The organism is uncultured Methanobrevibacter sp., from assembly GCF_900314695.1.
Lineage (GTDB): Archaea > Methanobacteriota > Methanobacteria > Methanobacteriales > Methanobacteriaceae > Methanocatella.
This window is the reverse complement of the sequence record NZ_OMWD01000009.1, coordinates 1-55968: the sequence shown is the minus strand read 5'-3', so window position 1 is coordinate 55968 and position 55968 is coordinate 1. Positions and strand designations below refer to the sequence as shown.

72 protein-coding genes and 1 tRNA gene (1 of these 73 only partly in view) are annotated in these 55968 nt (G+C 32.9%); 63 read left to right on the top strand and 10 right to left on the bottom strand.

Annotation, left to right across the window (positions count from 1 at the left end; all coding sequences use genetic code 11):
- From QZN45_RS04065 to QZN45_RS03800, 54 genes are all read left to right on the top strand, one after another.
- Positions 1-461 carry the 3' portion of a 50S ribosomal protein L22 gene (locus QZN45_RS04065; protein WP_292608527.1) on the top strand. It extends 4 nt beyond the left edge of the window, so 461 of the gene's 465 nt are visible here — the last part of the coding sequence; the start codon falls outside the window, past its left edge; the stop codon is at positions 459-461.
- The gene (locus tag QZN45_RS04060; protein WP_292608530.1) at positions 461-1216 is read left to right on the top strand and encodes a 30S ribosomal protein S3; all 756 of its coding nucleotides are present in this window, start codon (positions 461-463) and stop codon (positions 1214-1216) included. The genes QZN45_RS04065 and QZN45_RS04060 overlap by 1 nt, the downstream gene beginning before the upstream one ends.
- Positions 1217-1251: 35 nt before the next feature.
- Positions 1252-1458, top strand: a complete 207-nt coding sequence (gene rpmC / locus QZN45_RS04055) for a 50S ribosomal protein L29 (RefSeq protein WP_116591334.1) — start codon at positions 1252-1254, stop codon at positions 1456-1458.
- Entirely contained in the window at positions 1459-1797 is a 339-nt protein-coding gene (gene yciH / locus QZN45_RS04050; RefSeq protein ID WP_292608534.1) for a stress response translation initiation inhibitor YciH, read from the top strand.
- 83 nt (positions 1798-1880) lie between these two features.
- Entirely contained in the window at positions 1881-2159 is a 279-nt protein-coding gene (locus QZN45_RS04045; protein ID WP_292608536.1) for a ribonuclease P protein subunit, read from the top strand.
- Between the two features lie 11 nt (positions 2160-2170).
- Positions 2171-2488 (top strand): 30S ribosomal protein S17, encoded by a 318-nt coding sequence (locus QZN45_RS04040; RefSeq protein ID WP_292608539.1) that lies wholly within the window; start codon positions 2171-2173, stop codon positions 2486-2488.
- A 5-nt stretch (positions 2489-2493) separates the two neighbouring features.
- Positions 2494-2892, top strand: coding sequence for a 50S ribosomal protein L14 (locus QZN45_RS04035; RefSeq protein ID WP_292608541.1), 399 nt, complete (start codon positions 2494-2496; stop codon positions 2890-2892).
- A gap of 9 nt (positions 2893-2901) precedes the next feature.
- Entirely contained in the window at positions 2902-3252 is a 351-nt protein-coding gene (gene rplX / locus QZN45_RS04030; protein ID WP_292608544.1) for a 50S ribosomal protein L24, read from the top strand.
- Between the two features lies 1 nt (position 3253).
- Complete coding sequence (locus QZN45_RS04025) at positions 3254-3982, top strand: 30S ribosomal protein S4e (protein WP_292608546.1); 729 nt, start codon at positions 3254-3256, stop codon at positions 3980-3982.
- The gene (locus QZN45_RS04020) at positions 3979-4491 is read left to right on the top strand and encodes a 50S ribosomal protein L5 (protein ID WP_292608549.1); all 513 of its coding nucleotides are present in this window, start codon (positions 3979-3981) and stop codon (positions 4489-4491) included. Before QZN45_RS04025 ends, QZN45_RS04020 begins: the two co-directional genes overlap by 4 nt.
- An 8-nt stretch (positions 4492-4499) precedes the next feature.
- Positions 4500-4643: a 30S ribosomal protein S14 gene (locus QZN45_RS04015; RefSeq protein WP_292608552.1), complete on the top strand. Its 144-nt coding sequence runs from the start codon at positions 4500-4502 to the stop codon at positions 4641-4643.
- An 11-nt stretch (positions 4644-4654) separates the two neighbouring features.
- A complete protein-coding gene (locus tag QZN45_RS04010) occupies positions 4655-5047 on the top strand; it encodes a 30S ribosomal protein S8 (protein WP_292608555.1) in 393 nt (130 codons plus the stop codon).
- 8 nt (positions 5048-5055) lie between these two features.
- On the top strand, positions 5056-5592 hold the full coding sequence (locus tag QZN45_RS04005; RefSeq protein ID WP_292608558.1) for a 50S ribosomal protein L6: 537 nt from the start codon (positions 5056-5058) through the stop codon (positions 5590-5592).
- Positions 5593-5606: 14 nt separating this feature from the next.
- The gene (locus QZN45_RS04000; RefSeq protein WP_292608561.1) at positions 5607-5936 is read left to right on the top strand and encodes a 50S ribosomal protein L32e; all 330 of its coding nucleotides are present in this window, start codon (positions 5607-5609) and stop codon (positions 5934-5936) included.
- A 106-nt stretch (positions 5937-6042) separates the two neighbouring features.
- Entirely contained in the window at positions 6043-6498 is a 456-nt protein-coding gene (locus QZN45_RS03995) for a 50S ribosomal protein L19e (RefSeq protein WP_292608564.1), read from the top strand.
- Positions 6499-6500: 2 nt separating this feature from the next.
- A complete protein-coding gene (locus QZN45_RS03990) occupies positions 6501-7082 on the top strand; it encodes a 50S ribosomal protein L18 (RefSeq protein WP_292608567.1) in 582 nt (193 codons plus the stop codon).
- A 2-nt stretch (positions 7083-7084) separates the two neighbouring features.
- Positions 7085-7726: a 30S ribosomal protein S5 gene (gene rpsE / locus QZN45_RS03985; protein ID WP_292608570.1), complete on the top strand. Its 642-nt coding sequence runs from the start codon at positions 7085-7087 to the stop codon at positions 7724-7726.
- A 12-nt stretch (positions 7727-7738) separates the two neighbouring features.
- Positions 7739-8197: a 50S ribosomal protein L30 gene (locus QZN45_RS03980; RefSeq protein WP_292608573.1), complete on the top strand. Its 459-nt coding sequence runs from the start codon at positions 7739-7741 to the stop codon at positions 8195-8197.
- Positions 8198-8211: 14 nt separating this feature from the next.
- On the top strand, positions 8212-8649 hold the full coding sequence (locus QZN45_RS03975; RefSeq protein ID WP_292608578.1) for an uL15m family ribosomal protein: 438 nt from the start codon (positions 8212-8214) through the stop codon (positions 8647-8649).
- Between the two features lie 31 nt (positions 8650-8680).
- Positions 8681-10042 carry a preprotein translocase subunit SecY gene (gene secY / locus QZN45_RS03970; protein ID WP_292608581.1) on the top strand — a complete coding sequence of 454 codons (1362 nt, stop codon included), beginning with the start codon at positions 8681-8683 and terminating at the stop codon, positions 10040-10042.
- A 40-nt stretch (positions 10043-10082) separates the two neighbouring features.
- Positions 10083-10643, top strand: coding sequence for an adenylate kinase (locus tag QZN45_RS03965; protein WP_292608585.1), 561 nt, complete (start codon positions 10083-10085; stop codon positions 10641-10643).
- A 10-nt stretch (positions 10644-10653) separates the two neighbouring features.
- On the top strand, positions 10654-11232 hold the full coding sequence (locus QZN45_RS03960) for a DUF106 domain-containing protein (protein ID WP_292608588.1): 579 nt from the start codon (positions 10654-10656) through the stop codon (positions 11230-11232).
- Positions 11233-11348: 116 nt separating this feature from the next.
- Positions 11349-11615 carry a 50S ribosomal protein L34e gene (locus tag QZN45_RS03955; RefSeq protein ID WP_292608590.1) on the top strand — a complete coding sequence of 89 codons (267 nt, stop codon included), beginning with the start codon at positions 11349-11351 and terminating at the stop codon, positions 11613-11615.
- On the top strand, positions 11615-12136 hold the full coding sequence (gene cmk, locus QZN45_RS03950) for a (d)CMP kinase (protein ID WP_296811265.1): 522 nt from the start codon (positions 11615-11617) through the stop codon (positions 12134-12136). The genes QZN45_RS03955 and cmk overlap by 1 nt, the downstream gene beginning before the upstream one ends.
- The gene (locus tag QZN45_RS03945; protein WP_292608596.1) at positions 12137-12358 is read left to right on the top strand and encodes a 50S ribosomal protein L14e; all 222 of its coding nucleotides are present in this window, start codon (positions 12137-12139) and stop codon (positions 12356-12358) included.
- Between the two features lie 68 nt (positions 12359-12426).
- Positions 12427-13392, top strand: coding sequence for an RNA-guided pseudouridylation complex pseudouridine synthase subunit Cbf5 (locus QZN45_RS03940; RefSeq protein WP_296811262.1), 966 nt, complete (start codon positions 12427-12429; stop codon positions 13390-13392).
- Between the two features lie 174 nt (positions 13393-13566).
- Positions 13567-14124, top strand: a complete 558-nt coding sequence (locus tag QZN45_RS03935) for a LemA family protein (protein WP_292881804.1) — start codon at positions 13567-13569, stop codon at positions 14122-14124.
- 13 nt (positions 14125-14137) lie between these two features.
- Positions 14138-15928, top strand: a complete 1791-nt coding sequence (locus QZN45_RS03930; RefSeq protein ID WP_296811259.1) for a DUF2207 domain-containing protein — start codon at positions 14138-14140, stop codon at positions 15926-15928.
- 95 nt (positions 15929-16023) lie between these two features.
- On the top strand, positions 16024-17736 hold the full coding sequence (locus QZN45_RS03925; protein WP_296811256.1) for a DUF2207 domain-containing protein: 1713 nt from the start codon (positions 16024-16026) through the stop codon (positions 17734-17736).
- 156 nt (positions 17737-17892) lie between these two features.
- Positions 17893-17977: transfer RNA gene (locus tag QZN45_RS03920), tRNA-Ser, on the top strand.
- Positions 17978-18161: 184 nt separating this feature from the next.
- Positions 18162-18611, top strand: coding sequence for a 30S ribosomal protein S13 (locus tag QZN45_RS03915; protein ID WP_292609884.1), 450 nt, complete (start codon positions 18162-18164; stop codon positions 18609-18611).
- A 56-nt stretch (positions 18612-18667) separates the two neighbouring features.
- On the top strand, positions 18668-19207 hold the full coding sequence (locus tag QZN45_RS03910) for a 30S ribosomal protein S4 (protein ID WP_292609885.1): 540 nt from the start codon (positions 18668-18670) through the stop codon (positions 19205-19207).
- An 11-nt stretch (positions 19208-19218) separates the two neighbouring features.
- Complete coding sequence (locus QZN45_RS03905; RefSeq protein WP_069574667.1) at positions 19219-19611, top strand: 30S ribosomal protein S11; 393 nt, start codon at positions 19219-19221, stop codon at positions 19609-19611.
- Between the two features lie 15 nt (positions 19612-19626).
- The gene (locus QZN45_RS03900) at positions 19627-20460 is read left to right on the top strand and encodes a DNA-directed RNA polymerase subunit D (RefSeq protein WP_292609886.1); all 834 of its coding nucleotides are present in this window, start codon (positions 19627-19629) and stop codon (positions 20458-20460) included.
- A complete protein-coding gene (locus QZN45_RS03895) occupies positions 20460-20825 on the top strand; it encodes a 50S ribosomal protein L18e (protein WP_292609887.1) in 366 nt (121 codons plus the stop codon). Before QZN45_RS03900 ends, QZN45_RS03895 begins: the two co-directional genes overlap by 1 nt.
- 13 nt (positions 20826-20838) lie before the next feature.
- A complete protein-coding gene (locus QZN45_RS03890; RefSeq protein ID WP_292609889.1) occupies positions 20839-21261 on the top strand; it encodes a 50S ribosomal protein L13 in 423 nt (140 codons plus the stop codon).
- 18 nt (positions 21262-21279) lie between these two features.
- Positions 21280-21681 (top strand): 30S ribosomal protein S9, encoded by a 402-nt coding sequence (locus tag QZN45_RS03885; RefSeq protein WP_292609890.1) that lies wholly within the window; start codon positions 21280-21282, stop codon positions 21679-21681.
- A gap of 51 nt (positions 21682-21732) precedes the next feature.
- A complete protein-coding gene (locus QZN45_RS03880) occupies positions 21733-21903 on the top strand; it encodes a DNA-directed RNA polymerase subunit N (RefSeq protein WP_292609892.1) in 171 nt (56 codons plus the stop codon).
- A 66-nt stretch (positions 21904-21969) separates the two neighbouring features.
- Positions 21970-22167: a DNA-directed RNA polymerase subunit K gene (locus QZN45_RS03875; RefSeq protein ID WP_292609894.1), complete on the top strand. Its 198-nt coding sequence runs from the start codon at positions 21970-21972 to the stop codon at positions 22165-22167.
- 134 nt (positions 22168-22301) lie between these two features.
- Complete coding sequence (gene eno, locus QZN45_RS03870) at positions 22302-23546, top strand: phosphopyruvate hydratase (RefSeq protein WP_292882937.1); 1245 nt, start codon at positions 22302-22304, stop codon at positions 23544-23546.
- A 22-nt stretch (positions 23547-23568) separates the two neighbouring features.
- Positions 23569-23763: a 4Fe-4S dicluster domain-containing protein gene (locus QZN45_RS03865; RefSeq protein WP_292609898.1), complete on the top strand. Its 195-nt coding sequence runs from the start codon at positions 23569-23571 to the stop codon at positions 23761-23763.
- An 18-nt stretch (positions 23764-23781) separates the two neighbouring features.
- Positions 23782-24384 carry a 30S ribosomal protein S2 gene (gene rpsB / locus QZN45_RS03860; RefSeq protein WP_292609900.1) on the top strand — a complete coding sequence of 201 codons (603 nt, stop codon included), beginning with the start codon at positions 23782-23784 and terminating at the stop codon, positions 24382-24384.
- A gap of 9 nt (positions 24385-24393) precedes the next feature.
- Positions 24394-25233, top strand: a complete 840-nt coding sequence (amrB, locus tag QZN45_RS03855) for an AmmeMemoRadiSam system protein B (RefSeq protein WP_296811253.1) — start codon at positions 24394-24396, stop codon at positions 25231-25233.
- A gap of 9 nt (positions 25234-25242) precedes the next feature.
- Positions 25243-26205 carry a mevalonate kinase gene (gene mvk, locus QZN45_RS03850; protein ID WP_292882943.1) on the top strand — a complete coding sequence of 321 codons (963 nt, stop codon included), beginning with the start codon at positions 25243-25245 and terminating at the stop codon, positions 26203-26205.
- A 4-nt stretch (positions 26206-26209) separates the two neighbouring features.
- Positions 26210-27007, top strand: coding sequence for an isopentenyl phosphate kinase (locus tag QZN45_RS03845; protein WP_292609907.1), 798 nt, complete (start codon positions 26210-26212; stop codon positions 27005-27007).
- Between the two features lie 3 nt (positions 27008-27010).
- The gene (fni, locus tag QZN45_RS03840; RefSeq protein ID WP_292609909.1) at positions 27011-28057 is read left to right on the top strand and encodes a type 2 isopentenyl-diphosphate Delta-isomerase; all 1047 of its coding nucleotides are present in this window, start codon (positions 27011-27013) and stop codon (positions 28055-28057) included.
- Positions 28058-28060: 3 nt separating this feature from the next.
- Complete coding sequence (locus tag QZN45_RS03835; RefSeq protein WP_292609911.1) at positions 28061-29404, top strand: RNase J family beta-CASP ribonuclease; 1344 nt, start codon at positions 28061-28063, stop codon at positions 29402-29404.
- A 13-nt stretch (positions 29405-29417) separates the two neighbouring features.
- Entirely contained in the window at positions 29418-30398 is a 981-nt protein-coding gene (gene idsA / locus QZN45_RS03830) for a short chain isoprenyl diphosphate synthase IdsA (RefSeq protein WP_292609913.1), read from the top strand.
- A gap of 559 nt (positions 30399-30957) precedes the next feature.
- A complete protein-coding gene (locus tag QZN45_RS03825; protein ID WP_292609915.1) occupies positions 30958-31965 on the top strand; it encodes a molybdopterin-dependent oxidoreductase in 1008 nt (335 codons plus the stop codon).
- Between the two features lie 12 nt (positions 31966-31977).
- Complete coding sequence (locus tag QZN45_RS03820) at positions 31978-33117, top strand: Coenzyme F420 hydrogenase/dehydrogenase, beta subunit C-terminal domain (RefSeq protein ID WP_292609917.1); 1140 nt, start codon at positions 31978-31980, stop codon at positions 33115-33117.
- A 9-nt stretch (positions 33118-33126) separates the two neighbouring features.
- Positions 33127-33531 (top strand): hydrogenase iron-sulfur subunit, encoded by a 405-nt coding sequence (locus QZN45_RS03815; RefSeq protein ID WP_292609919.1) that lies wholly within the window; start codon positions 33127-33129, stop codon positions 33529-33531.
- Between the two features lie 464 nt (positions 33532-33995).
- On the top strand, positions 33996-34817 hold the full coding sequence (locus QZN45_RS03810; protein WP_296811250.1) for a nicotianamine synthase family protein: 822 nt from the start codon (positions 33996-33998) through the stop codon (positions 34815-34817).
- Positions 34818-35112: 295 nt separating this feature from the next.
- A complete protein-coding gene (locus tag QZN45_RS03805; RefSeq protein ID WP_296811248.1) occupies positions 35113-35916 on the top strand; it encodes an ADP-ribosylglycohydrolase family protein in 804 nt (267 codons plus the stop codon).
- 225 nt (positions 35917-36141) lie between these two features.
- On the top strand, positions 36142-37233 hold the full coding sequence (locus QZN45_RS03800; RefSeq protein WP_342764026.1) for an acyltransferase family protein: 1092 nt from the start codon (positions 36142-36144) through the stop codon (positions 37231-37233).
- A gap of 155 nt (positions 37234-37388) precedes the next feature.
- Here the strand turns inward: QZN45_RS03800 and QZN45_RS03795 are convergent, their stop codons facing one another.
- Positions 37389-38180 (bottom strand): TrmB family transcriptional regulator, encoded by a 792-nt coding sequence (locus QZN45_RS03795; RefSeq protein ID WP_296811245.1) that lies wholly within the window; start codon positions 38178-38180, stop codon positions 37389-37391.
- 120 nt (positions 38181-38300) lie between these two features.
- Here QZN45_RS03795 and hcp point away from each other — a divergent pair, with 120 nt between their 5' ends.
- Genes hcp through QZN45_RS03780 form a run of 3 tightly spaced genes read left to right on the top strand, consistent with a single transcriptional unit; the run spans position 38301 to position 40099 of the window.
- Positions 38301-39608, top strand: a complete 1308-nt coding sequence (gene hcp, locus QZN45_RS03790) for a hydroxylamine reductase (RefSeq protein ID WP_296811242.1) — start codon at positions 38301-38303, stop codon at positions 39606-39608.
- A gap of 3 nt (positions 39609-39611) precedes the next feature.
- Positions 39612-39941 (top strand): cupin domain-containing protein, encoded by a 330-nt coding sequence (locus QZN45_RS03785; RefSeq protein ID WP_292882961.1) that lies wholly within the window; start codon positions 39612-39614, stop codon positions 39939-39941.
- Between the two features lie 41 nt (positions 39942-39982).
- On the top strand, positions 39983-40099 hold the full coding sequence (locus QZN45_RS03780; RefSeq protein ID WP_292609934.1) for a rubredoxin-like domain-containing protein: 117 nt from the start codon (positions 39983-39985) through the stop codon (positions 40097-40099).
- Between the two features lie 6 nt (positions 40100-40105).
- On the opposite strand, the gene QZN45_RS03775 is transcribed toward QZN45_RS03780, so the two are convergent.
- Both QZN45_RS03775 and QZN45_RS03770 read right to left on the bottom strand, forming a co-directional pair.
- Complete coding sequence (locus tag QZN45_RS03775) at positions 40106-40921, bottom strand: class I SAM-dependent methyltransferase (protein ID WP_296811239.1); 816 nt, start codon at positions 40919-40921, stop codon at positions 40106-40108.
- A gap of 2 nt (positions 40922-40923) precedes the next feature.
- Positions 40924-41934, bottom strand: coding sequence for an aldo/keto reductase (locus tag QZN45_RS03770; protein ID WP_292609938.1), 1011 nt, complete (start codon positions 41932-41934; stop codon positions 40924-40926).
- A gap of 99 nt (positions 41935-42033) precedes the next feature.
- On the opposite strand from QZN45_RS03770, the gene QZN45_RS03765 reads away from it, so the two are divergent.
- Both QZN45_RS03765 and QZN45_RS03760 read left to right on the top strand, forming a co-directional pair.
- The gene (locus tag QZN45_RS03765) at positions 42034-43704 is read left to right on the top strand and encodes a glutamate--tRNA ligase (protein ID WP_296811235.1); all 1671 of its coding nucleotides are present in this window, start codon (positions 42034-42036) and stop codon (positions 43702-43704) included.
- A 9-nt stretch (positions 43705-43713) separates the two neighbouring features.
- Positions 43714-44181, top strand: coding sequence for a hypothetical protein (locus tag QZN45_RS03760; protein ID WP_292881160.1), 468 nt, complete (start codon positions 43714-43716; stop codon positions 44179-44181).
- Positions 44182-44291: 110 nt separating this feature from the next.
- Here the strand turns inward: QZN45_RS03760 and QZN45_RS03755 are convergent, their stop codons facing one another.
- Positions 44292-45908, bottom strand: a complete 1617-nt coding sequence (locus QZN45_RS03755) for an ATPase (RefSeq protein WP_296811233.1) — start codon at positions 45906-45908, stop codon at positions 44292-44294.
- A 208-nt stretch (positions 45909-46116) separates the two neighbouring features.
- Here QZN45_RS03755 and QZN45_RS03750 point away from each other — a divergent pair, with 208 nt between their 5' ends.
- Genes QZN45_RS03750 through QZN45_RS03735 form a run of 4 tightly spaced genes read left to right on the top strand, consistent with a single transcriptional unit; the run spans position 46117 to position 49243 of the window.
- On the top strand, positions 46117-47352 hold the full coding sequence (locus QZN45_RS03750; RefSeq protein ID WP_292881154.1) for an LL-diaminopimelate aminotransferase: 1236 nt from the start codon (positions 46117-46119) through the stop codon (positions 47350-47352).
- The gene (locus QZN45_RS03745) at positions 47353-48051 is read left to right on the top strand and encodes a DUF6882 domain-containing protein (RefSeq protein WP_292609946.1); all 699 of its coding nucleotides are present in this window, start codon (positions 47353-47355) and stop codon (positions 48049-48051) included.
- Complete coding sequence (locus QZN45_RS03740; protein WP_296811230.1) at positions 48044-48649, top strand: DUF6891 domain-containing protein; 606 nt, start codon at positions 48044-48046, stop codon at positions 48647-48649. Before QZN45_RS03745 ends, QZN45_RS03740 begins: the two co-directional genes overlap by 8 nt.
- Positions 48650-49243, top strand: a complete 594-nt coding sequence (locus tag QZN45_RS03735) for a hypothetical protein (RefSeq protein ID WP_292881146.1) — start codon at positions 48650-48652, stop codon at positions 49241-49243.
- 117 nt (positions 49244-49360) lie between these two features.
- On the opposite strand, the gene QZN45_RS03730 is transcribed toward QZN45_RS03735, so the two are convergent.
- From QZN45_RS03730 to QZN45_RS03705, 6 genes are read right to left on the bottom strand one after another with little or no spacing between them, the layout of a single operon-like run.
- Positions 49361-49978: a hypothetical protein gene (locus tag QZN45_RS03730; protein WP_292609951.1), complete on the bottom strand. Its 618-nt coding sequence runs from the start codon at positions 49976-49978 to the stop codon at positions 49361-49363.
- Complete coding sequence (locus tag QZN45_RS03725; RefSeq protein ID WP_296811228.1) at positions 49978-51723, bottom strand: glycosyltransferase; 1746 nt, start codon at positions 51721-51723, stop codon at positions 49978-49980. The genes QZN45_RS03730 and QZN45_RS03725 overlap by 1 nt, the downstream gene beginning before the upstream one ends.
- A gap of 6 nt (positions 51724-51729) precedes the next feature.
- Positions 51730-52140, bottom strand: a complete 411-nt coding sequence (locus QZN45_RS03720) for a response regulator (protein WP_292609955.1) — start codon at positions 52138-52140, stop codon at positions 51730-51732.
- A gap of 59 nt (positions 52141-52199) precedes the next feature.
- Positions 52200-54074, bottom strand: coding sequence for a histidine kinase dimerization/phosphoacceptor domain -containing protein (locus QZN45_RS03715; protein WP_296811224.1), 1875 nt, complete (start codon positions 54072-54074; stop codon positions 52200-52202).
- Complete coding sequence (locus QZN45_RS03710; RefSeq protein WP_342764025.1) at positions 54071-54481, bottom strand: sensor histidine kinase; 411 nt, start codon at positions 54479-54481, stop codon at positions 54071-54073. The genes QZN45_RS03715 and QZN45_RS03710 overlap by 4 nt, the downstream gene beginning before the upstream one ends.
- Complete coding sequence (locus QZN45_RS03705; RefSeq protein WP_296811219.1) at positions 54435-55808, bottom strand: histidine kinase dimerization/phosphoacceptor domain -containing protein; 1374 nt, start codon at positions 55806-55808, stop codon at positions 54435-54437. The genes QZN45_RS03710 and QZN45_RS03705 overlap by 47 nt, the downstream gene beginning before the upstream one ends.
- Positions 55809-55968 lie beyond the last annotated feature (160 nt).

The window sequence follows — 55968 nt, the reverse complement described above, 5'->3', positions numbered from 1 at the left end:
CTAACAAATATGCTTATAATAAAGAAGTTGATGAAGCAAAAACTGCACGTGCTATGGCTAAATCCCTTAAGATTTCTCCAAAACACAGTGTTGAAATTTGCAGTGCAATCAGAGGAATGGAAGTAGTTAAAGCTAAAGCTTACTTGGAAGATGTTATTGGTATGAAAAAAGCTGTTCCTTTCAAAAGACACAACAAAAAAGTTGGTCACAGAAAAGGACAAGAAGGATGGCCTTCCGGTAGATACCCTGTAAAAGCTGCAGAACAAATTTTAAAAGTTTTAGAAAATGCTGAAGCTAATGCAGAGTACAAAGGTATGGACACTGAAAAATTATTCATTGAACATATCTCAAGCCACAAAGGTGTTGTAATTCCTGGTTACATTCCAAGAGCATTCGGAAGAATGACTCCATTCAATACCCCAACTACTCATATTCAAATTGTATTACAGGAGGCTAACTAATGATAGAAAAAGATTTCGTTCAAGAAGGCCTTAGAAGAACTAGAATTGACGAATACTTAGAAAAAGAACTTGAAAGAGCTGGATACGGAGGTATGGAAGTTCAAATTACACCTTTAGGTACTATGGTTATTGTTTACGCAGAAAGACCTGGTATGGTAATTGGTAGAGGTGGAAAAAACGTAAGAACTATTACCAACACTCTTAAAAATGAATTTGGATTAGATAATCCTCAAATTGAAGTTAAAGAAGTTGAAGTTCCTGAACTCAACCCTAAAATCATGGCTTATAAAATTTCTAACATGTTACAAAGAGGTATGCACTTCAGAAGAGTTGCTTACTCCACTATTCGTAGAATTATGGGTGCAGGAGCTCAAGGTGTAGAAGTTACTATTTCTGGTAAAATCAGAGGTTCTAGATCTGCTGTAGCTAAATTTGTTGAAGGATACATTAAAAAATGTGGAGAACCTTCAATCAGATTAGTTGAAGAAGGTTTTGCTACTGCTGAATTAAAACCTGGTGTATTAGGTATTTATGTAAGAATTATGCCTCCAGAAACTGTATTGCCTGATTCTGTTGAAATCCTTCCTCCAAAAGTCATCATTGAAGAAGATGGTGAAGTTATTGAAGAAGAAATCGATGTTGAAACCGAAGAAATCATCGAAGAAGAGATTATTGAGGAAGTTGAAGATCTCGAAGAATTAGAAGAAGTTGTTGAAGAAGATTCTGCTGAAGAAGTAGAGGAAGATGATAGTTAAATATTTAAATTTAATTATCCAAAAGAGTTGGAACAATGGCGATTTTAAGAAGTAAAGAAATTTGGGACATGGAAGTTGATGAGATTCAAGATAAATTAGTTGAACTCAGAACTGAATTATCCAAAAACGTTTCTAAAAGTGCAGCTGCTGGGGTTGTTGAAAACCCTGGAAAAATTAGAGAATTAAAAAGAACAATTGCTCGTGTTCTTACAATATTGAATGAAAAACAAAAGGAGAATTAAATGTCAAAAATCTGTGATGTATGTGGGCTTCCTGAAGAACTTTGTGTTTGTGAAGAAATTGCACGTGAAGTTCAGACTCTAAAAGTTTTTACAGTTAGAAGAAGATTCGGAAAACTCATGACAATTATCGAAGGTATAGATGAACATGACATAGATATCAAAGAACTCACTAAAACACTCAAAGCTAAATGTGCTTGTGGTGGGACTGCTAAAAATGGCCAAATAGAACTTCAAGGTGACCATAAAGTTAAGGTTAAAGAAGTTTTATCTGATATGGGTTTTTCATCTGATACTATCGAAATTCGTGAATCTAAGAAGAATAATAAAAAAAGGAGATAGTTCATCTATTCGATATGTTTTTCAATAAAATTTTGTAATTTTCTGCATGATTTATTGTAAATATTTCATTAAGAGATGGGATTATGATTACTTCTAAAAATTTGGTTCACCATGAATTCATCGGATTGAGGGTTCAGGCAACCAGTGAGAAGAATTCATCTCTTAAATTAATAGGAACAATTATTGATGAAACTAAGAATACCATTAAAATTGAGGATGAGAATAAGGCTGAAAAGATTATTCCAAAAAAAGGTTCAATTTTTGTGTTTGAACTTCCAAACGGGGAAAAAATAGAAATTAATGGTACAATTTTATCAATTCGTCCTGAAGATAGAATAAAAAAAAGATTTAAAAAAATATAAATGGTGATAATATGGTTGGGCTTAATGTTCAAGAACCAGAAACTACATGTGATGATCCTAACTGCCCTTTCCACGGAACTTTACCTGTAAGAGGTCAAGTTTTAGAAGGTGTTGTTGTAAGTAATAAAGCGGAAAGGACTATTACTGTTGAACGTAGTTACTACAAATTCATTAGAAAATATGAAAGATATGAAAAAAGGAAATCCAAAATTAACGTTCACAAACCTGATTGTTTAAATGTTAATGTTGGAGATTCCGTAAAAGTTGCAGAATGCAGACCATTGAGTAAAACTAAACATTTTGTTTTAGTTGAAGTTAAAGGAGAGTAAATATTATGAAACCATTAACCTCAAATGTTTCTAAAGCATTACCAATTGGAGCAACTTTACAATGTGTTGACAACACTGGTGCACGTGAAATCGAAATTATTTCCGTAAAAGGATTTAAAGGTGTAAGAAGAAGATTAGATGTTGCTGGTGTCGGGGATTTAGTTGTTGCTTCAGTTAAAAAAGGAACTGCTGACATGAGAAGAGAAGTTGTTAATGCAGTAGTAGTTAGACAGAAAAAAGAATACAGACGTGCTGATGGTCTTCGTGTTAAATTTGAAGATAATGCAGCTGTAATCATTACTCCTGAAGGAATCTTAAAAGGTTCAGAAATTAGAGGTCCTGTTGCTAAAGAAGCAGCTGACAGATGGCCTAGTGTTGGTAGTGCAGCAAGTATTTTAGTATAAGGTGAAAAAATGTCAAAACAACCAAGAAAACAAAGAAAAGCTCTTTACAATGCTCCTGCTCACGCACGTGGAAAACATTTAAGTGCTTCTTTAAGTAAAGATTTAAGGGCAAAAGTAGGAAAAAGATCTTTACCTATTAGAACAGGAGATAAAGTTAGTGTTGTCCGTGGAGACTTTAAAGGACATGAAGGAGAAGTTCTTAGTGTAGATTACACTTCTTACAAAGTAACTATTGAAGACGTTACTTTATCAAAACCTGATGGAACTGCTACTTTCCTTCCTGTTGATCCATCTAACTTAGTAATTATTGATGCAGATTTAAAAGACGATAGAAGAATTAAAAATAAAGGAGATAATTAAAATGGCTAAAATGGGATCTAGAAAACATCTTAAAAGATATAAAGCACCTAAATCTTGGCCTATTCATCCTAAAGAAGACACTTGGACTGTAAAACCTTCTGCAGGTTCACATTCCATTAATGATTCTATTCCATTAACTTTAGTTATCAGAGATGTTTTAAAATTAGCTGATAACTCCAGAGAAGCTAAAAGAATTATCAACTCTGGTAATGTTTTAGTTGATGGAAGAGTTGTTAAAGATTACAAATTCCCAGTTGGTTTCATGGATATCATTGGAATTCCAAAAACTGGTGAATCTTACAGAGTTCTTTTAGATAGAAAAGGAAGATTACAATTAGATTTAATTGATGATAATAGTGCTAAATTATCTAAAATTGTTAATAAATCTACCATTAAAGGTGGTAAAACTCAATTAAACCTTCACGATGGTAAAAATGTTATCATTGATGAAGATGCATACTCTGTTGGAGATGTAATTTCTTTAAAAGTACCTGAACAAGAAATTGGTGAAGTATATCCTTTACAAGAAGGTGCTACTGTACTTGTTACTGGTGGTAAACACACCGGTGAATTAGGTACCGTAACTGAAATTATTGAAAATAAATCTTCCAATCCAAATACTATTATTATCGAAAATAGTTCAAAAGATGATTTCTTAACTTTAAAAGATTATGCATTTGTTGTTGGTACTGATGCACCATCAATATCTTTATTGGAGGTTAATAAATGAACCCAATGAACGAAGTACGTATTGAAAAAGCTACTGTCAGTATTGGTGTTGGTGAAGCAGGTGAAAGATTAGAACGTGCTATTACTTTATTAGAAAGCATGTTTGACCAAAGTCCTGTAAAAACCTATTCCAAAGTTACCAATCCTGAATGGGGAATTAGAAAACGCCAACCAATTGCATGTAAATTAACTTTACGTGGCGAAAAAGCTGACAAAGCTATTGATATGGTTTTAGAAGGTATTAGTAGAAATATCAAACCTACTCAATTTGATGCTCAAGGAAACCTTTCTTTCGGTATTAAAGAACACATTGATATTCCAGGTATGAGATATAATCCTGATATCGGTATCTTCGGTATGAACGTATCTGTTACCTTTGAAAAACCAGGTTACAGAATAGCAAGAAGAAAAATCAGACAAAAGAAAGTTCCTCAAAAACATAGAATTTCTAAAGAAGAAACTATGAAATTTATGGAAGAAAACTTTAAAGTTAATTATGTAACTGAATAGGTGATATTTTGCCAAGAAAATACGGAAAAGCTGCAAAAAAATGTAGTCGTTGTGGAGACCATTCTGCTATGGTCAGCAGATATGGAATAAATTTATGCAGACAATGTTTTAGGGAAGTTGCTCCTAAAATGGGATTTAAAAAATATAATTAGAGGTTTTAATTATGAGTCTTATGGATCCTCTTGCTGATGCTTTAACTAATATCAGAAATAACGAATTGCAAGTAAATGACTCTTGTGTTATTTCTCCTGCTTCCAAATTAATTGGACAAGTTTTAAGCACTATGCAAAAAGAGAATTATATTGGTAATTTTGAATATGTTGATGATAACAGGGCAGGAAAATTCATAGTTGAATTAAAAGGTAACATTAACAAATGTGGTGTTATCAAACCTCGTCACGCTGTTAAAAAAGATGAATTTGAGAAATTTGAAAAAAGATATTTGCCAGCAAAAAACTTTGGTATTTTAATTGTCACTACTCCTAAAGGAATTATGACTCACTATGAGGCTAAAGAATTAGGAATTGGCGGACGTTTGTTGGCTTACATGTATTAGGTGATAAAATGGTAGTAGCTGCAGCTATAAGGGAAACAATTGAAGTCCCTGAAGGCGTTGAAGTTATAATTGAAAATAATGAGGTTTCTGTAAAAGGACCTAATGGAGAAGACTCCAGAAAATTTACTTATCCTAATGTAAATATTAAAAAGGATGATGATGTTGTTGTTTTAGAAACAGCATTTCCAAAAAAGAAAGATAAAGCAATGATTGGAACTACAAGAGCACACATTAACAATATGATTGTTGGTGTCACTGATGGTTTTACATACCACATGAAAATTGTATTTGCTCACTTTCCAATGACAGTAAAAGTTCAAAACGATACAGTAGTAATTGACAATTTCCTCGGGGAAAGACACCCAAGAACTGCTAAAATAGTAGGTTCTGCTAAAGTAGCAGTTAAAGGTGATGAGGTAACAATTACAGGTATTAATAAGGAACATGTTGGTCAAACTATGGCTAACTTAGAACAAGCAACTAAAATTAAAGGAAGAGATCCTAGAGTATTCCAAGACGGAATATACTTAACTAGCAAAGAATAAATTTGGTGATTTAAATGGCTAACAAAAGATTTAAAAGACAAGAATATGCTCGTTATAAAAAACTTGGAATCAAATGGAGACGCCCTAGAGGTAAAACCAGTAAAATGAGAAGATATGAAGCAGGTAAACCTGACATGCCAGCTATTGGTTACAGAACCCCTAGAGCAATAAGGGACTTACACCCTTCAGGATATAATGATGTTCTTGTTCACAATATGCAAGAATTAGAAGACTTAGATCCAGCATCAGATGCTGCAAGAATAAGTGCTTCTATCGGTAAAAGGAAAAAAGCTTTGATGTTAGAAAAAGCATCAGAACTCGGAATTAAAGTTTTAAACAAATAAATCATATTTATAAGTCGAATCAATTCCGGGGCTTTTATTTGAATTGATTTGACTAGTTAAAATAAATGGGAATTTAGATTATTTATCTAAATGGAGGATTATATACATGAATCTTACAACTCAAAAAAGATTAGCTGCTAGTATACTCAAAGTAGGTCTTAATCGTGTATGGATTGATCCAGAAAGATTAGAAGAAGTATCTATGGCAATTACTAGAGAAGGTGTAAAGCAGTTAATTAATGATGGAGCTATTAAAGCAAAACCTCAAAAAGGTATTAGTAGCTACAGATCTAAAAAAATTAAAGAACAAAAAGCAAAAGGTAAAAGAAAAGGTAGAGGTAGCGTAAAAGGGGCTAAAAAAGCACGTACTCCTAAGAAAAAAGCATGGATGACTACTATCAGGGCTTTAAGAAAAGACCTTAAAGAAATGCGTGATGAAGAAGTAATTGATGCTACTACCTATCGTAAATTATACAAAATGGCTAAGGGTGGCGCATTTAGAAGTAAATCTTACATGAGAAACTACGCCCGTGACCATGATTTAATTAAAGGAGAGGAATAAGCATGGCACAAGGAACTAATTATAAAGTAGCATTCAGAAGAAGAAGAGAAGGAAAAACTGATTATGCAGCTAGATTAAAATTAGTCGACTATGACAAATCTCGTTTAGTTGTTAGAGTTTCAAATTCTCATGCAACTGTTCAAGTAATCAATTATGCTCCTGAAGGAGACATCACTGTTGCTTCTGCTGTAAGTAAACAATTAGCTAAATATGGATATTTGGGAAGCACAGGTAATCTTTCATCTTTCTACTTAACCGCATATCTTTGTGCTAAAAGAGCATTAGCAAACGGTGTAGAAAGTGCAATTTTAGACATTGGTTTAAAATCACCAATCAAAGGATCTAAAGTATTCGCTGCTCTTAAAGGTGCAGTTGATGCTGGTTTAGATGTTCCTCACGGAGATTTCATTTTCCCAGAAGATGAACGTATCAGAGGAGAACATATTGCTAATTACGCTGAATCTTTAGATGATGACGAAGTTAATAAAAAATTCTCAAAGTATTTCGAAAGAGGTCTCAATCCTGTAGATTTACCAGAAAACTTTGATGAAACTATTAAGAATATTGATGAGGCAGAGGAATAACTATGAGTTTTAATATTGATGAATGGGAACCTAAAACTAAAATGGGCAGATTAGTTAAAGACGGTACCATTACTGATATCGATGAAATTTTTGAAAAAGGTCTTCCAATCATGGAATTAGAAATAGTCGATGCCTTAATTCCGGATTTAGAAGAAGAAGTAATGGATGTTAACTTAGTTCAAAGGATGCATAAATCTGGTAGAAAAGTTAATTTCAGAGTAATTGTTGCTGTAGGTAACAAGGATGGATATGTTGGTTTAGGCCAAGGTAAAGCTAAAGAGGTTGGTCCTGCAATCAGAAAAGCTGTTGATAATGCTAAATATAACATTATTAAAGTTAGAAGAGGTTGTGGAGACTGGGGTTGTGTTTGTGGAAGAGAACACACCGTACCTTTCAAAGTACAAGGTAAAACCAGTAGTGTAAGTGTTACTTTAATGCCAGCTCCTGCAGGTGTAGGTTTAGTAGTTGGTGATGTTGGTAAAACTATCTTAAAACTTGCTGGTATTCATGATGTATGGTCTCAAACTTTCGGTCAAACTCAAACTACTGTCAACTTTGCTAATGCAGTATTCGACGCTTTAAAAGAATTAAGTAATGTTAAAGCTTCTAAAGAAGACCTCAAAAAAATGGGAGTTAACTACTAATTGGTGATTACTATGTTTTTAGTTATTAGAATTAGAGGAACTACTGGTGTTATTCAAAATGTTGCAGACACCTTAGATATGTTAAGACTTAACAGAATCAGCCATGCAGTTTTAGTTGAAGAAAATCCTAGTTACGAAGGTATGCTTCAAAAAGCTAAGGATTACATTACTTGGGGAGAAATTGATGCTGAACTTTTAGCTAAAATCATCGCTAAAAGAGGTAGACTCCCAGGTAACAACAAAGTTACTGATGAGTATGTTGCAGAAAATTCTGATTATAACAACATTGCAGAATTAGCTGAAGCTTTAATTAATTCTGAAGTAAAATTAGCTGATGTTGGTATTAAACCTGTATTCCGTTTACACCCTCCAAGAAAAGGATATGAAGATATTCGTTTATCCATTAACGAAGGTGGATCTTTAGGTTACAGGGGAGAAGAAATTAAAGACCTTGCAATAAGAATGCTTTAAATCGGGTGTGTAATATGATTAGAACAAAACGTAAAATTAACAAACAAAGAGGTTCTAGATCCAACGGTGGAGGCTGTACCAAAAAACGTAGAGGTGCAGGTAACAAAGGTGGAAAAGGTAAAGCAGGTATGGGCAAACAACACTGGACTTGGACTGTAATCCATGACCCTGACCACTTTGGTAAACATGGTTTTAAAAGACCTCAAAAAATGATTAAAAAAATTAGCGCAGTTAATCTAATTTATTTAGAAGAGCAAGCTGAAAATTTAATTGCTAAAGGATTAGCATCTAAAGAAGGTGACGCTATTGTTATTGATGTTACTGATTTAGGTTATGATAAAGTTTTAGGTAAAGGAAAAATAACCAAAACTTTCAAAATTTCAGCACCACAATTTTCAGCTTCCGCTATTGAAAAAATTGAAGAAGTAGGAGGAGAAGCTATAGAATTATAGCTTTTTTTCTTTTATTATATAGAGGAATAAAATGTCAGCACTAGAAGTTTTAGAGCCAATATTTAAGTTCATTCCTGAAGTAAAATCCCCTGTTCACAGAGAAGACTTTAATGAAAAACTTAAATGGACTGCTCTTGTTTTAGTATTATATTTTATATTGACTTTAATTCCATTATATGGTGTTGCTCCTGGGGCAATAGATAACTTTGCTCAAGTGAGAGCTGTAATGGCAGGTTCATTCGGTTCTATTCTTACTTTAGGAATTGGACCGATTGTTACTGCTTCAATTGTTTTGCAATTATTAGTTGGTTCAAATCTTTTGGATTTAGATTTGTCCTCCCATAAAGATAAATCCCAGTTCCAAGCTACACAAAAGCTTTTATCAATTCTTTTTACAATTTTTGAAGCTAGTGTGTTAGTATTTACTGGTAACATTTCACCAATGGACAGTTCATATACATTAATATTGATTTTCCAATTGGTTATTGGTGCATTGGTTATTATCTATCTCGATGAAGTCGTATCCAAATGGGGATTCGGAAGTGGGATAGGATTATTCATTGCAGCAGGTGTATGTCAAACTATTATTGTTGGTACATTCAGTATATTGAACGGTACCGATGGTTTGTTTGCAGGTATTATTCCAAAATTCATACAACAGGCTACTACTGGAGTATATGACTTTATTATATTGATTCCATTAATCGCAACTATTGTAGTATTCTTAGTTGTTCTTTATGGTGAAGCTATGAGAGTGGAAATTCCTATTTCTCATGGTAGTGTAAGAGGTCACGGAAGAATCAGAGGATCTGTTGGTAAATATCCATTAAAATTTGTTTACTCAAGTAACATGCCAGTTATTTTGACAAGTGCATTACTTGTAAACGTAACCTTGTTCGCAAACCTTTTCCAAAAAATTGGAATTCCAATTTTTGGTCACATTGATGCGGGTAAACCTGTTGATGGAATTGCATGGTTGCTTTCAACACCTAAATGGTACATGTTTGTAACAGAACCAATCCATGTAATTGTATATGCAATATTTTTCATTGGATTCTGTATGTTATTCTCATATCTTTGGGTAGAAATCAGCGGATTAAATGCTAAAAAGATTTCTGAACAGCTTTACAATTCAGGTATTCAGATACCTGGTTTTAGAAGCAGTAAACGTCAGTTATATAAAATATTGAAAAAGTATATTCCTGCACTTACCATTATCAGTGGTATATATGTAGGTCTTATTGCTTTCCTTGCAGATTTAACCGGTGCTTTAGGTGGAGGTACTGGTGTTTTACTTACTGTAGGTATTATTCATAAGCTTTATGAAGAAATGGCAGAAGAACAACTTATGTCTGCAAATCCAATTCTTAGAAAAGTTTTAGGAGGAGATTAATTCTCCTAAACTTATTCATATTAATATGTGAGGGATTAAATTGAAATTAGTAGTATTAACAGGTATTCCAGGTTCTGGAAGTACAACATTGCTTAAAAAAGCACTTGAAGAAGTTGATTATGTCCACTTAAACTATGGTGACATAATGACTGAAATAGCAATTGAAAGAAAAATTGTTGAAGATAGAGATTCTTTAAGGAAATTACCGGCTGAAACTCAAAAGGAAATTCAAGCTGAAGCTGCTAAAGAAATAAAAAGAAGATCTGAAAATGATAATGTTATTGTCGACACCCATTGTACCATTAACACTCCATCTGGTTTTTTACCAGGTTTACCAATTTGGGTTTTAGAACAATTACAACCAGATCGCTTTATATTAATTGAAGCTAATCCTGATGAAATCATTTACAGAAGATTAAATGATGATACACGTGTTAGAGATGTTCAAAAAGCTAAAGAAATTGATTTACACCAACAAATGAACAGAGCTACTTCTATGGCTTATGCTACTTTAACAGGCGCTACTGTTAAAATTGTTGAAAATCATGACAATCATTTAAATTCTTCAGTTTCAAAATTAGTTGATGTATTAAATTTATAGGGGATTAATTATGGTTGATATATGGGGAATGATTTATGAAGCATTGAATTCAGTTTTCAATCCAATTCTCGCTATGGACCCGAATCCGGCTAATCCTGCTTTGACTGTATTGATAATTGCATTTATCGTTTCATTAATTACAACAATTGCAAATAAATATCTGGTCGATCAGGATGAGATGAATGATGTGCAAGCAAAAATGAAAGAATTCCAAAGTGAACTCAGAGAAGCTCAAAAGAAGGGAGATGGCAAAAGAGTTGCTGAACTTCAGGCTCAACAGTCTGACATGATGCAAATGCAAAGTAAAATGATGTCCAGTCAATTCAAACCTATGATTGTAACTTTTGTTCCAATTATTTTGATTTTCTTCTGGATGAGAACTTCAGCAATTCATGACTTAGTTATTATTTTACCTAAAACTGTATACTGGGTTACTTTAACTCCTGTTTGGCATTTTATTGGTCAATTTTTATATGGTGGTAAAGCAACAATTCCATACGGTATTGGTTGGTTATTATGGTATATGATATGTACTTTTGGTATGAGTCAAATAATAAGAAAATTCTTAGGATTCAAACAAGGGTTCTAAATCAACCTTTTAAACATACATTTATTAATGATGAAAAAGATATATTGTAGTATTCTATATTGAATACGCTATTACACAATTATTAAATTTTATTAAATTAATTATTAGGTGATTAAATGCCTGAAAATAGGTTTAGATCAAGATCATATAAAAGAATTCATAAAAACACTCCTGGTGGAGATAATGTTTTAAGATATAAAAAGAAAAAACCATCTAAGCATGTTTGTGCTGAATGTGGTAAAGTCTTACATGGTGTTCCTCGCGGACGTCCATATGAAATTGGAAAATTATCAAAAACAGCTAAAAGACCTAACCGTCCATATGGTGGGTACTTATGCTCAAGTTGTGCTCGTAAAATTTTCAAAAACGAGGCTAGAAAATAATGATTATTACTATTGGCGGATTAGCTGGAACTGGAACTACAACTACTGCTGAGCTTCTCAGTAAAAAGTTAGATATTCCATATATTTCTGCAGGTTTTGTATTTAGAGAAATGGCTGCAGAAAGGGGTATGAGTGTTCTTGAATTTAGTGAGTTTGCTGAAGGTAATGATGATATTGATAAAGAAATTGATAAAAGGCAAGCTTTAAAAGCCAAAGAAGCAGAAAATCTTATAATTGAAGGGAGACTATCAGCATTTTTTGTCGATAATGCTGATTTGAAGATTTGTTTAGTGACTCCATTTGATGTCCGTTCCAAAAGGATATCAGATAGGGAAGATAAATCTGTTGAAGTGGCTAAAAACGAAATCATTGTTCGTGAGAAAAGTGAAGCTTTAAGATACATGGAAATCCATAATATAGACATTTCTAATATGGATGTCTATGATATAGTTATAAATACTGGTACTTTCAATCCTGAAAAAGTATCTGAAATCATTATTCAAACATTAAAGGTGATATAAATGGCATCAATCGAAGTAGGTAGAGTATGTGTTAAAATCGCTGGTAGAGAAGCTGGCGAAAAATGTGCAATCGTTGAAATTATCGATGAAAACTTTGTAGAAGTTGTTGGTGAAGCTGTTAAAAATAGAAGATGTAACATTGCTCACTTAGAACCAACTGAAGATTCTATCGATGTTTCTGGCGATATTGATTCTATCAAAGCAGCTTTAGCTGACTTATAAATCTAAATGAATAATTCAAATATTATTCATATCTTTTTTTATTTACTATTTTTTTAAGGGTTTTTTTCATGAAATTTAACATGGTTACTAAATCTAAAAGTTTTTCCAATCCTGAATTTGGCTGTAAGCCTGAAGAAAGGGAAATTACTGATTATATCTCTCAAGGAGTAATTAATTTGGATAAACCGTCTGGTCCAACATCTCATGAAATTGACTCTTGGATTAAACGAATTTTAAATCTGGAAAAATCAGGTCACGGCGGTACATTAGATCCTAAAGTGACTGGAATATTGCCTGTTGGCTTGAACGATGCAACTCGAGCAATTCAATTGCTTTTAACAGCTCCAAAGGAATATGTTTGTTTACTAACATTTCATCAGGATGTTTCAGAAGAAAAGATTCGTGAAGTTTTTGCAGAGTTTACAGGAAAGATATTCCAATTGCCTCCTGTTAAATCAGCCGTTAAACGGGAAATGAGAACCCGTAATATTTATTATTCGACCATTTATGAAATAGATGGTAGAGATGTCCTTTTCAGAATAGGCTGTGAAGCAGGAACCTATGTCAGGACATATTGTCATAATATAGGTGAGGCATTAGGTGTTGGAGCTCATATGGCTGAGCTTAGAAGAACACAGGTAGGTTCATTTACAGAAAAGAATAACCTGGTCACATTGCAGGATGTTACTGATGCTTATCATTTTTGGAAAGATGATGGCGATGAATCATTCTTGCGCGAAGCTATTATGCCGATGGAAAGGGCTGCTGATTACTTGCCGAAAATCATCATTAAAGATTCAGCAGTAGATGCAGTTTGTCATGGTGCTGATTTGGCAAATGGTGGAATTGTTTCTTTGGCAGATAATATTCAAAAAAATGATATTGTGGCTATTGAAACTCTTAAAGGCGAGTTAGTTGGTGCAGGTAATTCCTTATTAAATTCAAATGAAATTTTGGAAGCTGATTCTGGTTTTGCAGTAAATGTTTCTAAAGTGTTCATGAAACCTGATACTTATCCAAGATTTTGGAAATGATTTTCCCATTGCGTGCCTATTTGATGCAATGTTAATAACTTATCTTGCAAATTGGGTGAATTAGTTAATTTGCATGCATTAAATATTAGACTGCTATTAAAATATTATTTACTTTTTTTCATTATAACAACATTTATTTTTTATAAAGTCAAATAATATATTAGGTGATTTTAAATGAGTTTACTATTTATAATAATACTTGTTGTAATTATCTTGTTTATTTTAATTACAATTGTACATTTGTATAATAATCTTGTTAATCTAAGAAATAGAGTAAAAAACAGTTATTCACAAATTGATGTTCAACTCAAAAGAAGAAATGATTTAATACCTAATCTTGTTGAAACCGTAAAAGGATATGCTGCTCATGAAAAAGGCGTTCTTGAAGAAGTTACAAAAGCAAGAGCAGGAGTCATGAATGCAAATGGTGTTGAAGAGGTCAGTGCTGCAGATAACCAATTAACTGGTGCATTGAAATCTTTATTTGCTGTTGCTGAAAGTTACCCTGACTTAAAAGCAAATAGTAATTTCCAACAATTGCAAGCGGAATTATCTGATACTGAAGATAAAATTTCATATGCAAGACAATTCTATAATGATGTTGTTTTAAAATATAATAATGCATGCCAAACATTCCCAAGCAATATTTTTGCTAAATTGTTTCATTTTGAAGAAGCAGAATTCTTTGAAGCACCTGCAAGTGACCGTGAAGTGCCAGAAGTTAAATTTTAATTAAGAGGTTTATATGAATAATAGAAGGGTATTGGGGATAATTTTTTTATTCCTAATATTAATTTCAGCAATTTCTCTTGTTTCAGCAGAAGACCGTAGTTATTCTATTGAACATTCATGGATTGATTTGACTGTTGGAAGTAATGGTTTACTTCATGTAAATGAGACATTTCAGTACTCCTTTGATGGTGAATTTTCAGGAGTCTATAGGGACATTACCATTCGGGACGGTCAAAATATTTCCAATATTAAGGTAACTGCTGATGGAGCATATCCCGTTTTAAAACAAGAAGATCAAGATGGTAAAAAACACCTTGTGATAAACCTGTATTCCGATGCAGCCCACACTAAAAAGATAAAGGATTGTGAGGTTAAGGTTACTTTAAATTATGATTTTTCTGGTGTTGTAACATTGTACAATGATACCGGACTTCTCCAATACAATATGTGGGGTAAAAATTGGGATACTGGCGTTGGAGGTATCGATTTAAAAATCCATGCCCCTGGAAATAAAAACAATGAAATCTACTTCACACCTTCCGATTTGATAAAATCCAATAATACAGATGGAAACCTGATTACAGCCACTACTAACAGTATTCCTGATGATAAAGTATGTGGTTTTGTTCTTTTAATGCCTGTGGACGATTTTAACAATGCAAGCTATGCCAGACATTTGAATGAAAATGGTAAGGAACAAGTTCTTAAAAGCATTAATGACAGTTTGAATGGTGAAAAATTTTGGAATTCCATATTGTCATTTTTAACTTTCATACCATTCTTAAGTCCAATCGGTGCAATAATTATATATTTGAGACATGGTAGGGAACCTAAAGTTGATTATGATGGTATATATGAAAGGGAATTGCCTACAAATGACTCTCCGGCTGTTGTAAATGCACTTGTTGACAATAAAAGTGATATTGGAAATCCGAATATGAAAGGATTTGAAGCAACAATTTTAAGTCTGATTGATAGGAAAGTCCTTGACCTATACTCAAAGGAAAACAGTGAAACAGAGACTCATGATTTGTTTTTAACATTCAATTACGATTCAAAAAATGAATTGAGTGACAGTGAAACAATCGTATTCGATACTTTAGAAAACTTTGCTGATGACGGTACATTGAATTTATCCACTTTAAACGATACATTGCAGAATAGTTTCAATGCAGGATGGTTTGCAGACCAGATTAAAAATTGGCAAAGCCATGTCATTTTTGAACTTGATGATGGTGTTGAATCATACTTTAACGACACTGGTTCATCACAAATGTTTGGACTTGCCATTTTTGGAATTGTTTTAGGTATTGCAATTGCAGCTATTGGATTTTTCTTTGGAGGAACCCATACACTTACTACAATTGTTGCAGGAATTGCTTTACTGGTATTTTCAATAATTCTATTGTTTATTCCTGAAAGTGTTTTTGGACAATGGACAGAAAAAGGCAGATTATTCTATCTTAAATGGTCAAACTTTAAGAAGTTCTTGCAAGATAACAGTTTAATTAAAGAACACCCTCCTGAATCAATTGTCATTTGGAAACAGTATCTGATTTATGGTGCGGCTCTTGGAGTAGCTGACAAGGTTTATGATGCCATGAAATTGCAAATGCCGGATATTTATGATTATAATGATGGTATTTTCTTATATCATAACTATGGAGGATATTACATGATGCATAATGCATATTATATCGGCGATCATATGGGTGACTCTTCATCATCCGATTCATTTGATTTCGGTGGTTTCGATGACTTCGGTGGTGGAGGATTCGATGGTGGAGGTGGAGGAGCATTTTAGCTTCTCTTCTATTTTAATTTTTTGATATTATGGATATGAAACAACTATTTCCTTTAATTCTACTTTTTTTTATTTTATTTTTAGCAGTTTCTAGCGTGTCTGCTGATGACGATAAAAGTTATACGATTGACCAGGCTTTCATAGATTTGACCGTCGCAAGTAATGGATTGCTTCATGTAGACGAGCAATTTGATTATACTTTTAAGGGAACTTATAATGGTGTTTATAGGGATATTCCTCTAAAGTCCGGTGAAAGCATTGACAATATTAAAGTATCGGCTATCGGTGCCTATCCTGTTCTTAAACAAAGCGAAGAGAATGGACAAAAACACCTTAAGATATTTTTATATGCTGATGAAGCACACACTAAAAAGATTCATGATTGTTCAGTATCTGTTTTCATCAGTTATGATATGAAAAACGTTGTAACATTATTTAATGATGTAGGTGCTCTTCAATATAAAATCTGGGGAGATGAATGGGATGTAGGGGTAGGTAGTGTAATAACATCAATCACTCTTCCAGGCAATAAAAACAACACTTACTTTTTAAACCCTGGGGAATACACGGTTAACAAAAATTCAAATGGAACTACTATTACTGCTGAAACCACTTCTATTCCTAGGGGTGAAATATATGAAGCACTTATCTTAATGCCTTTATCAGATTTCAAAGATGCAACTTATGCAAAGCATGTTAATGAGGATGGTAAAGATAAGATTCTTAAAAATTTAAATGACAGCATAAGCAGCAGGAACTTTTGGAACACGACATATTTGATTTTAGGGTTATTATCTATCTTAAGTCCAATTGGAGCCATTTTTACATATTTGAAATATGGTAGGGAACCTAAAGTTGATTATGATGGTATATATGAAAGGGAATTACCTTCAAATGATTCTCCAGAGATAATTAATGCACTTATAGACAATAAGGATTCAATTGGAAAGCCCAATATGAAAGGATTCCAGGCATCTATCATGAATCTCATTGATAGGGGAGCTCTCCGGATGGAAACACAGGAAAACATGGATTCGGAGGAAAAAATTCTGTTAATAGATTTCAACAATGTTGACAATGCCGATTTGTCTTTAAGTGAAAAAAGTCTTGTTAATGCATTGTATCCATTTGCTGAAAATGAAATTCTGAATTTGTCTTCTTTAAATGATAAACTGTCTTCACAGCGTAATGCTAAAAGTTTTCAGGAGGATTACAATACTTGGGCAGATCATGTTAAAAAAGAAAGCAGCAGTAAACGGTCAGAATACTTTGATGATAGGGGTTCTACATTAATATCTGCTATTGGTTTTTTAGGTCTGGCTTTTGGAGTTGTTATAGCTATTTTGGGATTTTTAACTGAACTTGGCAACGGCTATATTTCAATTTTGGGTGGAGGATTCCTGATAGTCTTTTTATTGGCTTTGATGTTTGTTCCTGAAGACATATTCGGAAGATGGACAAAAGAAGGTCGACTATTCTATCTTAAATGGTCAAACTTTAAGAAATTTTTAAAGGATAACAGTTTAATTAAAGAGCACCCTCCCGAATCAATAGTCATTTGGAAAAAATACTTGATTTATGGTGCTGCTCTGGGAGTAGCAGACAATGTTTTCAAATCCATGAAAATGCATGTGCCTGATATTTCAGATTATGATGATGGTATCTTCCTGTATCATTATTATGGAGGATATTATGTATTTAGTCAGGCATTCAAGACAAGTGAATCTGCAGCAAATCCTTCATCCGGTTCAGGTGGCTTCGGTGGATTTGGCGGAGGATCTGGAGGGGGAGGAGGTGGAGCATTCTAGTTCCATTTCTTCACTTCAATTTAATTTTTTATTATTTTTAAAATATCTAAAAAATATCATATTTAAGCAATACCTTTATATATGTTAAAGTAAATATATTATGTTATCATGTTATTCTAGATAATGTGATGTGCAAGTATTTGCTAACTATTTTATGCCGAGATAGTCTAGCCTGGTAAGGCGCGAGACTGGAAATCTCGTGGGCATTCCGCCCTCCTGGGTTCAAATCCCAGTCTCGGCGTTTATTAGTTTTTAACTTAGTTTTTTTGTTTTATTGAAAATACTTGTTAAACTGATATTTTTGCACTCTTAGTTTATTTAAGCTAAGTTTTACATTGTTGAAAGAACTGTGTTTTGAGAAATTCAAAACATTCGAATCTATATTTTACGTCTCGTAGGTTCGCTCTATAAATGGAGGTTATTTAATGGAAGACGAATTTAAGCACTTAGTGCGTATTTCAAGAAAGGATGTAAGTGGTAATAAAACCATTGAACAAGCTTTAACCGAAATTAAAGGTGTTGGAATATCTTTATCTAAAACTATGTGCCGTACTTTAGACTTAGATTTAGAATCTAAAATTGGATACATTGCTGACGAAGATGTTTTAAGAATTGAAGAAATTTTAGAAAATCCTCAGAAATTTGACATTCCATCATGGATGTTAAACAGAAGAGAAGATTACGAAACTGGTGACGATATTCATTTAATTGAATCTGATCTTGACATGACTTTAAGAGATGATTTAAACAGGATGAAAAAGACCAGAAGTTACAAAGGTAGAAGACACGAAGTTGGTTTACCTGTTAGAGGTCAAAGAACCAAATCTACTTTCAGAAAAAGTTCTTCAGTTGGTGTAAAACGTTCACGTGGATAGGCATGAACTTTTTTTATAAATTTATTTTGAATTCAATTTTATAAGGAGATGTTTTAATGGGACAACCTAGAAAATCAAGGAAAAAGTATAATACACCACCTCATCCTTGGAATGCAGAAAGAATTAAAAATGAAAATAAATTAATGACTAAATATGGTTTAAAAAACAAAAAAGAGATTTGGAAAGCTGATACTTTAGTCAGAAGATACAGTAGGGAAGCAAGATACTTACTTGGTTTTTCCGCTGATCAAATGCAAGAAGAAAAATTAGAATTATTAGGACACTTAGCTAGAACCGGTGTTTTGCCAGAAGGTGCTGCTCTTGAAGATATTTTAGATTTAAATGTTGAAGATATCTTAAGAAGAAGATTACAAACTATTGTATATAAAAAAGGTTTAGCTCGTACTCCTAAAGAAGCAAGAATGTTTGTTGTACACGGTCACATAACTTTAAACGGTAAAAAAATCAATTCACCAAGTTATGTAGTATTGAAAGGTCAAGAAGATGAAATCGGTTTCTACCGTTCTTCACCTGTAGCAAAACAAATTGAAGAGTACAACAAAAATAAGGATGATAAAGCTAATACAGAAGAATAAAGGGTGTAATTATGGCAAAAGATGAAAAATGGGGTATAGCTAATATTTACTCATCATTCAATAACACTATTATTACTGTAACAGATATTACTGGTGCTGAAACTATTTCACAATGGTCCGGTGGAAAAGTTGTTCGTGCAGACAGACAACAAGCTTCACCTTTCGCAGCTATGGCTGCAGCAACCAGAATAGCTGATGATGCTAAAGAAAAAGGATTTGTAGGATTACATATTAAAGTAAGAGCTCCTGGTGGAAATGGACCTAGAAGTCCAGGACCTGGTGCACAAGCTACTATTCGTGCTTTAGCAAGAGCTGGAATTAAAATAGGTAAGATAGAAGATATCACTCCTATTCCTCACGATGGTACTGGAAGACCTGGTGGTAAAAGAGGAAGAAGAGTCTAAGTGGAAGGGTTTAATATGGAGATAGAAATTAAAAGTCAAAGCGATGATGAAATTGTATTCATTGTTCGTGATGCAGAAGTACCATTTATTAATGCTATTAGAAGATGTGCAATGGTTAATGTACCTAAAATAGCTATTGAAGATGTAAACATTGTAAGAAATGATTCTGCTATGTTTAATGAGGTGCTTGCTCATAGACTTGGTTTAACTCCTTTAGTTTCCAATATTGAAGCAATTGAAGGTTTGCCTTTACCTGAAGATGATGGTTGGGAATACAATGAAGAAACTGATTCCTGGGCAGATAATCTTAAAAAAGGTGTTATATTCAAGTTAAATGAAGTTGGACCTAAAGTAGTTTATTCTAAGGATTTAATATCTTCAGACGAAACAATTAAACCAGTATACGATACTATTCCATTAGTAAAACTCAAAGATGGTGAAGTGCTAGATATTGAAGCTGTTGCAAAAGTAGGATATGGAAAAGAACATGCTAAATGGATGCCTACTACTGTATGTGCATACAAACAGTATCCTGAAATAACCTTTGATGAAGATAAGGAAGTAGATTATGACTGTGCATTGGCATGTCCAAGAGGTGTTTTAAAATCTGATAGGAGATCAAAACATATTAAGATTTTAGACATTGAAAACTGTACTATGTGTAAAAGCTGTGTAAGGGCTTCTTCTAATGGTTATATTAATGTAGGGTATCGTGAAAATGATTTCATATTTAGAATCGAAACTGATGGATCAATGCCTCCTAAAGAAGTTTTATTAAAAGCTTGTGACAAATTAGGTGAAAAAGCAGAAAAATTTATCAGATTTAGTGAAGAAGGAGGAAGTAAATAATGGTTAAGAAAATTATCAAAACTAATCCTAACCTTATTGAACTTATTAATAAACTTAATAAACAATCAAAAAGTGAAGATGCAGCTATTTGGAAAGATGTTGCAGATAAACTTTCTAGGTCTAACAGAAGAACTGCTGAAGTAAATTTATCTGATATTGCAAGATACGCTGAAGCAGGTGAAACTGTTTTAGTACCGGGAAAAGTTTTATCAAATGGTGATTTAACAGAAAAAGTAGATGTAGTAGCATTAAAATTCTCAGCTAAAGCACAAGAAAAAATCGAAAGTGCTGGTGGAGAATGCATCTCAATTGACGAGATAATCGAATCAAATCCTAAAGGATCAAACATTAGGATCATGGAATAAATAGGGTGTTATTATGATTATTGATGGAGAAGGATGCGTTTTAGGAAGATTAGCTAGTGTAACTAGTAAAAATCTTTTAGAAGGCGAAGAAGTAGTAATTCTTAATGCTGAAAAAATTATGTTAACTGGTAATAAAGAATGGGCTTATGCTAAATACAAACAAAGAGTCGACAGGGCAAGTATTTCTAACCCTCGTGACTTAGGTCCTAAATATCCTAGAAGACCAGATGATATATTTAGAAGAACTGTAAGAGGAATGTTACCTTTCAAAAAATCCAAAGGTAAAACCGCATACAAAGGATTAAAAGCTTTTGTTGGTGTACCTGCAGAATATGCAGATGCTGAACTCACTGCAGTTCCTGAAGCAGAATACAAAAATATTAAAAAAGGTATCGAATTAGGAGAAATCTCCAAACTTTTAGGAGCTACCTTTTAGATAAATGGATGTGTGATTATGGTTAAAGTTATTCATACAAGTGGAAAACGTAAAACAGCTATCGCAAGAGGTACTGTTCAAGAAGGAACCGGTAAAGTTAGAATTAACAGAATTCCTTTAGAACTTTATTCTCCAGAGCTTGCTAACTTAAAATTACAAGAACCATTAACTTTAGCTGGAGATTTAGCTAATGAAGTGGATATTAATATCCGTGTTTTTGGTGGAGGAGTAATGGGTCAAGCTGAAGCTGCACGTATGGTTATTGCTAAAGGACTTGTACAATGGTCTCAAGACATGGATTTAAAAGAAAAATTCATTCAATATGACAGAACCATGTTAGTAGGTGACCCAAGACGTTCTGAACCTAAAAAATATGGTGGTCCTGGAGCAAGAGCTCGTAAACAAAAAAGTTACAGATAAATTACTTTTCTGTAATTTTATATTTTATTTAAATTAAAAAAGATGATATAAATGATTCCTATAAGATGTTTAAGTTGTGGAAAACCTGTTTCAGCTTACTTTGATGAATATAATAAAAGAGTAGCTGCAGGTGAAAAGTCAAAAGATGTTTTGGATGACTTAGGTTTAAACAGATACTGTTGCAGAAGAATGTTAATTTCCCATGTAGAAACCTGGGAATAGATTTTTCAGTTCGTAGGGATATTTTTTTAATTAAAAATATAATCTTGGTAAAATATATGCCTAAAAATGGAAGTAATATTCATGGATGTTGAAAAAAAATTAACAAGGTTTGAAAGAGCTAGAATTCTCGGAGCTAGAGCAATTCAAATATCTATGGGAGCCAAACCATTAGTGGATATTAAAGACTCCTTAGATCCTATTGATATAGCTTACGAAGAACTTAAAGCTGGAGTTTTACCATTAGATGTTATTAGAGATGAATAGATATTTTCTATTTCTTCTCATAATTTATTTAAAAAAAATAAAAAATACCAACATAACTCTATAAAGAAACTTACTGATTTTTTAAAGAGTATAGATTATATGGTAATAAATTAAAGGGCACTGAGGTGTTTTTTTTGAATAGTATAATAGAAGATGTCCAAGTTCGTAAGATTTTGGACAGCAGAGGAAACCCTACTGTTGAAGTAGATGTGATTACTTGGAATAGTTCCGGTAGAGCTGCTGCACCAAGTGGAGCAAGTACAGGTTCTAGAGAAGTAGTGTCATTTCCTGAAGGTGGAGTAGATACTGTTGTAAGTGAAATGGAAGATTTCATAGCTTCTGAACTCATTGGTATGGATGCTGAAGATATGGAAACCATTGATGAAGTATTGAAAGAAATTGATGGAACTGACAATTTGTCTGCTATTGGCGGTAATACAACTGTAGCTATTTCTATGGCTGTAGCTAAGGCAGCGGCTTCCTCTTATAACATGCCATTATATAAGTACATCGGTGGAAATTTAGTTAATGAATTACCATTCCCATTGGGAAATATGATGAATGGAGGAGCACATGCAGGAATTAATGCACCTGATATTCAGGAATTCTTGGTTGTTCCTGTCGGAGCTACCAATGTCAGTGATGCAATTTTTGCCAATGCATCCGTTCATAAAAAATTAAAAGAATTAATTCAAATTAAAGATTCAAATTTCACTGGTGGAAAAGGAGATGAAGGAGGATGGGTACCAAACATCACTAATGCTGATGCTTTAGAGATTCAAGCTCAAGCTTGTGAAGAGGTTGGTGATGAATTGGGTATTGAAATTAGACCTTCATTAGATATGGCTGCTTCCGAATTATGGGATGCGGATAAGCAGAAATATGTTTATGCTCAGGATAATATTGAAAGGGATACTGGAGACCAGATTGATTTCGTTAAAGATATTATTGAAACATATAACATGTTTTATGTTGAAGACCCATTTGATGAGTCCGATTTCGATGGATTCGCTCAATTAACAGCAAAAGTAGGTAACAAATGTCTTGTTTGTGGTGATGACTTGTTCGTAACAAACAAGGATATTTTGGCTAAAGGCATTGAAATGAATGCTGCAAACGCTATCATTATAAAACCAAATCAAATAGGTTCATTATCTGAAACTTATGCTACAGTAAAATTAGCAAAGGAAAATGGTATTGTACCTGTTGTTTCCCATAGATCTGGTGAAACTACTGATGAAACCATTGCTCATTTGGCAGTTGGTTTTGCTTCACCAATGATTAAAACTGGGGCTATTGGTGGTGAAAGGATAGCTAAATTAAATGAGCTAATTCGTATCGAAGAAGAACTTCCTAATCCAAAAATGGGGTCATTTTAAGTTAAATTTAGGAGATTATTATATGGCTAAAGTAACTATTGACTATGATAAATGTGATGGTGCAGACTGTGCAGAATGTGCTGATGTTTGTCCTATGGAAGTTTTAGTTCTTGAAGGAGACAAAATAGTAATTGTTGATCCTGAAGAATGTAGTTATTGTGAAGTATGTATGGACGTATGTCCAAATGAATGTGTAAAAATTGAAGATGATGATTAAATATATTGAGGTGTTATTATGGTAAATGATGAACTTTTAATTGATTTAGATAATTATTTAGCAGCAGGTTTACATATCGGAACCCAACAAAAAACAAGCGATATGGAAAAATACATTTTCAGAGTTAGATCTGACGGTTTATATGTATTAGATATTCAAAAAACTGATGAAAGAATCAGACAAATTGCAAAATTATTAGCAAAATACGACCCTGAAGACATTTTAGTAGTGGCTACCCGTCAATACGGTCAAGCTCCTGTTAAAAAATTCGGTGAAATCACTGGTGCAAAAACCATTCCAGGCAGATTCATCCCAGGTACTTTAACTAATCCTAATTATGCAAAATTCATTGAACCAAAAATCATTGTTGTAACTGACCCAAGATCTGATGCACAAGCAGTTTTAGAATCCAAACAAAATGGAATTCCTGTTGTTGCTTTATGTGATACTGAAAACTTACTCAGTTTTGTTGATATTGCTGTACCTGTAAACAACAAAGGTAGAAAAGCTATCGCATTAGTTTACTGGTTACTTGCAAGACAAATTTTAAGAGAAAGAGGAGATCTCCCTGAAGACGGTGACTTGGATATTGATGCAACTGACTTTGAACTTAAATTTTAAGTGAGTTAAATGTTAAGAAAACCTGCTGTTGCTGGAGCTTTTTATCCAGATAATCCAAATGAGCTTAGAAAGCTAATTGAAAGTTGTTTTTTAGAGAGTGGGGAAATTCCTAATCTCAACACTTTTGAAGGTAATGATTATCCTATTCATGTTATGGTTCCTCATGCAGGTTATCAATATTCTGGTGCAATAGCTGCTAAAGGCTATTGCAAAATAGTTCAAAATGGTTTTCCTGAAGTTTTTATTATTTTGAGTCCTAACCACACAGGTTTTGGTAGTGAAATTTCTGTTTTCAATGAGGGAGAATGGATTACCCCTTTTGGTAATGTTGAAGTTGACAGTGAATTTGCGGATGAAATCATTTCTATATCAGACATAGCATCTGCCGATTTTCATGCTCATCTTCGTGAACACAGTATTGAAGTTCAGCTACCATTTTTACAATATTTCTCTAATGATTTCAAAATAGTTCCGATTACTATGGGTTCTCAAACATTTTCCGCTTCAAGCGATTTGGCCAAATCAATTTTTGAGGCTGGAAATAAGTTGGGTAAATCCTATTGTATTATTGCAAGTACTGATTTGTCTCATTTCAACAATCAGGAAAAAGCAAACAAGGTGGATGGTTTTGTTTTAGATGACATTAGTGAAATGAATGAATTTAAACTTTTTGAAGAGGTTATACAATTCAACATTACCATGTGCGGTTATGGTCCGGTAATGACAGCAATTTCTCTTTCTAAAATGTCTGGAAAGAAAGATTGTGAAATTCTAGGTTATAGAACTAGTGGTGATGTTACCGGAGATTATAGCTCTGTTGTAGGTTATGCTTCAGGCATTTTTAAATAAGGTGTATTTATGATAGCTAAAGCTTCTGCTCCCGCAAAAACTATTTTATTTGGTGAACACTCTGTAGTTTATGGAGAACCTGCTATAGCAGGTGCAGTTAATAAAAGGGCTTATATAACAATTAGAGAATCTAACAATGATCGTTCTGTTTTTAAAGCTCCTGATATAGGTTTTGAAGCTGAATTGTTAACACGTCATAAGAAATACATTTTAACAAAAGGAAAACCAGGTATTATTAGATATATTTTAGAAGCTCTTTACAAAGCTCACGACCACTCTCCAATTGAGATTACATTATCATCAAATGTTCCTATTGGTTCTGGATTGGGATCATCTGCTGCAGTTACTGTAGCTACTCTTGCTGCTTTATACAGGTATCATAATATCCGTTTTGATAAGAAATCTCTTGCTCATGATGCCCATATGGTTGAACAGGCCGTTCAAGGCGTGGCCAGCCCATTGGATACTTTAGTTTCTACATATGGTGGAATTGTTTACTTGTCCAGAAATAAGAAAATCGAACATATCAACGCTAAATTTAATGTTCCATTTGTTGTAGGATACACAACTAAACACGGAAACACAGGAAAGATGGTTAAGGATGTAAAAAATTTAAAAATGAGAAATCCTAAAATCATAAACCCTGTCATTACTGCAATGGGTAATTTAACCAATTATGCTAAACAGGCTATTTTGAAAGGAGATTTTGACAAAGTTGGAGAATTGATGAATATTAATCATGGATTTTTAGATGTTTTAGGTGTTAATACATTGGAATTATCTCGTATGGTTTATAATGCAAGAGAAGCAGGAGCTATCGGTTCTAAAACTACTGGAGCTGGTGGTGGAGGTAGTATTATTGCACTTTGTCCGGGTAAAGTTGATGAAGTTGCACATGCTATTGCTCGTGATGATAATATATTAAAAATCAGATTTACTCGAAAAGGAGTTTCTTCTAGGTTTTATAAGTGATTTTATGATAATTTTAAAAATTGGTGGAAGCATTTTAACCAATAAGGATGCTGTTAGTGAAGTCGACACTAAAAGTCTTAAAAGAATAGCATCTGAGATTAAATCTTCACTTGATAATTCATTCAAGGAATTGATTATTGTTCATGGTGCTGGGTCTTTTGGACATCCGCCTGCTAAAAAATATAAGATTGGCGAAAAATTTGACGAATCCGAGTATCCTCAAAAAAGAATAGGTTTCTGCGAAACTCAAAATGCCGTTAAAAAATTAAATATGTATATCTGTGAAGCTTTCATTGATGAAGGCTTACCTGTAGTAGCAATTCCGGCTTCTAGTTTTATGAGGGCTACTAATAAAAGAATCACTGATGGTAATCTTGATAGCTTTAAAAGATATTTAGAGAAAGGTTTTATTCCTGTTATTTATGGGGATGTTGTCTTGGATGACGAGTTGGAAATTTGTGTTATTTCTGGTGATCAGCTCATTCAGTACTTGGCGAAAAATCTCAACCCTGATATGGTCGTTTTGGGAACTGATGTTGATGGGGTTTACAATAAGAATCCTAAAACACACGATGACGCAATTTTTTTCGATAAATTTTCATCTTTAGATGATTTGGATACTTTAGAAGGAACAACCAATGTTGATGTAACTGGTGGTATGGTTGGAAAAATTAAAGAACTTTTATATTTGGCTGATTTAGGGATTGAATCTAAAATAATAAATGCTGAAGTTGAAGATAATGTTTTCAAAGTTTTGGAAAATGAAAAAGTGAAAGGGACAGTAATTTCAAGGGGAAATTAATATATGATTTCAGATAGAAAATTAGAGCATTTATTAATTTGTGAAAATTATGATGTTGAGTTTAAAAATAAGACTACTGGATTTGAGGACATTGAATTAATTCATAATGTTCTGCCAGAAATTGATAAAAACGAAATTGATTTGTCAACTTCCGTTTTTGGTAAAAAATTAAACTCTCCTTTATTTATGACAGCAATTACTGGGGGACATCCCGCTGCAAAAAATATAAATAAACAGTTAGCAATTGCTGCTGAAAATAATCGTATTGCATTAGGTGTTGGCTCTCAAAGGGCAGCTTGTGAACATCCTGAACTTGCAGACACTTATACTGTTGTAAGGGAAAATGCTCCTGACTGTTTGCTTGTAGGTAATATCGGTGCGCCTCAATTGAATTTGGCTGAAAAGGCAGTGGAAATTTTAGATGCTGATATTTTGGCCATTCATCTCAATCCTCTTCAGGAATCCATTCAACCTGAAGGTGATTTGGATGCAAGGGGATATCTTGATTTGATTAATCAAATCACTGAGTCTGTTGATATTCCAGTTGTTGCAAAAGAAACAGGTTGCGGAATATCTGGAGAATCTGCAAAGGCATTAGTTGATGCAGGTGTGGATTTCATTGATATTGAAGGTGCAGGCGGAACAAGCTGGGCTGCTGTTGAAACATATCGTGCTGAAGATAGATATTTGGGTGAAGTATTTTGGGATTGGGGAATTCCAACTGCCATTAGTACAGTTGAAGTTACTAATGCAGTAAATGTTCCGGTTATTTCATCCGGAGGTATCAGAACAGGTCTTGAAGCTGCTAAAGCTATTGCTCTTGGAGCTGATGCTGTAGGTATGGCTTTACCATTCTTAAAAAATTCAGCATCTCAAGATCAATTAAACAAATTTATTGAAAGATTCAATGATTCCCTAAGAATTGCCATGTTTTTAGTTGGCGCCAATAACATTGAAGAATTGAAACAATCTAAATTAGTTATTCGCGGAAAAACAAGGGAGTGGCTTAGTGAAAGAGGTATAAACACAAAAAATTATTCAAGGAGATAAAACATGAGCGTAGAAGTTATCGCTATTGGGGGATATCAGGAAGTCGGAAAAAACATGACTGCTGTCAAGATTGGTGAGGATGTAATTATATTTGATATGGGAATACATCTTGACAGAATTAGTATGCACGAAGATACTGATATCGATAGAATGCATAGTTTGGATTTAATTGAAAGGGGAGTTATTCCTGACGATACTTTAATGAAAGATGTTGACGGAAAGGTAAAAGGTATCGTATTTTCCCACGGACATTTAGACCACATTGGTGCAGTTGCCAAATTGGCTCACAGGTATGATGCTCCATTAATAGGAACTCCATATACTGCTGCATTAATCGAAAAACAAATTAAAGGGGAACGTAAGTTTAAGGTAACTAATCCTATCAGACCATTAAATCCTGGAAGTAAATTGAAACTTTCTAAGGATATTACTTTGGAATTTGTTCAATCAACACACAGTATTCCTCAAGCAGTATTTCCAGTTTTACATACTTCGGAAGGAGTTATTGTTTATGCATTAGATTTTAAATTTGATAATCATCAAAAAGTATCTCCACCACCTGATTATAAAAGATTAAGAGAATTGGGTAGAAAAGGAGTGCTTGCTTTAATTGTCGAAACAACTAATGCAAAAAATTATGATGAAGTTAAAACACATTCTGAAAGAATTGCAAGAAATATTCTTGAGGATGTTATGAGAGGGCCGTTGCATGAAAAGACCGGTATGATTGTTACCACATTTTCTTCTCATGTCGAACGTGTCCAAGCAATTGCGGACATTGCTAAAAAAAGTCACAGGGAAATATTTTTCCTTGGAAGATCCATGGAACGTTTCTGTGGCATTGCACAAAAATTAGGTATTTTAAAATTGCCGAATAATGCAAGTATATATGGTTCTCCAAAAGCGGTCAATAAAGCTTTAATGAAGGCTGATGAGGATAGGGCAAATTATCTGCTTGTTACAACAGGACACCAAGGTGAACCTGATGCATTGCTTCCAAGAATTGCAAATAGTAGAACTCCATTTAACATTAAAAAAGGAGACAATATTATTATTTCAGCACCTATCATTCCAAATCCAACAAATGCTGCAAATAGGCATATCATGGAAAGGAGATTGAAATTAAAAGGTGCAAGAATTTATCCTAATGCTCACGTTTCTGGTCACGCTGGAAGGGAAGATCACAGAGAATTTTTGCGTATGCTTAAACCACAACATATCATTCCAGCACACGGAGATTTATCAATGCTTGCAGCATATGCTGAACTTGCTGAGGAAGAAGGTTACAGAATTGGTTATGATATTCATATCTTGAGAAATGCTCAAGCACAAGTTTTTAAAAGTTAAGTGAGGGATTTAAATGAGTGATGTAAAAGAAGTACTCGGAAGTTATTCTACAGATATTACAAAAACAATTGAAGAAGAATTGTCTACAATTACTCCAGATAATCTTGGAGAGGCTTCAGTTTACTTAACAAGAGCTGGCGGTAAAATGCTTAGACCTGCTTTAACATTAATTACTGCTGAAGCTGTTGGTGGAAATCGTGAAAGTGCTTTAAAGTCTGCTGCTGCTATTGAACTCATTCATACATTTTCACTTATTCATGATGATATCATGGATGATGATGATATGAGAAGAGGAATGCCTTCAGTACATAAGGTATGGGGTGAAGACGTAGCTATTCTCGCAGGAGATACATTGTTTTCAAAAGCATTTGAAATAATTGTTTGTTCTAAAGGCACTACTTCCGAACAGAATAACAAGTCATTGGCTACCGTTGCTGATGCATGTGTTAAAATCTGTGAAGGTCAAGCATTGGACATGGGATTTGAAGAAAGATTCGATGTTAATGAAGATGAATACATGGAAATGATTTTCAAAAAAACCGGTGCTTTAATTGCTGCTGCCACTAAAGCTGGAGCTATTATGGGTGGAGCAAATGATGAAGTCATTGATGCTATGTATGAATATGGAAGATTGATTGGTCTTGCTTTCCAAATCCAGGATGATTATCTTGATTTGGCATCTGATGAAGAAACATTAGGTAAACCAATCGGTTCCGATATAGGCAAAGGTAAAATGACCATCATCGCAATCAAAGGTTTGGCCAGTGATGATTCAGGAAGGTTGCTTGAAATCTTAAAAGATGAAAATAATTCTCAAGATGAGATAGATGAAGCAATTGAAATTTTAACAAATTGTGGAGCTATTGAATATGCTCGCAATTTGGCACAAGAATCTGTTGTTAAAGCTAAAGAAGTACTCGAAATATTGGATGATTCTTCATCTAAACAGGTACTTGAAAACATTGCAGATTTTGTTCTTGAGAGAAGTGCATAATTTCTCTCATATTTATTTTTTATATTTTGTTATATTTTTTGTGAATTTTTCAGAAATTCTGTAAAAAATAGATGATATTTGATTTTCTTTCAGTTGTATTAATTTTCGATTTTTTATTAATATTTATAATTATTAATCATGACTATTAACTTTTTTGCTTTTTTTAAGCATTGACGTTATTTTATTTAATAATAAATTATATTTTGCTTATATTTAATTTAAGACATTTATTTTTTGTTTTTTATTTTTTTAAATTTAAATAACTTGTTATTTATATTTTAACGGATTTATATCTCTCAGATATTATGAAAAGATTTATATACTATATTAATAAATCTATTATTGGATTATTTGATTAATTAATTTAATTGAATAATTTTGAATAATTGTATTAATAAAATAGTTAAATAAGTAGTAGAAAATTTTATTCGTATACATTTGAACAAAATTTTTATTTTAAGTTATATATTTTATTCGTATAGATTTGAACAAAATTTATATATTTTGTTTGGGGGAATTTCTAATACTTTTTTTAACTGATTTTTTTTGGTGATATGATATGTTGGAGATTAAGCACACATTATGTCCTTCATGTAGTGTAGGTTGTGGCATTAATGTTGTTTTGAATGATGGAGAAATTGTGGGAACTTTTCCTTATAAAAGACATCCTGTAAATGCAGGTAAAAATTGTTTAAATGGAAGAAATTCCATTGATTGTTATAAAAACAAGTTTGGTGATGTTGATGCTGATGCTTTAATTGCAGATGTTTCAAAAGAATTAAGCTCAGCTTCTGATGTCACTGTAATTTGTTCTGGTAACAGTGGTGTAGGTGAAATTGAAGCAATAAAAGAATTTGCAGAATCTAAAGGATATAATATTGGATTTTATGCAGATAACCTGAAAAATTATGATGAAGTTGCTTCTTATGATGATGTTGAAAATGCAGAAAAGATTTTTGTAATCGGCGATTTATTATACGAAAATCCTTTGATCGGAAGAAGAATTGTCCATGCAAAACAAAATGGTGCAAAAATATTCGCATTTGTAAATGCTGAAGCTTCAGTGACTTTCAACATTGCAGATGAATGTTTCAATGATTCTGTAGCAGAATTTTTGGACGCTGCTAAAGATAACATCGATGAATCATCAGTATTGATATTCAATCAAATTGATACTTCTGATGATTTGGATAAAATTGATGCACTAGGCTGTAAATTGTTACCAGTATTCAGTAAATCCAATTCTAAAGGTGCTTTAAGCTTATTAGAACCTAAATCTAAAGATGAAATGTTTGAACTATTGGATAATACTAAAGTTCTTTTAGTATTCAACGATGACATTGCTGATGAATTGGAATATGATTTTTCAAAAATATCAAAGATTATCAGCTTTGCTCCATGTGAAAGCAAGACAACTGAAATTTCAGACATTGTCGTTCCTATTAAAACATGGCTTGAAAAAGATGGATCATTTGTAAATGCAATGGGTGAAACCCAATCTTTCAATGCTGCAATTGAATCTGATGTTTTAAGTGAAATTGAGGTAATTGAAAAATTAAATGGATAATCGGGTGATTATATGAGTTATGTTTTAGCAAAATCTCAAAATGAAGATATTCATAAAGCAGGCGAATGTGGAGGGGCTGTAACCAGCATTCTTAAATATTTGCTTGATGAAGAAATTGTCGATGGAGTTTTAGCGATAAGTCCTTGTGATGATGTTTATGACGGAGTACCAACTTTCGTAACAAATTCAGAAGATTTGATGAAAACTGCAGGTTCCTATCACTGCGCTCCTACAATGATTGGTGACCTTGTTCAAAAGTACCTGTTTGATAAGAAAGTAGCAGTAACAGCAAAACCTTGTGATATGAGAGCTATCGAAGAGCTCATTATAAGACATAAAATCAATAAGGACAATATTTATGTCATTGGTTTAAACTGTGGTGGAACTGTTCCTCCTGTAGCAGGAAGAAAAATGATTGACTTGTTCTATGAAGCAGATCCTGATGATGTTGTAAGTGAAGAAATTGATAAAGGACAGTTCATCATCGAACTTGCAGACGGTTCCGAAGAAGCTGTAAAAATCCACGACCTTGAAAATGAAGGATACGGTCGTCGTACCAACTGTCAAAGATGTGATGTAAAAATCCCAAGAAAAGCAAACATCGCTTGTGGAAACTGGGGTGCCGAAGACGGTTGGACATTCATTGAAATCAATGATGAAAAAGGCCAAGAAATGATTGACGGTGCAAAAAAAGCAGGAATTTTAGAAACTAAAAATCCAGCTGACCCTGCTGTAGAAGGCAGGAAAAAAGTTGAAGGCATCATGATTAAAATGGCTAATAAAATCCAAGATAAGATGTATCCGACTGTTAATGAAATGGATGATTGGAATCGTTGCATTAGCTGTTATGCTTGTCGTGATGTTTGTCCGATTTGCTGGTGTTATGAAAACTGTGAATTGAATAAACCGTTCTTTAAAGATGACCAGAATGTTCCTCCAACACCAATTGCATTCCAAGGTGTAAGACTATCCCACATGAGTTTCAGTTGTGTGGATTGCGGACAATGTGATGACGTATGTCCAATGGACATTCCTGTTTCATTAATCTTTGACAAATTGCAGAAAAAATACTACAATAGAACTGGCTATGTTGCTGGAGTTTCAGATGATGTAAAACCTCCATTATACAGTCCAGAAAAAACCGAATTATGAGGTGATTAGATGTCTGATGATTTAAAAATAGTAGGTTTATTATGTAACTGGTGTTGTTATGGTGGGGCAGATACTGCTGGAACCGCACGTATGCAATACCCATCAAATGTTAGAATCATTCGTGTAATGTGTTCTGGAAGGATTAGTCCTTCAATGATTTTCAAAGCATTCCAGGAAGGTGCGGATGGAGTATTTGTAGGAGGATGTCATATTGGAGATTGCCACTATGACGCAGGTAACTACAAATGGTCCAGAAGATCAAAAATCGTAGAAGATATTCTTGAAGAGTTTGGAATTGAAAAAGAAAGATTTAGACATGAATGGATTTCAGCTTCTGAAGGTGAAAAATTCAAAACAACCATGGAAGAATTCCATAAAACTCTTTCAAAGTTAGGTCCGCTAGAATTGGAATAAGTTTAAAATGATTGATTATAGAGTCAGTGAATAGCTAAAACAATAGCTATTTCCACTCCACTTTTTTTTTAATTGTTTTTCTAAGATTAGTAAGAGATTACTGATGTTAGAAAAATAGTTAAAAAAAGAATATTTTTGATTATTTTTCATGTTGATTATCTTGTATTGATATAAATTCATCATTAGCCGAGTAATATTGGTTGTTAGCATAACCAGTCAATTTTACTTTATTTTCTCTATCAATATGAAATAATTAATAAAAAAGAGATTTATATTTTATATGGGTTTCTTTAACTGTCTACAATAGCTATTAAAGTATTCTCCTTCAAATCTTTAATAGCTATTTTTTAACTTTTTCTTTAAAGGTATTACTATTTTTCTCAAATATTCAAATTATTATTACTTTAATTAAATTTATATTTATAAAATACATAATGTGAAATAAAGCATTAGGAGTTTTTTCGATGAGCTGTTATAAATATTGGGGTAAACTTGAAGAAATTGCCAATAAGTTATCAAGTTATGGTGATTTGGATAAATATGGTGACTCAGCACTAGATGATATAAATATTGAGGAAATCATTGAGATATTGGATGATGTGGAAATCATTGCTCATGATAAGACAATAGATTTTGACTCCGCAAAGCACATTCTTGATGATGAGAAGATGAATAATGCATTAAAACTGATTAGAAAATTTTATGTTTATGTTGGGGCAAGGCTTGAAACAGAGAATGCACAAAAAATTTTGGAATCTGATAATCCTATAGGGACTCTTGATTCATTCCATTTTTATAATCGGTATATTGGATTAATTGAAAATGAAAGTCAATTGGCTAAATTCAATGAAGATAAAACATTTGTATTTTTAGGATCAGGTCCACTTCCGTTAACTTTAATCATGTTTAATAAAGTATTTGGATGCAAATGTATTGGCATTGAACAGATGGAAAATGTTGCAGAGCTTTCAAGAAAAGTCTTGAAAAGACTGGAACTTGATGAGGATATTGAAATAGTTGTTGGTGATGAAAAAGTCATTGAAGACTTGGATTATGATATTCTGATGGTTGCAGCACTTGCTGAGCCAAAAGATAGGGTTTTTGCAAATATTTGGGAGTATGTTGATGAAAAAACACCGGTCATCTATAGGACTTATACTGGAATGAGGGCTATTTTATATGCTCCTGTTTTGGATAAGGATACTCGGGGTTTTCATAAGGAAGTAATGGTTCTTCCAACAGGTAACACCAATAATACCTCTGTTTTAATCAGAAAAATAATTTAATTTTTTCATGATTCCAGATTGCTCTGGAATCATTCACGACCTTTTTTTTGAAATTTCTATTTTTTTAAGTAACAATGGGTATGAATCTATCACAGAAGCGATTTATGAATATTGATAGAAATTTCTGTGTTTTTGATAATAACTTGTATTATCAAATATAATAATGTCATAACTATTATATATCTTTTTTTATTTAAAATTGGAGCAATTTTACTCATTCAGGACAATTTTACTAAATTTAATCAATTTAAATATATATCAATCTATATTAATTACATTATCAAAATATAAATTCATGAAAGGAATTATTGGAGCAATAACAGGAGATATTATCGGATCAACTCGAGAATTTTACCCAATCAAAACCAAAGATTTTGAATTATTTACTCCTTATTCAAGAGTTACTGATGATAGTATATTGACACTGGCCGTTGCCAATTGGCTGTGTGAAGATAAAAACTTACAAGATGTTTTAATTAAAAATTTACAATATTTTGGGAATAGATATCCTGATGCAGGTTATGGTTCAAGTTTTGGGGGGTGGCTGGTTCAGGAATCACCTAAACCTTATGACAGTTGGGCTAATGGTTCTGCAATGAGGGTATCTCCATGTGCATGGGTTGCTGACTCATTGGAAGAGGCAAATGATTTGGCATATAAATCTGCAATAGTGTCACATGATCATCCAGAGGGTATTAAAGGTGCCCTTTCAACTGCAGATGCAATTTATCTTGCAAGGACAGGAGCAAGTAAGGATGAAATTAGAAATCATATTGAAATGGTATATGCTTATGATTTGAATCGTAGCGTTGATGAAATAAGGCCGGAGTATTCATTTGATGTTTCCTGTGCGGGTAGCGTTCCGGAAGCCATAATCTGTTTTTTGGATGCAAAAGACTTTGAAGATGCGATTAGAAATGCAGTATCTTTAGGTGGTGATGCCGATACTCAGGCAGCTATTGCAGGCAGCATTGCATCTGCATACTGGGATGTTCCACAAAGAATATATGATGAAACAGTTAGCTATTTGGATGATTTCTTGTTGGATGCATTTAATAGATTTGAGGCTATGATGATTAGAAAAATAAAGAATTTGTAATTTGAGTGATTATTTTTGCCATATAAAAAGGGCAATGGATTGGTAGGTCAAAAGATTAAATTCAGTTGACCTACTTTTTTTTGTGATTTTTTCAATGGGCTGTAAGCGCAGCTGATGAAAATGTAACTAAAAATGACGGAATAGAAAATCAAATAAAGTCTTAACAAATTGACAGTATCTTGTTAAAAATCATTATATATTTATAACTTTTTTAACTAAAATTATATTATAGCTATTTCAGATTTATTTTCGGATGAAAAAGTTAATACTGGAAGGCAGGTCGAACTTGATATTGCCAAGGCATTTGCCATTATTTTCATGGTTTTTTTGCATACTATTATGGTGGTTAAGGCATACAGTCCGGGATTAAGCTCCGCTTATGAATTTGTATTCGGTAATGTATTGGGAAGACCCTATGCTGCGGTCATTTTCATGTTTTGTATGGGTGTTGGGGTAGTATATTCAAGGCACAGCCAATGGGACACCATGGTGAAGAGGGGAGTGACATTATACCTTTCAGGTATTTTGGTGAATGTGTTTGAGTTTTTCGTACCTCACTTTCTTGCCGAATCTCTTGGTATCGATCCCACTCCGTTTACTATAGATGGTGGATTATTGCTGTTTTGTGTTGATATCCTAGCATTTGCAGGTATGGCATTTGTTTTGATGGGAATCTTAAAGAAATTCAGATTTTCAAACAAGAAGTTGATTATTGTTGCAGTTGTACTGTCCATAATGGGGTCCATGTTAAGGTTCACCGATTTCGGGAATCCTGACATTAACTTGATTTGTGGTCACTTCTTTGGAACTAAATTCACTGCTTTTCCTTTATTCAACTGGTTTATTTTCCCAATTGCAGGGTATATTTGGGGACAATACTTCATCAGAGCCAAGGATAAAACGGAATTCTTTAAATTTTGGCCGATTTTAATGGTGATTTCTCTGATTTACTTTTTTGTATCTTCAAATTTATGGGGAGGGGTCTTTTCGGAGAATGTTCACTTATATTACTTCTTAAACACATTGGATGCAGTATTCTGTATAATTAATGCTCATGCTGTAATTGGTCTATGTTACTGGATTGTTAAATATCTGCCTGATGCAGCTATTAAGACATGTTCAATATTGAGCAGCAACATCAACAAAATTTATATTGCTCAATGGTTCTTTATACCTGTAACAATAGTTCTCATTGAATCTTTCGCTAAAGGTGTAGTATTGAATGATTTGATAACAGCCGTAATCTCAATTGTTATGCTAATCATATCCACTGCAGTTGCGCTACTTTATAAAAAATTGAGGGCTTCTATTAGTTAATCAGGGAGACATTGATATAAAAAGAATCAGTTTCATCAAAAGCTTGAAATGTAAAATAATGCTGTTAATGTCACTTATCCTAAAGACACATTATGCTGTAAAATGTAATTTTTTATGATTGACATTAACAGCTATTATTTGCATGATTTGTTATACTATTGCTTTATTTTGTTTTTTTTTTGTTTTCTCTTGATTTTTTCTAATTGGTTCATAAACCTTTCGTCATAGTTTCTTGCAACATCTTCGTATTTGTTCCAAATTCCGATTGCAGTTTCGGGAATAACTTCACGCTTGTCTTCACTAAACTTGGTGTAGGTATGCATCATCTCTTTTGAATCGGAAATCAGCACTTTTACAAAGGGAATATCTGCTTTTTGAATGTTGATGTCGGCATCTTTAAACATTTTAATAATGTCAATTTCCTCATTGTTGATGTAACATGTCGATGAAGCTAGTATATTCACTTTCAAGACACGTCTTTTCTTAAATGCCTTAATTAGTGCTTCACCTTCACCTTCAAAGAGAAATCCTATTCTCATGTTGACAGTATTTTTTGCTCTTTTTATGATTTCCACTTCCTGGTTGATGATTTTTTCAACGCTGTATATTCTCCATATTGGGGCTTGAACTTGACTCATTCCGTTTTCATATATGTTGGTTAGTCGTGTTATTGTATCATCAATTTGTGAGTCAATTTTTTCTTTTTCACGGCTCAGCACTTCGACTGGAGATTTGACATTATATGTCAATGGTCTTCCATCTTCAACATCAATGAAATTTTTCTTGATTAATCCTTTCAATACATCATATATTTTACTGCGAGGAATGCCTGATTTTTCAGCCACTTCACTCGCTGTCGATGAAATTAATGATGTGAGTGTTAAATATGCTTGAGCCTCATACATTGTAAGTCCTAATCCTTTTAAAACAGATATATTCTCGTCCATAATTTTATTATTTTTTTCATGCTATATATTTATTACTACTTTTTACCCTTGAATAGTGACAAAATGTTTATATACATCCTTTTTGTAATTTATAATTAACAAAAAAATGAGGTTATTATTATGGCAGACGGATTAGATATGTTTTGTTATCAATGTTCCCAGACCGCTAAGGGTACTGGTTGTACAGTAAGTGGAGTTTGTGGTAAAAAACCAACAGTTGCAAGACTTCAAGATAATTTGATATTTACAATGAAAGGAATTAGTGCATACAACTACAATGCAAACGTTTTAGGTGCATATGATAAAGAAATCGATGCATTTTTAACCAAAGGATTATACACAACATTAACTAATGTCAACTTTGATGTAAATGATCTTGTGGCACTTGCATTGGAAGCTGGTGAAAAAAGCGTAGCTGTAATGAGATTATTAAAAGATGCTCACATTGCTGCTTACGGTGAACCACAACCTGTAGAAGTTAAAGTGGGTGCACAGGAAGGACCTGCAATTATTGTAACCGGTCACGACCTAAAAGCACTTGAAGAATTATTGAAACAGGTGGAAGGAACTGACATTAAAGTTTACACTCACTCTGAAATGTTGCCTGCTCACGGATACCCTGGACTCAACAAATACGAAAATTTGGCTGGTCAATTAGGTGGAGCATGGCACGATCAAAGAACAGTCTTTAAAAAATACAATGCAGCTATTGTTGGAACAAGTAACTGTGTATTGCCTGCACTTGATGCATACAAAGAAAGAATGTTCACCATGGATGTAGCAAAACTTGAAGGGGTAAAAACCATTGAGGATTATGATTTTTCAGAAGTAATTGAATGTGCAAAATCTTTAGGATCTTTAGAACCTGAAGAATTAACCACTATCACTACCGGTTGGAGTGCAGGAGCTATTGTGGAACATGCTGATGCAATCAAAAAATTAGTTGAAGAAGGTAAAATCAGAAGATTCTTTGTTGTGGGTGGATGTGACAAAGCAGCAAAACACAATGACTACTACAGGGAATTCGTACAAAACTTGCCTGAAGATACTGTTATTTTAACTTTAGCATGCGGTAAATATAAATTCAATGACCTTGATTTAGGAGACATTGAAGGAATTCCAAGACTCTTGGATGTGGGTCAATGTAACGATACTATTGTTGCTGTTGATGTTGCACTTGCATTATGCGAATTGTTTGACATGGAATTAAACGAATTGCCTTTAACAATTGTGCTCAGTTGGATGGAACAAAAAGCTGCAGCTGTGCTTTGGGCGTTGTTATACTTGGGAAAAACCGATATGTGGATTGGACCTGTACTTCCTGCATGGTGTAATGATGACATTCTCAATGTATTGGTTGGAAATTACAACTTGACTCCAACATCAGGAGATGCAATTGCAGATATTAAAACAATTATGGGGGAATAACTTATGAGTGAGGATATTAAAGCGAAAGCTTTAGATATCCAATCCTTATTGGATTATCAATCAGATAGTGTAGTAAGCCGAGAAGTAATCAAGAAAGAGCTTGGAACAGTAACATTCTTTGCCTTTGATCAAGGTCAAGGATTGTCTGAACATTCAGCTCCTTTTGATGCGATGGTTCAAATTATTGATGGTGAAGCGGAAATCACAATTTCTGGTGTCAAACATACTGTTAAAGCAGGTGAAATCATTATCATGCCTGCTAATGAGCCACATGCACTACAGGCAGAAAACAGTCCATATAAAATGATTTTAACCATGATTAAGAGCGATTAGTTTCATTTTATTATTTTTTTTAAAATATTATAGGTGATGGAATGGCATGGAGATGTAAAGTTTGTGATTATGTGTATGAAGGCGATGAATTGCCTGAGGACTACGTTTGCCCATTATGTGATGTGGGTCCAGAATATTTTGAAGAAATTAATGAATAATTTCTTTTAACTTTTTTTCCACCAAATCATTATCCAATCGGCTTTGTCCTTGACGTTATAATATTTTTTTGATTTTTTATCATAACTTAGAATTCTTTTTAAATAATCTTTCAACAGCTCTTTTTCTTCATCGCTGTAAATGTCCAGTCTGAACTTTCCGTTGTCCATGGCGTCTTCAATGCTGTCATATTCACGGTAGTTGTTCAAGTCAAATCTTTCGATATTTGCATAGATTCCCATATTGAACAGTATGTTGAAGAAATAATTGTAGTCTGGAAAATCTTCGGTTTTTATTCCAAGCTCTCGGTCAAAATCCTTTTCGATTTTCTTGTTTTCAGGTCCGAAAATGGTTATGAAAACATATTTACTGGCAATTTTATCTAATTCCATCAATACTTCTTCTATGGGTATTATTCCATTCAAGGACCTTGAGCAGACCACTACATCAACATCCCCAATTTCTGAGTATTTTATCTCTTCTATAGGTTTTAAAATAGTCTTGATATTTTTGATGTCATTGTCTTTAGCTCTTTTTTCCAGATATTCTAGCATTTTTGGAGATGAATCAAGTCCAATAACACTTTTAACCTTACGGGCTAAAGGAACTGTAACTGATCCCTCACCGCAGCCGACGTCCAATACTGTATAGTTTTCATCTAAAATTAATTTATCAAACAGTGCATCGTTATAGTCTTCTTTTTTGGTATGCCTATAAAATCCTGGAGCTGCCTTATCCCAATCTTTATCAATTTTATTTGCCAGTTTTTCAGCCCAGAAACTGGCCCAGTCTAATTCATTTGGGTTTTCAATACACTGTTTCATATTCACACCTTTGTTTTTCCGGTTAAGATATTTTTGTAGTCTTCATAGTTTTCTTTAAGAATTCTTGGGATATCCAATTCATATGGGCATTTGTCAACACATGCATAGCATTCTATGCAGTTTTCTGTTTGAGCCATTGTTTTTTGCCATTCTTCAGTTAAATGGGGTTCTGTCGGAAATCTCCTAACCCAAAGTGACATTCTGGCACATATGCTGATTTTAATTTCTTCAGGACATGGCATGCAGTAGCCGCATCCTCGACAAAAGTCCTCGCCCAATTCCTTTTTGTCATTTTCGATTGTTGATTTCAATTCATCATCTAAGACAGTGGTGCTGTCATAGGACAGGAATTCATCAAGCTCGGAAATCTTTTGAACTCCCCAAATAGGCAATACGTTGTCAAACTGATTTAAAAATGCAAAACTCGCTTTTGAATTTGTAATCAATCCTCCGCCCATTGCTTTCATTGCAATAAATCCAACATCAAACTTTTTACATTTCTCCACCAATTCTATCTCTTCCTCTCCGCTTAAGTATGAAAATGGATATTGTAGAGTTTCATAAAGTCCGCTTTCAATGGCTTCATGGGCAAATGTAATTTTATGGGTTGTAATTCCAATATGTCTGATCATTCCTTTTTCTTTCGCTTCAAGCATTGCTTTAAATAATTCATCATCTTTTTTAGGAACAAATGAAATGTTGTGGAATTGATATAAATCCAAGTAATCTGTCTTTAAGCTTTTAAGTGAAGTTTCCAAATCGCTCCAAAACACTTCTGGTGTTTCAGCTGCAGTTTTGCTTGCAATATAAATCTTTTCACGAGGTATATCTTTAAAAGCATTTCCCATTTTTTCTTCACTGTCAGTGTAAAAATGGGCTGTATCATAAAAATCAATCCCATTGTCATATGCTTTTTTAAGTATTTCAACCGCTTCCTGCATTGTGCATCTTTGGATTGGAAGGGCACCAAATCCATTTTTATTTACTTCGAGATTAGTTTTTCCAAGCCTCATACTATCTTAACCCAATTTAATTCTTAATCTTTATATATCTTCAATAAGATAAATAATATTGCTTATTTTTATAATCGAATTATTAATTGTGATGATTAAATGAATGATTTAGAAGAAATTATCTATAAACATGCTTTGCTAAATGCAGCCAAACATAAGGGATCTGCAAATCCTGGAGCTGTTATGGGTTCAATCATGGCAAATGAGCCTGAATTAAGAAGCAAAGCAAAAGAAATTGGTCCAATGTCAGGTAAAATTGTAGCAAAGGTAAACGCTTTATCTCCAGAAGAGCAAGCCAGCGAAATGGAAAAGTTAGGTGTAGAAGTTCAAGACAAAAAACCAAAAGCTAAAGAAGTTGGACTTCAGGAACTTCCTGGAACTCATGAAAATATTGTTCTACGTTTTGCTCCAAATCCAAGCGGTCCGCTACATATTGGACACTCCCGTGCAGCAGTTCCAAATGCCGAATATGTAAAAAGGCATGATGGAAAATTGATTTTAAGGATTGAAGATACCGATCCAAAAAGAGTATATGAACCTGCTTATGAAATGATTCCTGAGGACTTGGAATGGTTGGGAATCAATCCTGATGAGGTTATTTACCAATCCGACAGATTTGAAACATATTATGATTATGCTCGTCAGTTAATAGAAAAGGGTGCGGCTTATATGTGTACCTGTGACGGCGCTGATTTCAAAGAGCTTAAAGACAACTGTAAAGCATGCCCGTGCAGGGACAATAGTGTTGAAGAAAATCTTGCATTGTGGGAAAAATTTGACACTATGGATGCGGGCGAAGCTGTACTTAGAGTAAAAACTGATATTACCCATAAAAATCCTGCAATTCGTGATTGGGTAGCAATGAGATTGGTTGACGAAACTCACCCTCGTTTAGGCAATAAATACAGAATTTATCCTATGATGAATTTCTCTGTTGCGGTGGATGATCATTTGATGGGATTGACTCATGTTTTAAGAGGAAAAGACCACCTTGCAAACACTGAAAAACAAAAATATCTATATGACCATATGGGATGGGATGTGCCTGAGTACATACATTACGGTAGACTTAAAATGGAAGATATTGCACTAAGCACTTCCAAAGCAATGGCAGGAATCGAAGATGGAACCTACAGTGGATGGGATGATCCAAGACTTGGAACTTTAAGAGCTATTGCAAGAAGGGGAATCGACCCAAGAACCATTTATAATTTGATAACTGAAATTGGCGTTAAAATGGCTGATTCAGCTATTAGCTGGAAGAAGATTTATGGTTTGAACCGTAACTTTTTAGAACCTGTGGCGAATAGGTATTTCTTCTGTGAAGATCCTCAATTAATCACTGTTGGAGGATATGAAGGCGGTAAAGTCGACATTGAAAGACCACTTCATGCAGACCACATGGACAGGGGAAATAGGATTTTACCATTTGACGGCAGTGCATATCTTGCAAAATCAGACATTAACGATGGAATATTCAGGTTAATGGATGCTGTGAATGTGAATATCGATGGTGATGAAATAACTTATCATTCCACTTCATTTGAAGATGCAAGAAGTGTCAAGGCAAGAATTATTCAATGGGTCCCTGTTGATGACAATGTTGATGTTAAAATTGTTATGGATGATGCATCAATTAAGACAGGACTTGGTGAAGGTGCACTTCGTGATTTGAAAGTTGGAGATATTGTTCAATTTGAAAGAGTTGGATTTGCACGTCTTGATGAAATTGCTGATGATGAATTGATATTTTACTTTGCACATAAATAGGTGAATATAATGACAATGTTTTCAAATGGATTTTCCACACTCCAAATGCCTGAAGATTTTGAACCGGTTGCAACTAAAGATGAATTTAATGACATGTATCTTGTAAATACCAAAATACCTATGTCCATTAAATTTTCAACCACTCCTACACTTGTTGGCCTTCCGGACATCAAGGCGGATATTGAAAAAAATATAAAAAACAATACTCAAATAAACTTAATCGCTTCCGATTTCATACCTATTAATGATGATATTTATTATATGGTGGTCTCTTCATTTTCAGATGGTGAAAATGAGATTCGCCGTAATGAATTTTTATATGTGGAAGACAATAATTTATATATTTTCGAATACACCTATCCTTATGCAGATAGAGAATTGGACGATTTTTATTTAAATGTCATTCGTTCCTTAAAAATCATTGTTCCAAAATATATTGTGGAAAATGGTAGCTATAAATTGAATAAGGATGAATGAATTGAGCATTTTTTAAATGCTTATTATTCTCTTTTTTTTTAAAAATAAGTTACAAGTTAATAAAAATATATTTAGATGTTTATATGTGGTGATGTTTAGTAAAAAAGGTATTAGTATACCTTTTTCACATCAGACGGTTTGATAACAATATTTTTTCTTCTGTATTTTACAGATATATCATTACCATTAATTGCATAAACTTGGCTGGAATAAGTTTCTCCTTGATGATTGTAAATAATTTCATCACCTTTTTTAAGAACAACTTCATTGTTATTTAATTTTATTTTTATATTGTCTCTTGAAGGTTTTTCTTTAATAGGAGCAATCCTTGATTCTTTAATTTCTGGTTGAGGTTCTGGTGTAGTTTGTATCACGTCAAATGCTTTTGGTGTTTCTTCAGGTACTATTGGTTCTTCGAAATCATGTTTGTGATACTCTTCGTATGTTGCATAATCTGCATGAGTTTCATTGATAATCGGAGCAAAATCCTCTTCATATTCATTCACATTTCTGATGAATTCTTCTTCAATTACTTCTTCCTCTTCAGGCTCTTCGAATGTGAGCTTTTCTTTCACATTCTTGAATATTTTAGAACCTTTGATTGTATTGGTGATTTTATCTAAATCTTTTCTATAGTCTAAATCACTGTCATATTCTCCAAATACCTTTTCATCTTTCAAATCCTCTCCGAATTTGTAATCCTCTTTGATTTTTGTTGGAGTTTTAAGATTTGGCTCTTTAATTTCCTCTTTTTCATTGTCATTAAGTAAAGCGTCAGTAATGCCAGCACTTTCTGAAATGCTTTCCACTTCTTCTTTACTTTCTTCACTTGCAGTAGTTATTGCCTCTTCGATATCTTGAGATGTTACTGTAGGCGCTTCAATTTTACTTTCTTCACTTTCACTAGATTCTACTGTTTCAGGTACTGAATCTGATTTAGTTTCTTCTGATACAGGTTCATTAATAACCTCAGCAATTGTTTCTTCTTCTGTGCTTTCAGTGATTGTTTCAGTAATGGTTTCTTCTTCTGCGCTTTCGGTAATAGTCTCGGCAGTAGTTTCTTCTTCGGTTTCATTAAGAATATCTTGAATTGTTTCTTCTGGAATGTCATCGATAATTTCTTCAATATTTTTCTCTTCTTGTTTTTGTTTTATGCTTTCTTTAAGTTCGGCGAGTTCCTTATCTTCAGAGTCATTTTTATATGCTTCTTTTTCGCGTTCACTATCTTTTCTTTTTGATTCTTTGATTAATTCATCAATTGTAAATAAATCTTTTAACTCATGCTTTTCAGGTTTAGGGTCGTTATTTTGGCTCATAATATCCATCTGGCTTTGTTTAATTGGTTCTTGGAATTTTTCTACGGTAGTACCATAATCAACAAGTACTTGATTTTGTGATTCGTATTCAATATTTTCGTAAGTGGTATTGTCAACTTCATAAATTGCAGGTTCTTCATAATACACATTACTTGTTGAAGAATTTTCACTTTTTAAGCTTTTGGGTTTGGATTGATTAAGATTAGTTGGATTATTGGAATTATCATCATTATCTTTAGATAGCATACTTTTTCCGGAAGAAAATACTTTAGTTAAGGATTCTGCATCTTCAAGTATTGATCCTTCATCATTTTCCAGCTCTTTTCCTCTGTAGTGCAATTTAACTAATATTATTGCAATAATAGCTATAATTGCAATTGTTACCCAAATTAATATAGTTATTCCATTCATTTTTCCAACTTCCTTATCAATGTTTTTAGTATAATATATTTATGTAAAATAGTTAATTTAAATATTTTCATATGATGGCTTTTTGTTATAAAAATATCTTCTTGACAATTTTTTTTGAAAAGCATTTAATACATCTGAAAAATAATCATTCATTTTATATATTGAGAAAATAAAATATAAATTAGATTAATATTTATGAGGTTTAATCATGGTTGTAAAAATTAATGAAAACTATCTTAAATTGAAAAGTAGTTATCTTTTTGTTGAAGTAGCAAGAAGAGAAGCAGAATTTAGAAAAGCTAATCCTGATGCAGATATTATTAAAATGGGTATTGGGGACGTTACAAAACCGTTAGTACCGGCTGTTATAAAAGCATTTCATGCAGCAGTTGATGAAATGGCTGATGCTGAAACATTTATGGGATATGGTCCTGAACAAGGTTATGACTTTTTAGCTGAAGCAATTATTGAAAATGAATATAAAACATATGGAATTGATTTAGACACTTCTGAAGTTTTCATTAGTGATGGGGCAAAAAGTGATACAGCAAACATCCAGGATATATTTGGAATAGATAATAAAATTGCTGTTACTGATCCTGTTTACACTGTATATGTTGATACTAATGTAATGGCTGGAAGAACTGGAGAAATGAAAGATGATGGTATGTATGAAGGATTAACATATCTTAAATGTAATTCCGAAAATGATTTTGTTCCTGAACTTCCATCAGAACCTGTAGATATTATTTATTTATGTTATCCTAATAATCCAACAGGCACTACACTTACCAAAGATCAATTAAAAGTATTTGTTGATTATGCAAAAGAAAATAATGCATTAATATTATTTGATGCAGCTTATGTAGCATTTATCAATGAAGATGATGTTCCTCACTCAATTTATGAAATTGAAGGTGCAAAAGAAGTAGCTATTGAATTTAAGAGTTTTTCCAAAACTGCAGGATTTACAGGAACCCGTTGTGCTTACACTGTTGTTCCTAAAGAATTAATGGGATATGATTCCAAAGGCAATGAAGTTGAAATTAATCCATTATGGAACAGAAGACAAACCACAAAATTCAATGGTGTATCTTATCCGGTTCAAAAAGCTGCAGAAGCAGTTTACTCTGATGAAGGTAAAAAACAAATCGGTGAAATCATTGAATATTACATGGAAAATGCTAAAATCATCAGAAAAAGCTTAACTGACCTCGGTCTTGATGTTTATGGAGGAGTAAGTTCCCCTTACATTTGGGTAAAAACTCCTAATGATATGGATTCCTGGGCATTCTTCGATTTATTATTAAATGAAGCAAATGTTATTGGAACTCCTGGTTCAGGATTCGGTCCAAGTGGTGAAGGATATTTAAGATTAACTGCATTCAATACATTAGAAAATACCAAAGAAGCAATGGACAGAATTTCAAAATTAGAATTTTAGGTGTTAATATTGAAAGTAGTCGAAAAACCAATAACTATTGAAAAAGGAGATTCTTTCAAAGTATTGCTATCTAAATATGGTGCATTATCTTTAGATAAACAGGAAAATTTTTCAGAATTAATCGGTGAAAATGTTGGTCAGTTAGATCTTGAAAAAGGAGTTATCTCCTTTGATGATATTACTATTCCAGTTCAGGTTTTAGGGTTTTTCTCTAAAGACTTAAGTCAATGGTGCTGGGCATGGGATAATGAAGATATTTTCGGTGAAAATTTAATCAAGGCATCAAAACAAATACGAGATATCGGTGAGGAATTTGAGGTGGCTGAATTCACCTCTCCAATTCTAAGGTCTAACTATGATGATTGTCATACTGTGGCAATGGTTTCAATAGCTCTATTAGATATGGATGCATATTATGCGGTTTCTGAAGAGGGAATAGATATATTTGTAGCTATTAAATCCGATTTGATTGAAGAAAATAATTCTGTCACAAAATTTAGGGATACTTATTATACTTTCCAAAAGAATTTCAATATTCATCCAAGAATTGCTTTTGAAGCTTATACAAAGCTTAAAGGATATGGATTTAAACCTCATGATGATTTTGCTCTAGCAAAAATCGGTGAAAGCCGTGTAATGGCAGGATTTACTGAAAGAGGAAATGTCACTCGTATTATAGTGTTTGGTGATGATGAGTGATGATATTATGAATCCGGATTTAGCTGAAGAAATTGAGTATATGATTAATGCCCTTTCTAAATCTGGTTTTTTTAGCACTGAAGAAATATTGGAAATTTTGGAAGATGAATTTATTGGGGAAAATGTAGATTTTTCTCAATTTAATATCTCTTTAAATGACTTTGACGATACTAATTTCAATAGATTGGATGATGTTTTCAATTCATTAACCTCTAAAAATATCGTAGCCATTCATAATTGCGGTTATGATATAAAAGAGGGTGTTAATGATGCTTTTGAACTTTATGTTCATTTGGTAAACAACAAGTACTTTCCAGATGGTTTTTGTTTTTATACTTTTGAGGATGTTGAACAGGCAATTCTTGAAGAGAAACTAAACATAACTTTTGGTGATTTTGAAAGAAATGAAAATAAAGCCTTAGAAGTTGGAAAAATGGTGTATGATTCCTTTAAATCAGAAGGTTTTGAATTGAATTGGGATGAAACTATTGACAACCAAATAGAATTAGTTTCATTTAAATGGGATAAATCTTATGATGGCGAAAAGGAATTTGAAATTGAAGGAGCATATGAAAATTTTACAAAAAGGAGTGGTTAAATGAATGGCAGGTCACTTAAATTAATCAGGGATGTAATTATTAATTCAGGTAAATTGACTTCAATAGAAATATCTCAGGACTCTATTTACTTGGAGTTTATGGATGTTGAACTTGGAACTCCAAAGGAAACTGAAGATTTCTCTTTAACAGCTCGTTTTGCAGTTGACTCCTTTTTCACAGTATTTTACAATAATATCTGGGACATTGAATTTTTTTCAAAATACGATTTTAAAAATCAGTTGCTTAGTGAAGACGTTCTGTTTGATGTAGAAGATATTAAATTTGTCGATTTTGAATATCTTAATGATTTCTTCTATGATTATAAAAAGGAAAAATCAATTTCTGTTGTTGATGATTTTAGCATTCACAACATACGCAACGATTTTTTCATGTTGGTCAAGACAAAAGAGATTGCTATTGTTGTTGGTGGAAATCAACTTGATTTCTTTACTAAACATGAAAAATTAGATGATGCATCTCTAAGGGAGCTATCCAATCAGTGGATGCTTTACTTTTTGGAATATCATCTTAAAAGAAATATTATTAAGGATCCAATGTGTGAAAATCATCCATTGACATATCCTAAAGAATAATTTTCATTCTATTTTTATTTTTTCTTTATAAATTTTAATTTTGTGGTTGTTTATTTTTTGAGTTTCTAAAAGAAGATATTAAAATTTTTAATTAATTTTTTAATTTAAAAAAAGTTTTTAGATGTGGGATATGATGAAATTGTAAATATCTCGCACACCTGAAACAAATCCGTTATATTCGTTATTATGAATATTGCTCATATCGTCTTCAATACGGTCATCCACTTCTTTTAAAAATGTTGTATTGTTGTAATCATGTGATGAGAAATAATGCACTTGAATTGCATAATTTGTATCTTCTCTAGGGAAAACATAATTAACACCAATATGATTCCAGGATGTATTTGTATCTTTTGATGGATTTGAGAAATACTGTTTTGAAACAGGAACACCACTTGCAGTGGCATTTTCAGTTTTAAGAACTTTGTAATTTCCATTTTCCATCGATCTAAATTTCGCTTCTGAAATTGATGTTATGTGGTCTTCGGGCCAATCATCCCAATGGTCAATATAAACGTATTCGTTTGTAATGGCATGAGGAGTTTTGGATTCATTGGTTAAATTCAACTCATCTGTTGTATTCCATGCTTGGGGTACAATTGTTGCGCTATGGCCAAATTCAACAGTCCTATCAGTATTGACGCTTAAGAAACTATTTATACTATTGACATTCGCTGCAAAAAATATAATAATGATTATGAGTATTACTCCACGTATCATGTCTCCTCTTCTCATTATTTATTCCCTCCTTTATGCTCTGTTTTAGACCATTTTCTTTCTTTTCTTGTAAGCATTGTTACCATAGTCATAAAAAATAATGGAATTAAGTGGAAACAATAAAGATAATATTTTACAAGGTCTTTGATGTATTCTCCTATTGTGGGTTTGTCTCTTGAAAGAGCAATTAGGATTCCTGGGAAAAATGCAATCATTGATAAGATTCCCACAATAAATGGTGCTTCCATTCTAATAACTGTAGTTTGATGGAAAAGGAACCATGAAATTGCATTGGCTATTGTCACTAAGAATCCGAAGAAAATTAATAAATTAAAACTGTAAAATGAAATGTGCTCAATGATATTGTATTTCTTTCCGATGGATATTTTTGACCTTACAATCTGGGGCAAATAAACAAATAATGTTTCAAAGTTACCGATAGCCCATCTGATTCTTTGTCTGAAAAATGCTCTCCACTCAGTAACTGCTTCTTGATAAACTGCACATTCACCGCAATAACGTATTTGACCTCCATTAAGGATAATCTTTATTGCTAAATTCAAATCTTCAGTAACCGCAAATCCATCCCAACGACCTGAATCTATAATGGCTTGTTTTCTTACAAATTGTCCATTTCCTCCTAAAAATCCAGTAGAATCGAGATTGTCTTTTGCAATTAATGTATTTCCAAAACTTGCAAACTCCACATGTTGCATACGGGCCAAGAAATTTTCATTTTTGTTCCACATTTTAACCCTTGATTGAACTCCATCGATTCCGTTATTGAGGTATTGGACAATTGTCATCAAATAATCATCTTTGATTTGTGTGTCTGCATCAAAAACACCAATCACCTCTCCTTGTGATAATGTCAATGCATCGTTTAAAACAAAACCTTTTCCTTTACCTGACCTTGGAGGATGTCTTGTAACGATTTTAAGTTCCGGAATTTCCTTTTTTAAATCAGATAATATTTCTCCAGTACGGTCAGTGGATCCATCATTAACGACAATAACTTCAAAATTAGATTCTCCATTTTTAGTATAATCTGAATCACAAACACTTCTGACAGTTGATTCAATTGTGTACTGTTCGTTGTGTGCTGGAATAAATACGCTTATAAATGGAAGGTCTTCTTCTTCAAATGGAATAACTTCCTTTTGTTTTTTGAGACTTACGATGGAATTTATAAGCATTGCTAATGTTGGAATTAAAAGCACCCATTGAAGCCATGTAGCATTTCTGCTTAAAATAGCTATGATGATTAATGCTATACAAAGAATTAACAGAAAACTGGAGTCAGATTTCTCTATTAAAAGTTCCGTATTTTTTTCCTGTATTTTATTTTGTGCAGTCTGAACACTTAATATGTTCTGTTCATGCTTTTTCAATGAAACTGCCATAGCTCTTTGCAGTTCATCTTTATCTACAGGTTTTAGTAAATAATTATATGGATTACTCATTAATAACTGGTCTATTGTTGCATCAAAAACATCCCCAACAATAATGATAACTGGAACATTGAAAAGCTCCAAATCACTTGCTGTTTCAAGCAAATCTAAACCTTGCTCTTCAGTATCTAAAAATATCAAATTTGGAGATAGTTCGTCTACTTTTTTAAAGATTTCATCTTTTTCGGATGCTGACCCTACATATTCGTATTCGTAATCTTCGACGTATTCTTTAATTTGTGACAGCATCAATTCTTCAGAGCTGATGGTGAATATTTTAGGTTTTCCTTGGATTAATTTTAGTTCAGTCATTTAAATCTATTGAGTAAATCCACTTGCATCATTCAGTTTGTTTTCTTCTAGTTTTGCTCGGTTAATAGTTATTTTAAGAGTTTTGTCTAATTTGTTTATGTCATATGGTTTTGAAACAAAGCCGTAAGATCCTTTTACATTGGATTTTTCAAAAGTATCTGTGTCGGTGTTTGCAGTTAAATAGATTACAGGTATTCTTAATTCAGAAATTACTTCTGCAGCTTCTATTCCTTCCATATCTCCTTTTAATTTGATGTCCATTAAGACAACATCAGGTACTTTTTCTGCTGCAACATCAATAGCATCTTGACCAGTATCAACTGTGTCAATTACTTCGTAACCTAAATCTTCTAAACTGTACTTTAAATCTAATGCTGTAATTGCTTCATCTTCAACAATTAAAATTCTTTCATTCATTTTCTACCCTCACATTTAAATTTTTTTTTATTATTATATATTGTTTTTTATTTTTCAAGTTATCCTTCAATAGTATGGTCCATATAAACTGGGAAAGTTAGTTTATATCCTGTTCCATGTTCATGTTCGAACAGCTCTATATGTCCATCTAATTGTTTTGTAAGATTTTTAATGATTTCACAACCGAGATTTTTAGTAATTTTATCGGGATCATTTATGCCGACACCATTATCCTGAAGGATGAGTTCTGCGTTTTCATTGTCGATTTTGGTTATCTTTTTGGTAATTTTCTTGTTAGGTTTGGTTTTATCTGGGAACGCATGTTTTATTGCATTCATTGTTAATTCATCGATAACCAGTAATAATGGTGTGATAACTTCGATTGTTAAAACTAAATCTTCATCCACTTCTGATTCAAATTCAATTCCATCTCTTAAACCAATTAAACTTCTTAATTGGCCGTCTTGGTCTTCAATATACTCTTTTAAGTTGATATTCTTGAAGTCAGTAGTATTATATGTTTTTTCATGAAGAATAGCAAGAGAGGATAATCTGGACTGCATATGATCAATAATTATGCTTGGTTTATCTTTATATGCTCTTTTTTCGAGGTTTAAGAAACTGTTTAGTACCTGTAGGTTGTTTTTAACTCTGTGGTGAACTTCTTTTATTAGCACATTTTGATGTTCATTTGCTTCCATCAATTCTAGCTGTTTTGTTCTTTCTTCAGTAACGTCAGTTAAAAATCCAATACTGTGTGTATCAGAACCAAATTCGAATCTTTCGAGATATATTTCACATATTTTTTGGTTATTCTCATTTCCTTTTACATTATATGTGAAAGTCTCTTCAAGTTCGTTGATTTGACCGTCAATGAGTTGTATAATATTATTTATTACATCTTCCTCAACAATATTTTGTATTACTGCACGGGAATGGGAATAATCTTCTGGATCCTCTTCAATAAGATGGTAAAATCCTTTTGAAAATTCATATTGTTTTGGATTTAAGGGTTCAATAAGCAATGCTAATTTTTTACTATTTTTAAAACCGCTTAACAAGAAATCAACAGGTCTTGTAATCTTTTTATGTGAATAAGTGGTTACATCTTTAATTAATCCATAACGACTAATCAGATTACCATTATTATCAAATTTAGAGTATAGGTTCATTTCAAGATATTTCAATGTTCCGTCATGGGTTCTGATTCTAATAATTGATTCGTAGTGGGAAGTTCCAGAATCCATGATTTTGTTGATTTTTTCGATTAATGGTTTATCTTCAGGGATTGTTAAATCGAATATGATGTTATAGTATTCATCGTATTCGTCTCTTGGACGGTTAATGATGTTATAAATACCTTGAGTCCAGGAGTATTTTCCATTGATTTTATAATAGCTTCCAGTTTGTGCAAAATATTCTATTAAATTAGCCTTGTCTTCATCACGATTGTCGTCTTCTGGAATATATAATGTGCTTTCGCTTGTATCGATATGGTCTGAAAGGATGAAAATCCGACCCATTTCATAGATTATTTTAACATTTGTGAGTCTGGCTAATTTTTCTTTATGGTGGTATAAGAATCGCACATGTTTTATTTCATGAGTTTTATATACTTCGAATAATGCTTCATGAAGAAGTTGATGAAACATAGGGGAGGCTTTACTCAATAGTCTTCCTTCAATATCTTCTTGCCGAATATTTCCTCTTTTAAGTGCACTATTTCCCAATCCATGTATGATAAAATCTTCCCCATCTTTATATGGTACGAAAATGTTTATGTCCGTTTTAATATTTTTCATTACAACTGGAAACGGTATTTTTTCCATTTCAAATTCTTTGGGCGCCTGTATATAGAATTCTTTTTCATGAACGTCATAAACGTTCACTTCTTCGACGTTCTCCAATTTTCTATATTCTTTATGTATTCTCATTGTAATCCCTCAATTTCGTGTTCAAAAGTTTTTGGAAATGTTAATCTAAATCCAGTTCCAACGTCAAGCTCTAAAACTTCAATTTTACCATTTATTTGTTTTGTTAGGCTCATTATTATCTCCCAACCTAAATTATGGTTAATTAATTTTTCAGGACTTTCAATACCAACTCCATTATCTTTTAAAATTAATTCACAAGTATTATCATTGATATAATCGATTTTTTTGTAAATTGTTTTATCTTCCTGATTTTCATTAGGAAACGCATGTTTTATTGCATTCATGGTTAATTCATCAATAATTAAAAGTAAAGGTGTGATGATTTCAATGGATAAATGAATTTCTTCATTAATATATGATTTAAATTGGATATCTTTTGCTGTAAAGAGGTTTTGAAGGGCTTTCAAGGTTTAGAAAACTGTTCAATACCTGTAAGTTGTTTTTCACCCTGTGGTGAACTTCTTTAATTAAGATATTTTTGGTTGCATTTGATTCAATTAATTCTTTCTGTTTTTGGCGTGCAATTGTCACGTCGGTTAGAAATCCGATACTGTGAGTTTTATTTCCGTAAGTGAATCTTTCGATGAATAATTCACAAATCTTTTGATTTTCTTCATCACCATTGACATTAAAAGTTAGAATAGTATTTATCTCTTCAATTTCACCATTAATTAACATCTTAAGCTTTTCTCTAACGTTTTCTTCTTCGATATAATCAATGATACTTTCATTGTGAACATAATCCTCTTTTGGCATTTCGATGATTTTATAAAATCCTTCGCTAAACTCATACCTTTTGCTTAATGGTTCCACTAGTAAAGAGAGTTTGGAATTCTGATTAAAACCATTCAACATAAAATCAACAGGCCGGGTCATATGTTTGTGTGAATCGACACTGATGTCTTTAAATAGTCCATAATGGCTTATTTCTTCACCATTTGAATCGAATTTGGAGTAAAGATAAGTATCCAGATATTTTATCTGGCCTCCAGGTGTTGAAATCCTGATGATGTTTTCATAGGTATCAGTTTCAGGGCTCATGGTTTCAAGTAATTCTTCAACTAAAGGCTTGTCTTCAGGTATAACCAAATCAAAAATTATATTATAAAATGCGTCCCTTGGCTCTTTGGAACGATTTATAATGTTATATATTCCTGGTGTCCAAACATATTCGTCTCTTGTTTTATAATAACTTCCGGTTTGGGAGAAATATTCTATTAAATTAGCTTTATTTTCATTATCCTGTAATTTCTGTTCTTCTTCACTAATTTCTGCTTCTGGTTTATTTTCTTTTAAATCGGAAATTAAATATATTATATTGTCCTCTAGAATGATGTGTATATTTGTCAGTGTTTGAATTCTATCGCTTATGTAATAGATTATTCTTAAGGCTTTTGTATTTCCGGTTTTATAAACCTCTTTTAAATCATCTTTTAAAAGATCATAGAAAAATGGGGAGCATTGGCTGAATAATCTGTACTCTACGTCTTCAAGATTAACATTTGCCCTTTGAAGCATGTTCCATCCAATCCGTTCTATTATAAAATCTTCTCCATCATCAACTGGTAAAAATACATCGATATCTGCAGGAACATGTTTCATAAGCTTGCTAAAAGGAACTTTATCGGGTTTCATTACTTGAGGGGCTTCATGATAAAATTTTGAAGAGTCTACATTATGAACTCGAATCTCCTCTATTTTTTCTAGTTCTCTATATTGTCTTTCAATATGCATGCGTATTACCCTAAAGTTTTTATTAATACATACTATATTTATAATTCATTTAATATTTATAGGCTCTTTCAAAAACTTAATTGATTTTGATTAAAAAAATTTTTGAAGAGAAACATTATTTTCTTTTCTAATTTTTCTTTATTTTTAATTTAAAAGTAGT

Excerpts from the sequence above, each read along its gene's own strand:
- QZN45_RS03715 (WP_296811224.1), bottom strand. The coding sequence starts at position 54,074 with ATGAGAATACATAAAGAATATAGAAAATTGGAGAACGTCGAAGAAGTG.
- QZN45_RS04020 (WP_292608549.1), top strand. The coding sequence starts at position 3,979 with ATGAACCCAATGAACGAAGTACGTATTGAAAAAGCTACTGTCAGTATT.
- QZN45_RS03810 (WP_296811250.1), top strand. The coding sequence starts at position 33,996 with ATGAGCTGTTATAAATATTGGGGTAAACTTGAAGAAATTGCCAATAAG.
- hcp (WP_296811242.1), top strand. The coding sequence starts at position 38,301 with ATGGCAGACGGATTAGATATGTTTTGTTATCAATGTTCCCAGACCGCT.
- QZN45_RS03835 (WP_292609911.1), top strand. The coding sequence starts at position 28,061 with ATGAGCGTAGAAGTTATCGCTATTGGGGGATATCAGGAAGTCGGAAAA.
- rplX (WP_292608544.1), top strand. The coding sequence starts at position 2,902 with ATGTCAAAACAACCAAGAAAACAAAGAAAAGCTCTTTACAATGCTCCT.
- QZN45_RS03975 (WP_292608578.1), top strand. The coding sequence starts at position 8,212 with ATGATTAGAACAAAACGTAAAATTAACAAACAAAGAGGTTCTAGATCC.
- QZN45_RS03895 (WP_292609887.1), top strand. The coding sequence starts at position 20,460 with ATGGTTAAGAAAATTATCAAAACTAATCCTAACCTTATTGAACTTATT.
- QZN45_RS03770 (WP_292609938.1), bottom strand. The coding sequence starts at position 41,934 with ATGAGGCTTGGAAAAACTAATCTCGAAGTAAATAAAAATGGATTTGGT.
- rpmC (WP_116591334.1), top strand. The coding sequence starts at position 1,252 with ATGGCGATTTTAAGAAGTAAAGAAATTTGGGACATGGAAGTTGATGAG.
- QZN45_RS03990 (WP_292608567.1), top strand. The coding sequence starts at position 6,501 with ATGGCACAAGGAACTAATTATAAAGTAGCATTCAGAAGAAGAAGAGAA.
- rpsE (WP_292608570.1), top strand. The coding sequence starts at position 7,085 with ATGAGTTTTAATATTGATGAATGGGAACCTAAAACTAAAATGGGCAGA.
- idsA (WP_292609913.1), top strand. The coding sequence starts at position 29,418 with ATGAGTGATGTAAAAGAAGTACTCGGAAGTTATTCTACAGATATTACA.
- QZN45_RS03945 (WP_292608596.1), top strand. The coding sequence starts at position 12,137 with ATGGCATCAATCGAAGTAGGTAGAGTATGTGTTAAAATCGCTGGTAGA.
- yciH (WP_292608534.1), top strand. The coding sequence starts at position 1,459 with ATGTCAAAAATCTGTGATGTATGTGGGCTTCCTGAAGAACTTTGTGTT.
- QZN45_RS03825 (WP_292609915.1), top strand. The coding sequence starts at position 30,958 with ATGTTGGAGATTAAGCACACATTATGTCCTTCATGTAGTGTAGGTTGT.
- QZN45_RS03875 (WP_292609894.1), top strand. The coding sequence starts at position 21,970 with ATGGAAGTAATATTCATGGATGTTGAAAAAAAATTAACAAGGTTTGAA.
- QZN45_RS03730 (WP_292609951.1), bottom strand. The coding sequence starts at position 49,978 with ATGAGAAGAGGAGACATGATACGTGGAGTAATACTCATAATCATTATT.
- QZN45_RS04005 (WP_292608558.1), top strand. The coding sequence starts at position 5,056 with ATGGTAGTAGCTGCAGCTATAAGGGAAACAATTGAAGTCCCTGAAGGC.
- QZN45_RS03865 (WP_292609898.1), top strand. The coding sequence starts at position 23,569 with ATGGCTAAAGTAACTATTGACTATGATAAATGTGATGGTGCAGACTGT.
- QZN45_RS03735 (WP_292881146.1), top strand. The coding sequence starts at position 48,650 with ATGAATGGCAGGTCACTTAAATTAATCAGGGATGTAATTATTAATTCA.
- QZN45_RS03960 (WP_292608588.1), top strand. The coding sequence starts at position 10,654 with ATGGTTGATATATGGGGAATGATTTATGAAGCATTGAATTCAGTTTTC.
- QZN45_RS03740 (WP_296811230.1), top strand. The coding sequence starts at position 48,044 with ATGAGTGATGATATTATGAATCCGGATTTAGCTGAAGAAATTGAGTAT.
- secY (WP_292608581.1), top strand. The coding sequence starts at position 8,681 with ATGTCAGCACTAGAAGTTTTAGAGCCAATATTTAAGTTCATTCCTGAA.
- QZN45_RS03940 (WP_296811262.1), top strand. The coding sequence starts at position 12,427 with ATGAAATTTAACATGGTTACTAAATCTAAAAGTTTTTCCAATCCTGAA.
- QZN45_RS03820 (WP_292609917.1), top strand. The coding sequence starts at position 31,978 with ATGAGTTATGTTTTAGCAAAATCTCAAAATGAAGATATTCATAAAGCA.
- QZN45_RS03890 (WP_292609889.1), top strand. The coding sequence starts at position 20,839 with ATGATTATTGATGGAGAAGGATGCGTTTTAGGAAGATTAGCTAGTGTA.
- mvk (WP_292882943.1), top strand. The coding sequence starts at position 25,243 with ATGATAGCTAAAGCTTCTGCTCCCGCAAAAACTATTTTATTTGGTGAA.
- QZN45_RS03760 (WP_292881160.1), top strand. The coding sequence starts at position 43,714 with ATGACAATGTTTTCAAATGGATTTTCCACACTCCAAATGCCTGAAGAT.
- QZN45_RS03705 (WP_296811219.1), bottom strand. The coding sequence starts at position 55,808 with ATGCATATTGAAAGACAATATAGAGAACTAGAAAAAATAGAGGAGATT.
- QZN45_RS03900 (WP_292609886.1), top strand. The coding sequence starts at position 19,627 with ATGGAGATAGAAATTAAAAGTCAAAGCGATGATGAAATTGTATTCATT.
- QZN45_RS03845 (WP_292609907.1), top strand. The coding sequence starts at position 26,210 with ATGATAATTTTAAAAATTGGTGGAAGCATTTTAACCAATAAGGATGCT.
- QZN45_RS03755 (WP_296811233.1), bottom strand. The coding sequence starts at position 45,908 with ATGAATGGAATAACTATATTAATTTGGGTAACAATTGCAATTATAGCT.
- QZN45_RS03780 (WP_292609934.1), top strand. The coding sequence starts at position 39,983 with ATGGCATGGAGATGTAAAGTTTGTGATTATGTGTATGAAGGCGATGAA.
- QZN45_RS03805 (WP_296811248.1), top strand. The coding sequence starts at position 35,113 with ATGAAAGGAATTATTGGAGCAATAACAGGAGATATTATCGGATCAACT.
- QZN45_RS03720 (WP_292609955.1), bottom strand. The coding sequence starts at position 52,140 with ATGAATGAAAGAATTTTAATTGTTGAAGATGAAGCAATTACAGCATTA.
- QZN45_RS03775 (WP_296811239.1), bottom strand. The coding sequence starts at position 40,921 with ATGAAACAGTGTATTGAAAACCCAAATGAATTAGACTGGGCCAGTTTC.
- QZN45_RS03995 (WP_292608564.1), top strand. The coding sequence starts at position 6,043 with ATGAATCTTACAACTCAAAAAAGATTAGCTGCTAGTATACTCAAAGTA.
- QZN45_RS03885 (WP_292609890.1), top strand. The coding sequence starts at position 21,280 with ATGGTTAAAGTTATTCATACAAGTGGAAAACGTAAAACAGCTATCGCA.
- QZN45_RS04040 (WP_292608539.1), top strand. The coding sequence starts at position 2,171 with ATGGTTGGGCTTAATGTTCAAGAACCAGAAACTACATGTGATGATCCT.
- QZN45_RS03795 (WP_296811245.1), bottom strand. The coding sequence starts at position 38,180 with ATGGACGAGAATATATCTGTTTTAAAAGGATTAGGACTTACAATGTAT.
- QZN45_RS04025 (WP_292608546.1), top strand. The coding sequence starts at position 3,254 with ATGGCTAAAATGGGATCTAGAAAACATCTTAAAAGATATAAAGCACCT.
- QZN45_RS03815 (WP_292609919.1), top strand. The coding sequence starts at position 33,127 with ATGTCTGATGATTTAAAAATAGTAGGTTTATTATGTAACTGGTGTTGT.
- QZN45_RS03980 (WP_292608573.1), top strand. The coding sequence starts at position 7,739 with ATGTTTTTAGTTATTAGAATTAGAGGAACTACTGGTGTTATTCAAAAT.
- QZN45_RS03935 (WP_292881804.1), top strand. The coding sequence starts at position 13,567 with ATGAGTTTACTATTTATAATAATACTTGTTGTAATTATCTTGTTTATT.
- QZN45_RS03785 (WP_292882961.1), top strand. The coding sequence starts at position 39,612 with ATGAGTGAGGATATTAAAGCGAAAGCTTTAGATATCCAATCCTTATTG.
- fni (WP_292609909.1), top strand. The coding sequence starts at position 27,011 with ATGATTTCAGATAGAAAATTAGAGCATTTATTAATTTGTGAAAATTAT.
- QZN45_RS03880 (WP_292609892.1), top strand. The coding sequence starts at position 21,733 with ATGATTCCTATAAGATGTTTAAGTTGTGGAAAACCTGTTTCAGCTTAC.
- QZN45_RS03725 (WP_296811228.1), bottom strand. The coding sequence starts at position 51,723 with ATGACTGAACTAAAATTAATCCAAGGAAAACCTAAAATATTCACCATC.
- QZN45_RS04000 (WP_292608561.1), top strand. The coding sequence starts at position 5,607 with ATGGCTAACAAAAGATTTAAAAGACAAGAATATGCTCGTTATAAAAAA.
- QZN45_RS03765 (WP_296811235.1), top strand. The coding sequence starts at position 42,034 with ATGAATGATTTAGAAGAAATTATCTATAAACATGCTTTGCTAAATGCA.
- QZN45_RS04060 (WP_292608530.1), top strand. The coding sequence starts at position 461 with ATGATAGAAAAAGATTTCGTTCAAGAAGGCCTTAGAAGAACTAGAATT.
- cmk (WP_296811265.1), top strand. The coding sequence starts at position 11,615 with ATGATTATTACTATTGGCGGATTAGCTGGAACTGGAACTACAACTACT.
- QZN45_RS04045 (WP_292608536.1), top strand. The coding sequence starts at position 1,881 with ATGATTACTTCTAAAAATTTGGTTCACCATGAATTCATCGGATTGAGG.
- QZN45_RS03915 (WP_292609884.1), top strand. The coding sequence starts at position 18,162 with ATGGAAGACGAATTTAAGCACTTAGTGCGTATTTCAAGAAAGGATGTA.
- amrB (WP_296811253.1), top strand. The coding sequence starts at position 24,394 with ATGTTAAGAAAACCTGCTGTTGCTGGAGCTTTTTATCCAGATAATCCA.
- QZN45_RS03910 (WP_292609885.1), top strand. The coding sequence starts at position 18,668 with ATGGGACAACCTAGAAAATCAAGGAAAAAGTATAATACACCACCTCAT.
- QZN45_RS03955 (WP_292608590.1), top strand. The coding sequence starts at position 11,349 with ATGCCTGAAAATAGGTTTAGATCAAGATCATATAAAAGAATTCATAAA.
- rpsB (WP_292609900.1), top strand. The coding sequence starts at position 23,782 with ATGGTAAATGATGAACTTTTAATTGATTTAGATAATTATTTAGCAGCA.
- QZN45_RS04035 (WP_292608541.1), top strand. The coding sequence starts at position 2,494 with ATGAAACCATTAACCTCAAATGTTTCTAAAGCATTACCAATTGGAGCA.
- QZN45_RS03750 (WP_292881154.1), top strand. The coding sequence starts at position 46,117 with ATGGTTGTAAAAATTAATGAAAACTATCTTAAATTGAAAAGTAGTTAT.
- QZN45_RS03905 (WP_069574667.1), top strand. The coding sequence starts at position 19,219 with ATGGCAAAAGATGAAAAATGGGGTATAGCTAATATTTACTCATCATTC.
- QZN45_RS03930 (WP_296811259.1), top strand. The coding sequence starts at position 14,138 with ATGAATAATAGAAGGGTATTGGGGATAATTTTTTTATTCCTAATATTA.
- QZN45_RS04010 (WP_292608555.1), top strand. The coding sequence starts at position 4,655 with ATGAGTCTTATGGATCCTCTTGCTGATGCTTTAACTAATATCAGAAAT.